Source organism: Sphingobacterium paucimobilis HER1398 (assembly GCF_000416985.1).
Classification (GTDB): Bacteria; Bacteroidota; Bacteroidia; order Sphingobacteriales; family Sphingobacteriaceae; genus Sphingobacterium; species Sphingobacterium paucimobilis.
Map to the genome: position 1 here is coordinate 346,029 of NZ_ATDL01000014.1, position 57,671 is coordinate 403,699.

Consider the following 57,671-nt stretch of genomic DNA (forward strand, 5'->3'; position numbering starts at 1 on the left):
GGCGTTAGAGGCATTGAAGAATGCGCCTTTTGCGCATCTGCATAATCATTCTCAGTTTTCGGTGCTTCAGTCAACGATCTCTATCGGGGATTTGGTAGCAGCGGCGGCAAAACATAATATGCCTGCGGTAGCAATGACGGATCACGGGAATATGATGGGGGCTTTTCATTTTGTGAGCAAAGTGCTTGGGCATAATAAAGAAGTCGAAGCAAAGCAGAAGGAGGAGATTGAAGCTGGACAGGAACCGACAGGACAGCTGATTAAACCTATTGTGGGGTGTGAATTTTTTGTTTGTGAGGACCGCAAGGATAAGTCTAGAAAGGACAATGGCTATCAAATCGTGTTTTTAGCGAAAAATAAAAAAGGATATCACAATTTAGCAAAAATGGCTTCGGCAGCCTATACTGAGGGCTTCTATTATGTGCCTCGGATCGATAAGAGCATTGTCGAGAAGTATAAAGACGACTTAATTGTGCTTTCGGGTAATCTTCAGGGCGAGGTACCCAGTAAAGTATTAAACATTGGTGAAAATCAGGCGGAGGAAGCTTTGGTGTGGTGGAAAGAGCTGTTTGGAGATGATTTTTACATCGAAGTGATGCGACATGGGCAGGAAGATGAAGATAGGGTGAATGAAACCCTGATCCGACTGGCAAAGAAACATCAGGTAAAATTAGTCGCAACTAATAATACGTACTACGTAAATAAGGCCGATGCGCATGCCCATGATATCTTGTTGTGCGTAAAAGATGGAGAAAAGCTTTCGACCCCAAAAGGAAGGGGAAGAGGTTTCCGTTTTGGTATGCCTAATCAGGAGTATTATTTTAAATCTTCTGAAGAAATGAAGAAAGCTTTTGGTAACCTGCCTGAGGCTATTTTGACTATTCAGGAGATTTTGGATAAGGTCGAGATCTTTTCGCTTAATAGGGACGTACTCCTTCCTAAGTTTGAGATTCCCGAAGAATTTCAACATGCTGAAGATGATTTGGATGGTGGGAAGCGGGGGGAAAATGCCTATTTGAGGCATCTTACGTATGTGGGAGCGAGAAAGCGTTATAAGGAGATAGATGATTTGATTACGGAACGATTGGATTTCGAACTCGAAACCATTGAGCGTACCGGATATCCTGGGTATTTTTTGATTGTACAAGACTTTATAGCTGCTGCACGTGATATGGGGGTCTCTGTTGGGCCTGGACGTGGTTCAGCAGCAGGTTCTGCTGTAGCGTACTGCCTAGGTATTACTAACCTTGATCCGATTCAGTATGACTTGCTCTTTGAGCGTTTTTTGAATCCGGATCGGGTATCCATGCCAGATATTGATATCGACTTTGATGATGAGGGGCGTGGTCGCGTAATGCAATATGTAATAGACAAGTATGGCGCATCTCAGGTAGCACAGATTATTACGTATGGTACTATGGCGGCCAAATCTTCTATAAAGGATACGGCGCGTGTGTTGGATTTGCCTTTGTCAGACGCGAACGAAATAGCGAAGTTAATCCCGAACTTGAAGCTGAGCAAGATTTTCAATCTGGAAGAAAAAGCGCTCAAGGAGGTGCTTCGCTCAGAAGAGTTGGATGCAGTGAATCGCTTAAAATCTTTGGCAGATGGGGCTGGGCTTGAGGCCGAGACAATCAAGCAAGCGCGTGTGTTGGAAGGATCTATGCGTAATACAGGAATTCATGCCTGTGGTGTGATTATTACGCCCGATGATATTACGAATTTTGTGCCGGTATCATTGGCAAAGGACTCCGACTTGTATGTTACTCAGTTTGATAACTCGGTGGTTGAGAGTGCGGGGTTGCTTAAGATGGACTTTTTGGGTCTTAAGACGCTGACTCTTATTAAGGACACGGTTGCAAACGTCAAACTGAGACACGGTATTGAGTTGGACCCGGATGAGTTTCCTATTGACGATGAGATCACTTACGAACTATTCCAACGCGGAGAGACTATTGGGGTTTTCCAATATGAATCTCCTGGAATGCAGAAGTATATGAAAGAACTGAAGCCTACGGTTTTTGCGGATTTGATCGCTATGAACGCATTGTATAGACCGGGGCCGATGGAGTATATTCCTTCTTTCATTAAACGAAAGCATGGTATTGAACCTATTGTTTATGATTTGGATGCGTGTGAAGAATATCTGCAAGAGACTTATGGTATTACGGTCTATCAGGAACAGGTCATGCTTTTGTCGCAAAAGCTTGCTGGATTCTCTAAAGGTGACGCTGACGTTTTGCGCAAAGCAATGGGTAAGAAGCAGAAGGCTGTGTTGGATAAAATGAAACCTAAGTTTGTAGAACAGGCTGTAGAGAAAGGTCATAATGCTAAGGTCCTAGAAAAAATATGGACGGACTGGGAAGCTTTTGCAAGTTATGCTTTCAACAAGTCCCATTCGACCTGTTATGCTTGGGTAGCTTATCAGACCGCTTATCTAAAAGCACATTATCCGGCAGAGTATATGGCTGCGGTACTGTCGAATAACATGAATGATATTAAGCAGGTCACTTTCTTTATGGAGGAATGTAAGCGAATGGGGCTTGCGGTATTGGGGCCTGATGTGAATGAATCTCACTACAAGTTTACGGTGAATGAGCAAGGAGCGATCCGGTTTGGTATTGGTGCGGTGAAGGGAGTTGGTGCAGGAGCGGTAGATACCATTGTGGAGACGCGTAGCGAAGGATTGTATAAATCTATATTTGATTTTGCTAAGCGTATTGATTTGCGCTCAGCTAATAAGAAGGCCTTTGAAAGTTTGGTATATGCTGGTGGTTTTGACAGCTTTACGGATACGCATCGAGCTCAGTATTTTTATAAGGATGGGGATAATACAACTGGGATTGAAAAAGCCATAAAGTTTGCGCAGCGCTTTAAGGAAAATGAGCACTCGGCTCAGGCTAGTCTTTTTGGTGGTGGAGCAGCAGCTGAATTGCCAGAGCCTGTTTTGGCACCTTGTCCTCCTTGGGGCTTAATCGAAAAGTTAAAATATGAACGGGATGTTATTGGTATATATTTGACAAGTCACCCGTTAGATAACTATAAGTTTGAGATTAAGCACTTTTGTGCGAATACAGTTCGAGATTTGCAGCTGATCAATAAGGTAAAAGCCTCGGAAGTAGAAGAGGAAGTGCTTCTTGAATTTAATCGCATCAAAAATAAAGAAGCTGTTGTCGGTGGTATTATTGCAAATGCGGCACATCGTGTTTCCAAAAATGGTAAACCTTTTGGTTCGTTTGTAATCGAAGATTATTCGGATTCTTATGAAATTGCTGTTTTTGGAGAAGATTATGTCAAATTTAAAGGATATCTCCAGGACGGTTATTTTGTACAAATCCGAGGGTTAGTGCAAGAACGTTTTAAGCAGGTCGGAAACTGGGGCTTTGAAATCAAGAACATACAATTGCTCTCTGATTTAAGAGAAAAGCTGGCTAAGAGCTTTACTATACAGATTGCTTTGCAGCAGTTGAATGAAGAGGTGGTGAAGCTGATCAATGAGCTGGTACATGCTTCAGTCGAAGAGGGAGAGGTTGCCAATTGTAGCTTGAAGTTTAAGGTAATGGATGTACAGGAAAATATTGCTGTAGAGATGCCAGCCAAAACTATAAAGATTAAAGTGACTAACGAATTGATCGATGAGTTGGAGAATAAAGGAATCCGATATCAATTAAATTGATAGGGTATAGATATTTATTACAATACGATTAGACTACAATTGTGGGCAATTGATTATATTTGTGTTAAATTATAAAAAGAGGATATTATTATGGCATTAGAAATTACAGATAGCAACTTTGAGGAGCTTGTTTTGAAATCCGATAAACCTGTATTGATCGATTTTTGGGCAGAATGGTGTGGTCCTTGTCGCATGGTAGGTCCGGTAGTGGATGAGATTGCAAAAGAATATGATGGTAAAGCTGTTGTTGGCAAGGTGAACGTTGATAACAACCCTGAGATATCAGTACGTTTTGGTATTAGAAATATTCCTGCATTGTTATATTTCAAAAATGGTGAGATCGTTGATAAACAAGTAGGTGCAGTTCCTAAATCGGTATTGACTGAAAAATTGGAAAAGCAATTGTAAAATTTTCTTTTTGGAAACTACATAGAAAAGCATTCAGTAATGAATGCTTTTTTTTGTACACTGTTTTTGTTTCTTAACCTATATTAAGTTCTAGTAAGTCCGTTGCATGTATCTTTGTTATATAAATTAAAGGAGACTGTAAAGATGAAAACTGTTGAACATATTTTTAATCCCAAACCAGCACATTTTGTTGGAGATGGATTTAGAGTGCACAATTTTATACCGAGTTACGTGCCGATGACAAGGATGAGTCCTTTTATTATGTTGGATTATAACTCTATATATAATTTTCCAGCTAGCGACATTCCGAAGGGGGTGGGTGTACATCCTCACCGTGGGTTTGAGACCGTAACAATTGCCTATAAAGGTAGAGTAGAGCATGGTGACAGTTCTGGTGGTGGTGGGATTATTGGAGAAGGGGATGTACAATGGATGACTGCAGCATCTGGTGTGTTGCATAAGGAATTTCATGAGACGGAATGGAGTAAACAGGGAGGTGATTTTCAGATGGTGCAGTTGTGGGTAAATCTTCCTGCAAGACATAAGATGGATCCGCCTAAATACCAAGCCTTGATACATGGAGATATCCCTACTTATGCATTAGAAGATAACGAAGGGATTATCGAGGTGATTGCTGGAGAGTATAATGGGATACAGGGAGGAGCTTCGACTTTCACACCATTACATTTAATGAATGCTAAGTTGAATAAGGGGGCGGTCGCAACATTTGATTTCCCCGCGCATTACAATACAGCCTTATTGGTTATTCAGGGAAATGTTATAGTAAACGATACTTTTAAAGCTGGAACAGACAAAATGGTACTATTCTATAACGATGGAGATCAATTTACTGTGGAAGCTGAAGACGATGTGATAGTATTGATTATGAGTGGAGAGCCGATTAATGAGCCGATTGCGACGTATGGCCCCTTTGTGATGAATACTAAAGAAGAGATACAACAAGCGTTTGAAGACTTTAATACAGGTAAGTTTGGAGAATTGGTATAAATAAAAAAGAGCGGTATTACCGCTCTTTTTTATTTTACTTTATACATTTCTTCGCGTTGGGCTTTTACAACATCGGAGTTTATGTATTCGTCATAAGTCATTAACTTGTCTATGATTCCATTCGGAGTGAGTTCTATGATGCGATTTGCAACAGTCTCTGTTAACTCGTGATCTCGTGATGTGAATAACATAGAACCTTTGAAGTCTTTCATGCCGTTGTTGAGTGCTGTAATGGACTCTAGATCTAAGTGGTTGGTTGGTTCATCAAAGATCAAGAAGTTTGCTCCTTGTAGCATCATCTTTGAAAACATACAGCGCATCTTTTCTCCTCCAGACAATACCGATACTTTTTTCATTACCTCTTCGCCAGAAAAGAGCATTTTCCCCAAGAAACCACGGATGAACTGCTCGTCGGCATCGGGGTTAGTGGTGTAGTTTCTTAACCAGTCTACTAAATTTTCTGAGCTTCCGTCAAAGTAAGAAGAGTTGTCCATAGGCATATCTGCAGGCGTAATGGTAATGCCCCATTTGATGTCTCCTTGGTAATCTTTGTCGCGTCCGGCAATGATGTCATAAAAAGCTGAAGTAATCAAGGAGTTGGCTCCCAGTACAGCGATTTTGTCGCCTTTGTTGATCATGAAGGTGATGTCTTTGAAGAAGACTTCTCCATTCACTGTTTTGCTCAGCCCTTCTACATGTAATGTTTGGTCTCCTGGTTCTCTGTTCATGGTGTTGAACATGATAGCAGGATATTTACGGTTAGAAGGCTGGATTTCATCGATGTTGATTTTATCCAAGGCTTTCTTACGGGAAGTCGCTTGTTTGGACTTTGAAGCATTGGCCGAGAACCGACGGATGAACTCCTGAAGTTCTTTGACCTTTTCTTCAGTTTTCTTATTCTGATCGGTGCGTTGTTTTAATGCTAGCTGTGAAGATTCATACCAGAAGGAATAATTTCCAGTATAAATGGTCATCTTACCAAAATCTATATCTACTGTATGTGTACATACAGCGTCCAAGAAGTGACGGTCATGGGATACCACTAACACGATAGCTTCATAGGAAGCCAAAAAGTCCTCTAGCCAAGCAATGGTATTGATGTCCAGGTCGTTTGTAGGCTCATCAAGAATCAGGATATCTGGTTTTCCAAATAAGGCTTGCGCCAATAAGACACGTACCTTTTGATTACCATCTATTTCCGAAACCAGTTTATAGTGGAACTCTTCTTTGATGCCTAAACTGCTCAATAAGTTAGCCGCATTGGATTCTGCGTTCCATCCATCCATTTCAGCAAATAAGCTTTCTAGTTCGCCAGCACGCTCGCCATCTGCGTCAGAGAAGTCTTCTTTCATGTAGATAGCGTCTTTCTCCTTCATGATTTTGTAGAGTTCCTGGTTTCCCATCATTACAGTCTCTAGTACCGTAAACTCGTCAAAAGCGTAGTGATCTTGACTTAGGACTGACATTCTATCTCCAGGAGTAAAAGAAACAGAACCGCTTGTCTGATCGACTTCTCCAGAGATGATCTTCAAAAAAGTTGATTTACCTGCTCCATTAGCACCAATAATGCCGTAACAGTTTCCAGGAGTGAATTTTAAATTGACATCCTCGAATAGCACACGTTTGCCAAAGCGAAGAGATAGATTGGATACATTAATCATGGCGCAAAGATAAGGTTTATTTATTTACACCATGTTATTTTATCCCAAATTCCGTTGTGATATTTCGTTTGAACTCTATTACTTCAGGTGCTATTTTAAAGCCCTGTCCTCCGAATGCTTTATTGTAGGTGTCGATCCGTTCGCCACTTGTGTAACCATTTGTATTGCTAGCGGATCCGTCGTTCGATAAAAAGAGCAGTTCTCCTAGTTTGACGTTTGCTCTATTGGCCAGTTTGTTTGCCGATTTTAAAGCATCATCGTAGGCGATTAGATCTGCTTCGCGCAATAGGCTGTCTGCCTTGGAATGGTTAAATTGAATTTGTGAAATGCTGCTTATTTTTGTTTCTAATAGTTTGGCCGTAAGCTCGCTGAATTTGTTGAGGTCGTGAAGAACGAAGTCGACTGTTTGCTCCGCCTGAAACCCTACAAACTTATACGTGCTGCCTACATATTGATAATCTTTATTTGCAGAGATGCTGCTTGTTTTAATATCTTCATTTTTCTTTCCGAACTTTTCTAAAATATGCATGACGGTGTCAACTGTCGCTTGTGTTTCTCGAACAGCTTCCGCCATTTTAGGTTTAGAAAAACTGGCATTGATTGTTAGGGTCACTTGATCTGGCATGACCCGGATCTTGCCTTCCCCGCCAACACGAATGCGGTTTTTGCTTTCTGAGTTTCCGTTCCCACAAGAAAATAGTGTGGCGGTACTAAGAGCCAATGCTCCTAAAAATAAGGATGAGGTGAACTTGCTAGTCATAAAGTTTTATAATAGGAGATGAAATTACATGTTCTTTTCCATAAGTGTTACTTAAAAAAAACGTCTTTTTTTTGTCTCACCTTACCGGGAAATCTTTCTGCATACTGCAATACCAAAGCATTCATATAGTAGTTACTTATACATTTGTCCTGTTCAGAGATCATATCAGCAGGATTGTTTATTTGAGTATCTGCATGAAAGAATCCGAATGCGTGAAGTCGGTCGTCTGAAAAATATATGTATGACTTTTCTTCTAGATTTCTTCCTTGGTCAAGAATGATGAAGGAATTTCGATTGTTATTCACATATTCCAACGCTGTATCTACCATCTCGTTATATGCTGTAACTGATAAAAGACTCGTGTAATCTATGCTGGATTTAAGCTCAGGTCTAATGGTATAGAAGGAGCACAGCTTGTTGTTCAGACCAAAGTCGGTTATCAGTTTTAATAACATATGGTTTGCTTCGGTGGCTCGTTCAAAATACTGTATTGCTTTGGCTTCCTTATTGAAAGTCGATACTAAAAGCCTTTTATAGCCTTTTTGATCTTCATATTCAAAGAGACCGTATTTAGGTTCGAATTTTTTCAACGCTTTATTATGTATAGGCCAATGCTCTTTGATCATTTTGCACTCCATTAAAAGTGCCATCAACTCTGTTCCACTTTCTTCAAAGTCGATGCTGAAGATATCATTGATAAAGGTTTGCCTTTTTTGAGAAGTATTATTGCCGCTAAAATGGCTCAATACTCTCTTTTTTAGGTTAATTGCTTTTCCTATATAAATTATTTTGTTGCTTTTGTTTCTAAAGAGGTATATTCCAGGTGATTCGGGAAGATTGAGAAAGTCTTCTTGGTTGATATGTGTGGGCAATTGTTGCTCTTTTGTTTTCTTCAGTGTGGTCGTAATCACTGCGTCATGGTCATTTTGTAATAACCTTTCAAATAGGATAACGGTCGCTTCCGCATCTCCCATGGCACGATGGCGTTGGTAAATAGGAATTCCTAGATTTTGACAGAGCTTACCCAGGCTGTAAGAAGCGAGATTTGGAAATATCTTCCGAGCTAGGCGTACCGTGCAAAGTTTTTGTGATTTCCAATCATAACCTGCTTTTTTAAGTTCTTTGCTGAGAAATGAATAATCAAAATTAACATTGTGGGCTACAAAAATCCGTTTGTGGAGTAACGCATGTACTTTCTTGGCTATCTGTTTGAACGTTGGTGCATCTTCTACCATTTCATTACTAATCCCGGTTAGGGATTGTATGTGAAATGGGATGGGGGTGTCTGGATTGATTAGTGATTGAAATTTATCCACAACGTGTTGTCCATTATGTATAATAATAGCGATTTCTGTCATGCCATTATCTCCTGCATAAGATCCTGTGGTCTCAATATCCACGATTGCATATTCCATGTTTCAAAAATACTAATAATGTTAGCTGTTTGTTTAGGTATTATTTATTAATTTTAGCGCTATGAAAAGATTTACTACTTTATTGATTGCTATTTGTCTGTCTATTATGGCTGTACAAGCTCAAGGAAAAAAAAGTGTTTTCCATACGTTGCCTGTTCATGGCAAATATTTTGATACTCCAGAGCAATTTCATCGTGTAGATACCGCAAGATACCGCAATATGCCAAAGAATGTCAAAAATCTGTACACGAATAGTGCGGGGATGTTTGTGACTTTTAGATCTAATACTACGGAGCTGTATGCCAAATGGTGTGTTACCGATAGAAAGGTAGGACTTAATCTGACTGCTATTGCGAATAAGGGTCTTGATGTATATATTAAAAATGAAAAAGGGAAGTGGCAGTATGGGGGGGCTAAAGGAACCGTTAAAACTTGTGAAGAAACACTTGTCTTGGAAAATCTCGACTCAGAGGAAAAAGAGTTTTTAGTCTATCTGCCTCTATATGATGAGACCAAGTCTTTGGAAATCGGGATACATGAAGGCGCGAGTTTTCAGCCTTTGGCTAACCCTTTCAAGAAAAATATAGTCATATACGGATCGAGTATTGTGCATGGAGCCTCTGCGAGTAGGCCAGGTATGGCTTACCCCGCGATATTGTCGAGACGTACAGGTTTTAATTTTATAAATTTTGGAATTAGTGGTAATGCACGAATGGAGAAAGAAGTGGTACATATGTTAGCGGATGCAGACCCGGATATGTTTATTCTCGATTGCGTTCCTAATTCTTCACCTGAACAGGTGACAGATAGGACCTCTTATATCGTTACTTATTTACGGGAAAAGCATCCTAATACGCCAATTGTTATGATTCCATCTGTTGTAAGAGAGCTCAGTTACTTTAATCAAAGTTGGAAGACAAGAAATCAATTGCAAAATGAGAACTGGAAAGCAGAGTACAATAAGTTGATCACCAATGGAATTACAGGACTGTATTATTTGGACATTGATAATCTATTGGGTGATGACCATGAAGCGACTACAGATGGTACACACCCCAGCGATTTGGGGTTTATGCGTATGGTTGAAGTTATAGAACCATTTGTTCTCGATGTTTTGAAAAAACATGGAATACAATAGATTACAAAAAAAGGCTTAACATCTGTTAAGCCTTTTTTGTAATCTATTGTCCTTCTTTTCGACCAGGGTATGCTTCAAGAGCTTTCTCTAGGCATACAAGAGCTTTTTTGAGATCTTCTTGATTCAGAACATAAGCCAAGCGAACCTCATTCAATCCAAAACCGATAGTACTGTAGAATCCGGTGGCTGGTGCCATCATAACGGTTTCATTTTCATAGGAGAAGCTTTCTAATATCCATTGGCAGAACTTGTCCGCATTGTCTATCGGTAGTCTAGCTACTACGTAGAAAGCTCCTCCGGGATTAGGGCAGAATACGCCTTTGATTTGGTTTAATCCTTTTACCAGGGTGTCTCTGCGGGCTGTATATTCTTTCGAGACAGCTTCAAAGTAAGCGTCTGGTGTATCTACTGCTGCCTCGCCTGCAATCTGACCTTCTAAAGATGGGCTAAGGCGGGCTTGGGCAAACTTTAGTGCTGTTTGGTATAATTCTTTGTTTTTTGTTATCAAACATCCTATACGGGCACCACAAGCAGAGTATCGTTTAGAAACGGTGTCAAAAACGACGACATTGTTTTCTAGACCTTCTAGATGCATAGGGGAAATGAATTCTCGTCCATCGTAGCAGAACTCTCTATATGCCTCATCGGAAAATAGATACAAATCATATTTTAGGCAAAGCTCGCGCAGTGCTTCCAGTTCCTCGCGCGAGTAAAGATAGCCTGTAGGATTGTTGGGATTACATATAGCAATCGCTTTTGTTTTTTCTGTGATTAATTTTTCAAAGTCAGCGATGGATGGCAGAGCAAATCCGTTTTCTATATGAGACATGATCGGTTTAATGACAATGTCAGACGAACAAGCAAACCCGTTATAGTTTGCGTAAAATGGTTCGGGTATAATAACTTCTTCACCAGGATTTAGACAGGCCTGCATAGCGATAGTAATAGCCTCTGATCCACCATTGGTCACCAAGATATCTGTTGGTTCTATATTGTAGTTGAGTTTATTATAATAGCTGGCTAGCTTTGTTCTGTAGGAAGCTGTTCCTTCTGATGGAGTGTATGCCCATACTTTAAAATCAATATTTTTTAAGGCATTAAGCATGACCTCTGGTGTTTGGATATCCGGTTGACCGATATTCAAATGATATATTTTTTTTCCTTCTTTCTTTGCTTGATCTGCAAATGGGGTAAGTTTTCTTATTGGAGAGGCTGGCATATCCATGCCTTTTTGTGATATCTTTGGCATAATAACTAAAAGTTTTATTTAAAATGGTGAACAAAGATACGAAAAGCGTACTTATAAAAAAGCCGTATTAGTTATAACTAATACGGCTTTCTTTTTATGCTTTATTTTTATTCTACGTTTCCTTTTACGGTCAACGTTTTTACTGGAGTTTTCGTGTTAGATTTTACCGTAAATGATTTTGTAAAAGGACCTTTCGTTGCTGCATTATAAGTTACTTTGATCTTGCCAGAGTCGCCTGGTTTTATTGGTGCTTTAGAAAAATCAGCAACAGAACAACCACAAGATGGAGCTACTTCCGAAACGATGATTGGAGCATCACCTACATTGGTGAACGCAAATTCGAAGCTAGCCGGCTTGTTAAAAGGTATTGTTCCAAAATCGTGAGTTTCTTTCTCGAATTTGAATTCGCCCACCGCGACTGCCATCGCCGATAACGAAATGAAAGCGATTAATACGGTTGCTATACTTAATAACTTTTTCATGTTTTATCTAATTATATCGTTTTGTTCTAATCAATGTGCTCAATAGATATGCCAAATGTAGTTTTTTATCTTAACATATTTTAACTGTCCTATTAAACAACAATATTTTTACAATTAATGCTAATTGTGATATTGGACTTTAATTGTTGGGTATGGTTTAAATGATTCCTTCTTTCAGTAAATCTTGGATATGTATGATACCCGCATAACTTCCCTGTTTCGTAACTAATAATTGCGAGATGTTATTCTCTCTCATTTTGTGTAAGGCATTTGCCGCAAGTTCTTCGGCTTCGATTTCTTTTGGTTTTTTAGACATGATGTCGATAGCTTTCAATCGAGATATATCGTCATGTTTCTCGAGCATTCTTCTGATGTCACCATCCGTTATAATGCCTACAATTTGTCCATCGTTAATGACTGCTGTCGCCCCTAGGCGATGTTTCGTTATGGTTATGATGAGCTGCTTTATTGAATCGTCCGTATGGACACTTGGTTGGGACTTAAGGTTGGCTACATCACCAACTTTAAGATATAGTTGTTTGCCTAAGGCGCCTCCTGGATGATATTTTGCAAAATCTCTGTCTGTAAACTCCCTTGCTGTCTGTAGACAGACGGCTAATGCATCTCCCATCGCCAGTTGGGCTGTTGTGCTAGTCGTTGGTGCAAGGTTGTTGGGACATGCTTCTCTATCAACTGTTGTATCTAATATATAATCTGCTTGTTCGGCAAGGTAGGAGTTCATATTTCCTACAATGGCTACGAGTTTATTGTTGGTCTGTTTCAGAAAAGGAATTAAGACCTTGATCTCTGGTGTATTCCCGCTTTTTGAGATAGCGATGATAAGGTCATCTTGCTGGATAATGCCAAGGTCGCCATGTATCGCATCAGCAGCGTGCATAAAGATGGAGGGTGTGCCTGTGGAATTGAGCGTTGCAACTATTTTTTGAGCAATAATGGCGCTTTTTCCAATTCCAGTCAGAATTACTCTGCCTTTGAGGTTTAAGATGAGCTGTATGAGTTCAACAAAATCATCGTTAATTCTAGAAGCTAAATTTAGCAAGGCTTTAGCTTCTAGTTCGAGGACTTGGACAGCCTCTTTTTTTATTTCTGAATTGCTTTTCACGGAAAATATGCCTATTTTTATAATACAATTCACAAAAATAGGTTATTTAAATTTTAGATAGGTAGGCCTACCTATTTAATTTTGTAGCTGCGCAGATGGAAATAGAAAAATCTTTGTACGACAATCTCCAGGAGTTCTTCGGGTTTGATGCTTTTAAAGGGGACCAAGAGGCAATTATTACTAACATTTTAAATAAAAAAGACACCTTTGTCATCATGCCTACGGGAGGTGGCAAGTCGATATGTTATCAGTTGCCGGCATTAATGAGTGCTGGTACAGCAATTGTTATTTCTCCACTAATAGCTTTGATGAAGAATCAAGTGGATCAGCTTAGAGCATTTGGAGGTACAGATAGTATCGCTCATTTTCTGAATTCTTCCCTGACCAAAGGAGAGATCACGAAAGTTAAGGCGGATGTTACTGAAGGGAAAACGAAATTGCTTTATGTCGCTCCGGAATCCCTGTCGAAAGAGGATAATGTGCAGTTTCTGAAAAATATCAAAGTATCTTTTGTCGCTGTAGATGAAGCACATTGTATTTCAGAATGGGGACACGACTTCAGACCCGAATATCGTAAGATAAGATTAATCATAAATGGTATTGGAGAGAATATTCCTATTATCGCCTTGACGGCTACAGCAACTCCAAAAGTACAATCGGATATTCGAAAAAACCTCCAAATGAACGATGCCACATTGTTCAAATCTTCTTTTAATCGATCGAATTTATTTTATGAGGTGCGTTCAAAAAAGAACGTGGTCAAGGAGATTGTTAAGTTTATCAAAGGAAATGGAGGGAAAACGGGTATCATATATTGTCTTAGCCGTAAGAAGGTTGAAGAGATTGCTGAAGTTTTGAATATCAATGGGATCAAAGCATTACCGTATCACGCAGGTTTAGATGCTAAAACCCGGGCGGACACACAGGATAAGTTTTTGATGGAAGATGTCGAGGTCATTGTAGCAACGATAGCTTTTGGTATGGGAATTGACAAACCTGATGTCCGTTATGTAATCCACCATGATATACCCAAATCGATGGAGGGCTACTATCAGGAAACGGGACGGGCAGGACGTGATGGAGGAGAAGGCGTTTGTATTTCGTTCTATTCCAAGAAGGATGTCGAAAAGCTGACTAAGTTTATGAAGGATAAGCCCGTTTCTGAACGAGAAATTGGAACACAAATTCTTAAAGAGGTTATAGATTATTCGGAATCATCTGTCTGTAGACGTAAGCAGATTTTACACTATTTTGGTGAAAAATTTGACGAAACGGGGTGTAATAATATGTGTGACAATTGTCGGGCTCAGAAGACGTATTTCGATGCGGAAACAGATTTGGTGAAAATATTGAATTTTATTAAAGAAGAGGGAGACAAATTTGATGACCATCATTTGATAAATGTATTTTTAGGACAGAATAATCAACCTGTTTCTTCGTATAAACATGATGAGCACGAACTTTTCGGTACGGGGAAAGATCAAGGAGTAAATTATTGGAATTCTCTGATAAGACAGGCCGAATTAGCCAGTTTTGTTAAAAAGGATATCGATCATTATGGTTTGCTTACGCTAACCGAAGATGGGAGGCGCTACTTGAGTAATCCGTATGCGCTGAAGTTTATTTTGAATAGACCTATGGAGGCGGCAGATGATGATGGATCGGAGGAGCCTAAGCAAGCATCAGGAGTATTGGATACAGACTTGCTCGTGATGTTAAAAGACTTGCGTAAGAAAATTGCAAAGCAGAAATCACTACCTCCTTTTGTTGTCTTCCAAGATCCATCTTTGGAGGAAATGTGTGCACATTATCCAGTAACGATGGATGAAATGAAGCAAATTCATGGGGTGGGCGCAGGAAAGGCTTTGAAATTTGGCTCTCCTTTCGTGGAGCTGATTAAGAATTATGTGGAAGAAAAAGGTATTGATAGACCTCAAGACCTTATCGTAAAAAGTACAGCTAATAGATCTGCATTAAAAGTCAGTATTATTCAAAATATAGATCGTAAAATCGGTTTAGAAGATATCGCTTCATCGAAGGGAATTAGTTATGAGGATTTACTGAAGGAAGTGGAGTCTATTGTATATTCAGGGACAAAATTGAATATCGGTTATTTTGTCGATGAAATGATTGATCAGGACAGGCAGGATGAGGTATATGATTATTTCAAAACCGCTGAAGTTGATTCTATAAAGAATGCACTTTCTGAATTGGGAGAGGAAGATTATTCCTACGAAGATATCCAATTGATGCGTATTAAGTTTATATCGGAATTAGGTAATTAACATAATAAGATGATTAATAAATATTTGCCTCAAATTAAGAATGGTAATTCCAAACAATTCTTTTTGATGGCGGGGCCATGTGCTATTGAAGGAGAAGATATAGCTCTTCGTATTGCAGAAAAAATAGTAAATATAACTGACTCGCTAAATATTCCTTTTGTTTTTAAAGGTTCTTATAGAAAGGCTAATCGATCTAGAATAGATTCTTTTACTGGAATAGGGGATGAGAAGGCGCTTAAAATATTGGAGAAAGTGGGGCGTGAATTTGGGGTGCCTACGGTGACGGATATTCATGAAAGCCATGAAGCGGCTATGGCAGCAGCATATGTCGATATTTTACAGATTCCTGCATTTTTATGTCGTCAAACCGAGTTGCTGGCGGCAGCAGCCGAGACGGGTAGGGTTGTTAATATAAAGAAAGGACAGTTTCTTTCTGCGGAATCGATGGCGTTTGCTGTAGACAAGGTAAAAGATGCAGGAAACGAAAAGGTCATTCTGACGGACCGTGGAAACTCCTTCGGTTATCAAGACTTAATTGTGGACTTTAGGGGAATTCCTATGATGCGCTCATTCCAAGTTCCTACGGTGATGGATTGTACACACTCCTTGCAACAGCCTAATCAGACTAGTGGGGTAACGGGAGGGAAGCCTGCCTTGATAGAGACTATTGCTAAGGCTGCAATTGCGGTTGGAGCAGATGGTCTCTTTATTGAAACCCATCCTGATCCTGCCAACGCAAAATCGGATGGAGCGAATATGTTGCATTTGGATTTGTTAGAGGGCTTGATGCAAAAATTGACAAGAATACGTGAAGCTATTATTTAAAAGCAAATAAAAACTTTTTTTTTCAAACGACAAAGGCGCTTAAGAAAGCGCCTTTGTCGTTTGAAAAGACTAGTAGTGGTATTATTTCAAATAATCTTATAGGTTTGTGCTAAAAAATACCTTTATTTACAGAAATAAATGACAATTATAACACGACTAGACCTTATTGATGGAACAGCTTATTTCTACAGTCTCTAGCTATGTATGGAGCGATTTTTTTATTTATTTCTGTTTACTTATAGGACTGTATTTTTCAATACGAACAGGTTTCTTACAGGTTCGCTATCTCAAGGATATGGTGAATTTGTTGTTTAAGAAAAAGAAATCTAATGAGGGCATATCTTCTTTTCAGGCATTTGCTCTTGCTATTTCGGGACGGGTGGGCACTGGTAATATTGTGGGAGTGGCTACAGCTATATTTATGGGAGGTCCGGGTGCGATTTTTTGGATGTGGGCAATTGCGTTCTTAGGTTCAGCTTCCGCTTTTGTTGAATCTACTTTAGCCCAGGTGTATAAACAAAAGGAAGGAGATGAGTTTAGAGGAGGACCAGCATATTATATAGAGAAGGGGCTGGGAGTAAAGTGGTATGCTGTTTTATTTGCTGTAATAACCATTGTGAGTACAGGTTTTTTGTTGCCTGGGGTGCAGAGTAATGCAATCAATAGTACGATTACAAATGCATTTGACTATTCGAATAGTGTGATCTCTTTAGGAGGTACTGATTGGACGATTAGCTGGGTAGGAATCGCTGTGGTTTTGCTTTTGACACTTATTATTGTAGGGGGAGTAAAGCGCTTGGGACAAGCCTCTGAGTTTCTCGTTCCTTTTATGGCAGGTGCCTATATATTGATGGCTTTGATTATCATAGGAATGAATTTTACGCAGATTCCAGCAATGTTTAAGCTGATATTTAGTTCGGCATTTAGCATGGATGCTACTTTTGGCGGCGTTGTGGGGATGGCTATAGCTTGGGGGGTAAAGCGTGGAATTTATTCGAATGAAGCTGGGCAAGGAACGGCTCCCCATGCTGCAGCTGCGGCTGATGTCAGTCATCCAGCGCAACAGGGATTGGTTCAAGCTTTTTCGGTATATGTAGATACTTTATTTGTCTGTACAGCTACTGCTTTGATGATTCTATTTACAGGTATGTATAATGTTGCTGAGTCCTTCGATCAGTCTGGACATGCTGTCGTATTGTTGAAGGAAAACTTGCCGGGAGTTGCTGCGGAAGGTTTTACTCAAGCCGCTGTTTCTCACCATTTTCCTGGTTTTGGAAATCAATTTGTAGCTATAGCATTGTTTTTCTTTGCTTTTACGACTATTATGGCTTATTATTATTACGCAGAGACTAATGTGGCATACATAATTAAGGGGAGAAATAAGAAAGGTGTTATTTGGTTATTGCGTGTTGTGTTCTTATTTTCTACTTATTTTGGTACTATAAAAACAGCAAAACTTGCTTGGGATTTAGGTGATATCGGTGTAGGATTAATGGCTTGGGTGAATTTAATAGCTATAGTACTAATGAGTAAAACGGCGATGAAGGTATGGAAGGATTACTTGGAAAAGAGGAAGAAGGGTATTGATGAGCCAGAGTTTAATCCAAAAGAGCTGGGAATAAAAAACGCAGAGTTTTGGGAAAGATAAAAAAAATGGGCTGAAGGTTTTTCAGTCCATTTTTTAGTTTTAAGACCTTTATGAACCACCAATACAGGTCGTAGCAAATATCAATACAAATGCTACGAATAGTAGCAATAAGAAAGTAGTATATGATAGCTTTCTCATAGTGTTAAGTTTAATTGTAATGTTTTATTAACATTACAAACAATGTGCCACTAAGTTGGATAGACAAGAGTTGAACATTGAAAATGTGGCTTATGAATTGTAGTTTTGTAGCCAAATAAAAAAGGATAATGGATAAAGAAGAGTGTAAAGCGACTAAAGCGTGGGCATTATTGCCGTTGATAGCATTTGTATTAGTTTATTTTTCGATCTCCATCTATCTTCAGGATTTTTATGCCTTGCCTGTTCTTGTTGTTTTTATTCTCTGTCTGTTCATAGCCTTTCTTCAATATCCTAAAAAGCGGTTTTCCGATAAGCTCAAGCATTTTTCTATTGGTTCTGGCGATGAGAATATATTAGTAATGATTTTGATCTTTCTGTTGGCAGGTGCGTTCGGAGGTCTTTCCAATGCAATTGGTGCTATCTCTTCCACGGTGAACTTTGCCATAACTTATATTTCACCTCGTTTTATCATTACTGGTGTTTTTTTGATTTCTTGTTTTATCTCTGTTTCTCTAGGTACATCTGTAGGAACTATAGTCGCATTAGCTCCAATTGCGGTGGGTTTTGAAGAACATATTCCTGGAATAATGCCTTTGGCGTTAGCTGCTGTTGTAGGGGGAGCAATGTTTGGTGATAATTTGTCCTTTATTTCGGATACCACTATTGCTGCCACACGAACCCAAAATGTCGGAATGCGCGATAAATTTAAAGTGAACTTTGGGGTCGTGTTTCCGGTGGCGGTATTAGTTGCGGTGATTTATTACTTTCTTGGAGCTCAGTTTGAACAACATATCCATACTTTGGAGGTGCAGGATTATGAATTGATTAAGATTGTTCCTTATTTCGTAGTCTTTGCTTTAGCTTTATTGGGGCTCCAGGTTATCTGGACATTAGGGATTGGAATATTGGTAGCGTTGTTTGTGGGAATATGGACTAATGAAGTTACTCTTTTAGAAAGTGTTTCTAGTATTAATACAGGGTTGGCAAGTATGTTTGAACTCAGTCTGCTGTGTTTAATTATAGGTGGCGTTGTTGGAATAATACGTTTTAACGGTGGTATTGATTATTTATTGAACACTGTTCTTCGGCGGATAAAATCGCCGAAAAGTGCAGAGTTAGGAATTGCTACATTAACAGCCATGGTGAATCTTGCACTCGCCAATAATACTATCACTATTGTTATTGTAGGACCTTTAGCTAAAGAGATTGGTGATAAATTCTCTTTGGATCCTAAGCGAGTGGCGAGTATTTTGGATACTACTTCTTGTTTTGTACAAGGAATTATTCCTTATGGAGCTCAGATTTTAGCCGCCTTAGCTGCTGCTGCTGTTTTAGAACAGGGCACAGGAAATGCAGGACTCTCTCCTTTCGAGTTGATACAATATTTATATTACCCGTTTTTGACCGGGTTAGCAACATTATTGTTCATATTTTTTTCTAGAACTAAAATGAATGTTAAGACCTAAATAATAAAAAAGGGGAACTTTGAAAAGCTCCCCTTTTTTATTATTTAGGTGTCTAGAAACATATTAATGTTTAAAATGTCTCACGCCTGTTGTTACCATAGCTATGCCTTTTTCATTGGCCATGTCTATTGATAGTTGATCTTTGATGGAGCCCCCTGGTTGTAATACTGCTGCGATTCCAGCTTCCGAAGCAATCTCTACGCAATCAGGGAAAGGGAAGAAAGCATCAGATGCCATGGAAGAACCCTTTAGGTCAAACCCAAAAGCATTAGCTTTTTCAATAGCTTGTTTTAACGCATCAACGCGTGATGTTTGACCTACTCCTGAGGAGATCAGTGTGCCATTTTTTGCAAATACAATGGTGTTGGACTTGGTGTGTTTTACAATTTTATTAGCAAAGAACAAATCTTCTAATTGTTCCGATGTAGGAGCGGTATTGGTCACCGTGGTCATTTGTGACGGACCTTCTACGGTGTTGTCTTTGTCTTGTAAAATTACTCCATTTAATAGAGTCTTGAATTGCTGGCTTGGCAACTTAATATCTTTACGACGTAGAATGATTCTGTTTTTCTTTTCAGTAAGGGTGCTGATAGCCTCTTCTGTATAATCTGGTGCAATTAATACTTCAAAGAATAAATTGTTGATTTCTTTTGCAGTATCGGCATCCACGGTGCCGTTTGTGATTAATACGCCTCCGAAAGCAGATACAGGATCGCAAGCTAGCGCATCTATCCAAGCTTGTTTTACAGTTGGACGAGAAGCTACACCACAGGCATTCGTATGTTTTAATATGGCGAAGGTAGTCTCTTGGAATTCATCTACAATAGCAACAGCTGCATCGACATCTACTAGATTGTTGTAAGAGAGTTCTTTGCCATTTAGTTTATCAAACATAGCTTCCAAGTTACCGAAAAAGATACCTTTTTGGTGCGGGTTTTCTCCATAACGTAGCACCTGTGCTTGTTGTTCAGATTGCTTGAAAACCTCTAGTGGTTCAGTTTGATTGAAATAATTGAATATTGCTGTGTCGTAGTGCGAAGATGTATTGAACGCACGTTTAGCAAACGATTTACGTTGTTCTAAGCTGGTTGTTCCTTCTTGATTAGCCAGTATTTCTTCCAGTTCTTTGTAGTCATTTTTAGAGGATATAATAACTACATCGTTGAAGTTTTTCGCTGCTGCACGGATTAAAGAGATACCGCCGATATCGATTTTTTCGATGATATCTTCGTCAGATGCTCCAGAAGCTACTGTTTCTTCAAACGGATAGAGATCCACGATGACCAAGTCAATCTCTGGAATTTCAAATTGTTCCAATTGCTTTTTGTCATCTTCTAATGGACGACGAGACAAAATACCTCCAAATATTTTAGGATGTAAAGTCTTAACACGACCGCCAAGAATGGAAGGGTAGCTTGTTAAATCTTCAACACGCTCTACGTCAACTCCTAAATCACGGATAAAAGCTTCCGTACCGCCTGTAGAGTAGAAAGTAACTCCGTATTTGTTTAAAAGTTGGATAAGAGGTGCAAGGTTGTCTTTGTAATAAACAGAGACTAATGCGTTTTTGATCTTAACAGGATGATTCATTGTTTTTTTTCTGAAAGTGTCAGTCTTTCCATCATCTCGAATGTGTTGTGCACGAGAGGAACGGAAAGATTTAATTTAAAGTTGCAAAGGTACAAAATTAAGTGTTTAATCCCTATGCTTGTGAAGTAATTAAAGGAGAAAAAGAAATAAGCACTATATGACTATAGGCAAGGAAGGAGAAGGTGATTAAGGAGCGCTCAATTACTGAAAATAAGCGCTCCTTAAGCTGTAGTTTAATTGTATTTTTTGATTAGTCCTTCTAGGACTTTAGGGTAGTGCAAATGCTCTAACTGTTGGCCGTTGAACTTTAATATTTCTAAGGTGTCTCCCTTTTCGACACGGAATCTTCCTTGATATATAATTTCCCCGTCGTCAAAGTTTTCATTGACGAAATGTATGGTTATGCCATGTTCCTCATCTCCAGCTGCTAATACCGCTTTATGTACGCGGTCTCCATACATTCCTTTTCCTCCATGCTTGGGCAAAAGGCTTGGATGGATATTAATGATTTTGTTTGGAAAGGCGTTTAATAAATTTTGAGGCACAAGCCAAAGGAATCCAGCTAGAACGACTAAGTCTATTTCTAGTCTTTTTAGTAAAGAAACAATTTCATCTGTTTGATAAAAGTCATGCCTATCAAAAACGTGTGATGGAATTTCAAAATTATCGGCCCGTTGTAAAACATAGGCTTCTGGATTGTTACTTAATACTAAAGCGACTTCCGCATCATCAGAGTACTTAAAATGTTCCATTATCTTTTGTGCATTGGAACCTGAACCCGAAGCAAAAATTGCTATTCTTTTTTTCATGGAATAAATTGTTCTTTAACGTATTGATGCAGTTATCTGTGTAAATATCCCAAACTTAACTAAAAATCTTGGTATTTGCGGTATTGTGTCGAAAAAATGAGTTTGTCATCGTCAGCACTTGATCGTATTACTTAGATTCTATAACGGTATTCAATATTTTTCGGCTTATTTCATCAACAGACAGTGCTGAATTAGCTAAGACTATAATCGCTGATTTGGTATCCGGAACTATCGCAATAAATGTTGAGCTTCCGCCGGTTCCACCATTGTGCCAGTATTGTACCACATCGTTTACCATATTCATATGCCAAGCCAAGCCTATATCGGTAGAAGGAGGAAGATAGTAGGTGAATTGTCTGGTAAGGGCAAGTGCTTGTTCCAATGGGGCCTCTGGCATCTTGAACTGAATTTGAATAAATCGAAGCATATCTGCTATTGTCGATTTTAGCCCACCTGCACCGACAAATGCCTGCCATTGCCATACAGGGACTTCTGTCCCTGTAGCGCTGTAGACTTTAGTAATCTGTTGTGTTTTAGGATTTACTTTTTCTAAAGTATTGGATAGGCTTAGTGGAGTCGTTATAATATCAGCGACACATTGGGTGTAAGACTTTTTCGAAATAATAGAAATAAGCTCGCCCAATAAGGCGAACCCCGTATTGCTGTATTCGAATCTATCACCAGAGATGACGTCTAGATGTATGTTTTTTAAATAAGAAAATAGCTCTTTACGGCTATACTGTGCGTAGGGATCTGATGCCGAAAATTTAGTGGATTTCTCCAGATTGTCGGGCAACCTGGGTAATCCTGAAGTATGGTTGGCTAATTGTTTAAAAGTTATTTGTTGTAGATATTGATTTTGAGCAACGGAATCGGGCAAGTACTTCGAGATTGTATCCTCTAGTGTTATTATGTTTTTGTCTACTAAGTCCGCTAGAAGTGTCGCTGTAAATATTTTGGTGATTGAGCCTAATTCAAATAAGGTGTTTTCTTTTGGTAAAGAAAGTGAATCACCTTTGACAGTCTCTCCATAATAGAACGTGTTTGTTTTTCCGTTGTGGATTACGCCGACTGCTAGCGCTTGTGCATTTTTCTGTTGTATATAGGTCCGTGCTACAGAGTCGATATACTCGTCAAGAGCATTGTTTTTCTGCACAACGGACTTTATGTTTTCCTTTTTTTCTGTACTGATCTCTTGGTCTTTGATTTCAAATAAATCGAAATGAAAAGTACTGTCTGTTTTTAAGTATAAGGAGGCTTTCTTTTTGTCTAACGTTATGTTGTACCCTGCTACGCCTTGATGGTATGTTGCAGGAATCGCCTCTTTTATTTGTCCGAAATTATAAAAGTACTGTAATGCCATTGCTAAGCTTTGGGGCGAAATGTTTTTTTGAAAGTTAGGCGTGGCCATCGCATATATAGAATCGGTCTGTTGGGTGTTGAAAAAATACTCTATCCTATTGTAGACTTGTCTGTTGCTTATTTCAGCTGTTGATTGGCTCCAAGCATTGGTACTATAGCATAGTATAATTAATAGATATAAGACATATTTGATCATGCTACAAAGCTACGAAATCAACGAGTTATAATCCAATTGTTTGTTTTAGACGTGCGTATCCTGATTTGCTTATATTCACTTTATCGCCATTTAAGAGTATTCCCCTATAGCTTTCTTTTTCCATAGGTTCAATTTTAGCAAGTTGATCCACTTTAATAATAAAAGATCGGTGCACACGAACGAATTGTTTGGAATCCAGTTGTTTTTCAAAAGAAGACATGGTTTTGTTCTTGAGAAACATTCCTTCTTTGGTGTGAATTTTCACATAGTCATCGTATGCTTCCAGATATATTACTTGCTGTACAGGGATCAATTTGATTTGTGTTCCATTTTTAACAACAATGCGCTCGAGAATTTCTTCTTCGACTTCTTCTTGGAGGTTCTTGATGGTTTTTTGCGTCTGTGCTGTTCCATGTGCATTTCTGAATTTTTGTAGCGCTAATTTAAATCTATCCTCTGATATAGGTTTTAGAAGATAGTCAACGGCCGACTTTTCAAATGCCTTGATGGCAAATTCTTCAAAGGCAGTAGTAAATATAATATGTGGTAACTCATCCAATATCTCTAACATTTCGAAGCCTGTGAGTTTAGGCATCTGAATATCTAGAAAAACCAGGTCTGGTCGATGTTGTTGGATTGCTTTTGCACCCTCAAATCCATCCCCGCATTCGGCGATAACTTGTATGTCACCTTCATTCTGTAGATATCCCTGGATGATCATGCGAGCGAGTGGCTCGTCATCGATAATAATTGCTTTAATCATGTTGAGGTATTTTTATAATTGCTGTGAATTTATTTTCTGTCTTTCTAACACTTAATAAATCGGTTCGTCCGTAGATTAGAAAGAGCCGACGTTGTATACTGGTCAGACCGAAGCCTGTGCCTTTTGCGTTGTAAAATTGGTCCGAATCGTAGGGGTTGGTGATTTCAATAGTCAACATATGCAACTCCAGACTGATGTTTGTCTCGATGAGTACGTCTCCCGTGACGTTGTAGAGGCCATGTTTGATTGCATTTTCCATTAGAGGTTGGACAATCATGCTCGGCACTTTGGCCGATAGAACTTCTTCAGGATAGTTGAAAGTGGTGTTGAGACGATGGCCAAATCTGACTTTTTCGATTTCAAGGTAAAGTTCCAGATGTTTGATTTCATCGGCTAATTGTATTAATTGTTTATCGTCTTTTCGTAAGGTCCCTCTTAAGAAATCGGATAATTGAAACGTCATTTTTTTTGCCAAGTCTGGTTTTACTGTAATCAGTGCGATTATAGAATTTAAACTGTTGAATAAGAAATGGGGTTGGAGTTGCTGCCTTAGGTTATAGAGTTCGGCGTCTCGTACGAGTTTCTCAGATTCTTCCTTTCGCTTTTTGTTCTCCTTATATTCTTCCTGTATGTTCCAAAAAATATTGATGATCATGACGCACACAAGCAGTAGAAAGTTGATGATAAATCGATAAGGTAAGCGTTCGTAAAAATGATTGATAGAGGTGCTGTCAAAAAAACGAGTGAGTGAAAAAATCGAAATACCTAAACTCAATATTGTTAAAAGAATACATATTATAGTAATTTTTAGGTATTGATTTTTTTTGGGCATATAAAACTGCATAGAGCTAAATATAAGGTAACAGCAGGCTGTTATTGCTAAGGCTCCAATTGCTGGTTCCATTGGATTTACTTTAAGTGGATGAAACTCCCACCATAGTAGAAAGTAAGAGACTAGAAAATATAGAACAAATATGGTCCATGAGCTGATGTGGATCAGCATGTTTTTTGACTTTAATTTAAATAGTGCCGATGCCATTGCTGTGTACTAGCTGTTTTTTATAGTCAGACTTCCAAAAATTGAGGTGCCTGTAATGAAAAGTTTTTTGTTTTCATCAAAAGCATGATTGATGATCACGCGTCTGTCATCATTCTCACTCAGGATGGATGAAACAGAAGGTGATACCATCCAGTGTGGGGGCACAATTATCTTTGTGCTTCCAAATAGTTGAAAGACATCAATTACAATCGGTTGATTGAGATCCGCTTGCAGTAGATTGACTTCAGTGCTTCCAAAAATATTGGTCATTGTGCCTCCTAAGAAATTTTTGGATAAAACTATTTTCTTAGCACTCCCAAATATGGAATCAATTTTTAAATAATTTTCAGCATAATAATAGCTATTTCGATGGGCATCCTGATAATTGCTGTTTTGTTCTTGAGAACCGAAGTTTTTAGCATCTTGAGCAGAAGATTCTTGTGATGCGCCAGGGACAGACAAATCAATGACTCTTTTGTCCCAGTCAAATTCGTCTGTGGGGTGAGGTGGATCTGCTGGTGGAGGCGTTGGTATTTCTGGCGCTTTACGATTTCTATTGACAATAAATATACCCAAAACAATAGCTATAGCCGGGATGAGTATTTTCCCTGGATTGAATCCAATCATATCTTTCAAAAGAAATATTCCTCCAATGGTAATTAAGATAATCGATGACTTTTTTTGAAACTTGGAATTAACGCCAATAACAACACCAATAATAATGAGTATCATCTGCCATCCAAATATCCACCGCGGAAATAGATAGCCAAAATCTAAGTTTTTTAATAATAGAAAAAAACCAAACAATATAATTATGGCCCCCACCATGGTGGAACTCTTATTGTTATTTGGTGGAAGTACGGGCTTCTGTTGCATCTTCTCTCTTGTTTCCATTTTGTTTTTTTTATCTATTTCAAAGATAATCATAGCGCTTATAGGAATTTACTTCTATTAGGTATATGATTTCCTCTGTTCGGTAAATGGCTTTATTTAGTCGGTGAAAATACCATACTTCTTAATGGAATTAAAATAAAGTGATAAAAAAAATAATTTTTTCAATAAAATTTGGATGTTTAAAATTAATTATTATATATTTATGGAATTAAAAAATAGGATTTAAACTTAAATACTTAACTAGACTAATGGGAGATTTTGAAAACAAAGAGCGTGAAGAAGTATTTTCAAAAAAGGTGAGAGCTGGAAAACGTACTTATTTTTTTGATGTAAAAGCGACGCGATCAAATGATTACTATGTGACTATCACTGAGAGCAAGAAGCGTTTTGAAGATGGTCAATTTATCAAACACAAAATATTCTTGTATAAAGAAGATTTTGAGAAATTTGCAGAAGGACTGACAGAGGTGGTGGATTACATCAAATCAAATCAAGAGGTTGTTGAGAAGAGATATGAGCCTAGTCAAGATGATTCTGCTTACGAAAGTAATGAAGAGTTGGTAGAGAAAGATAACTATTCTTTCTAAACCTTTACTTTTTATGTTATAATGAGCCACTTTTGTAAAGTGGCTTTTTCTGTGTTTAACTAGCAGGATTTATGTTGGTGAAACAGGATGTTGATACTACTTCTGTTGAATTTAGTGAAAAGCTGTGAATATGTTACACCGCTGCTTGCAAAAGAAATGCACTATTTCCTATTTTCGTAAAAACTATTTTTGACTTTATTTAGTAATCCAGCTAATTCGCAAATTGCGGAACCAGAAATAATCAGGTGATGACCGTAAGCTAGCGGTACTGATAGGAATGCATCTAATATCCATATGTTATGGGGTTATAGATGTTATTATGGTAAAGCTGGACAAGATAATAAAAGATGAAAACCAAATAATATATATATGAACAAATTGTTTAGCGGTCTTTTGAGTGTATCACTTTTCTTTGTGCAATACTCTGCTGATGCCCAGATGAAAAAATTGAACTTCGATGAGTCCTGGGGAAGGGGGTACACGGTCACAAAAGCGATAAATGGTTATCCAGGATGGGCTGATAAAGATCATTATCTAGAGACGGATGCCAATGATCATAAGATGTACAAAGTAGATGTAAAATCTGGTAAGCGAGAGTTATATATATCGGCACCGACGAATGATGTACGTGTATTTGTAAAAGATAAAGATGTTTATATTAAATATGGTCAAGATGCTGCAAAGAGACTCACCAACTCTCCGGACGAAGAAGAACAAAACCCAACATTATCACCTGATGGTAAACATGTAGCTTTTACAAAGAAAAGTAACTTATTCAGTGTAGATGTTGCTACGGGTACGGAGGTTCAATATACTAATGACGGAACAGATGTTATTTACAATGGGTGGTCATCTTGGGTATATTATGAGGAAATATTAGGCAGGCCCACAAATTACAGAGCATTCTGGTGGTCTCCTGATAGCAAACAGATTGCTTTTATGCGATTTGACGACACCAAGGTTCCTATGTTCCCAATATATGTGTCCAAGGGACAGAATGGCTATTTGGAAGAAACTATATATCCAAAAGCAGGACAGAGCAATCCGGAAGTAAAGATCGGGTTTGTAAAAGTAGAAGGGTCGCCTGTAATCTGGGCTGAATTTAATGAAAAAGATGATCAGTATTTCGGACAACCTTATTGGAGTTTCGATAGTCAATCAATCATGATTCAATGGATGAATAGAGATCAGAATAATCTGAAATTCTATGCTGTAAACCCTGTTACAGGTGTAAAAAAGGAAATTTATAATGAGGTGCAGCCGTCTTGGATAAATTTGGATCACGATGAGCGCATCACTTATTTAGCTGACAACAAACATTATATCCTGAAGTCGGATAAAACAGGATGGGCACATTATTATTTGTATACACTAGAAGGAAAGCTGTTGAATCCTATTACGCAAGGAGATTGGCAGGTGACTGCACTGGCTCATATTGATGAGAAGAGTAAGGTGGTTTATTTTACGGCGCGTAAAGAGAATTCTGCAACTGCGGATTTATATCGTGTGGATTATTCAGGAAAGAATATGAAGAGACTGACCTTTGGTGATTTTACCCATAATGTAAATGTCTCTCCTGATGGAAAGTATTTTATAACCAATTATTCGAATGTAACCACTCCTAATAGAGTTGCTTTGGTGGATAATCAGGGAAAGATTGTAAAAGAATTGGCAGACTCTAGATCGGAAAATTTTAATGACTATAAGATCGGGAAAACCGAGTATTTTACCATCAAATCAGATGATGGTAAATTTGATTTACCGATTGTGATTACCTATCCAACAGACTTTGACGAGAACAGGGCATATCCTGTCATTATGAGTATTTATGGGGGGCCAGATGCAGGTACTGTTAGAAATACTTGGAAAGGAACATTAAATCAACACTGGGCTAATGAAGGTATTGTGCAGATCGCATGTGACCATAGAGCTTCTGGGCACTTTGGTAAGCAAGGTGTAGCATGGATGCATAGAAATCTGGGGCACTGGGAGATGATTGATTATATTACTGTTGCCAAGTGGTTAAAAGCCAAGTCTTGGGTGGCGAAGAATAAGCTTTTAATTACAGGACATAGCTATGGTGGATATATGACTTGCTTAGCGTTGACCAAAGGGGCTGACTATTTTGATTATGGAATTTCAGGTGCTCCAGTGACAAGTTGGGAACTTTATGATACGCATTATACAGAGCGTTGGATGGATACACCACAAGATAATCCTGAAGGATATAAAAATGGTTCTATCTTAAATTATGTGGATAAATATAAAGGTGGATTAAGAATTATGCATGGTGATTTGGATGACAACGTCCATATGCAAAATACGATACAATTGATCGATGCACTTACAGATCGTAATGTGCCTTTTGAGTTAATGATTTATCCAGGTAGTAGACACGGCTGGAATAGATCTAAAGTTGCTTACGATTTTCGAGAAAGAGCACGTTTTTATTATCAATATCTTTTAGAAAAACCTTTACCCGGAGAATTCAACTAGTTTCTCTCTGCTGACTGGTGATGGTTGTTAAAAACTATCACCAGTTTTTGATGTAATCCAAAAAAAACATCATCTTTGCACTATTATCCATTTGTATGTTAGAATTTCTAAAGGAAAGCACATTTAAAGCAAACGATGTGTTTTTCAGAGCCTTGAATATTTTAAAGAAACATTACATTTCTGTTGCAGGATTATGTTTTCTTCTTTTTGTGACGAATAATTTGTCTGCTTTTCTAGCCATGTACCTCAGTGATATTACGGGGAGTGCCATAAAGGTATTGCTGTTGCTTGTTTTTGTAATATTATTTTTTGGGTTACAGCTTGTTCTGGTCAAGAGAGCAATATTATTAGCAAGTAATGTGGAACATGCAGCGCTAATGACTTACATTCCGTCACCCAAACAATTTTTGAATTTTCTATCGGGATTGATAATCTATTCTCTTTTGACAAGTGTCGTTTATTTAGGGTGTGCAATTTTATGTATGCCACTTTTGTATATGGGAGTGCAAATGGAAACTATTTTATCAGAAATAAATCCATTATTGACGGGGATTTTCATGATGTTTATTTTGATTAGAATTTCTTTTTTTCCATTTTTTATTTTAGAAAAGAACCATAATATTTTCAGAGCGGCTCGTTTAAGTATTGCGTTTACTAAGGGAAATGTCATGAACTTATTTATGTTGATGTTAGTTCTGGCCTCTGCTTATATTTTACAAATGACTTTCGAATATTTTGAGTACCCTCTTTTTGCAAAAATATCAAGTATATTGAATACTTTTATCATCATTCCTTCTGTGAGTTTGGTTATGGCTATCGCTTACGTGGATATGATGAAAGAATATAAGGGGAGCGATGATCCTGAACTGTTTAAGAATATAATTTAAGAAAGGATAAGTTGGAGAAAAAGAGTATTGCTATATTAGGATCTACAGGTAGTATTGGTACGCAAGCCCTGGATGTAATTAGATCCTTTCCTGATAAATTTGAAGCTTCCGTACTAACAGCCAGTAACAGTGTAGATCTATTGATTCAACAAGCTATTGAGTTTGAGCCAAAGCTTGTCGTTATTATCAATGAAGAGCATTCTGCGAAAGTTCAGTCGGCTTTGTCACATACAGACTGTAAAGTTTTGACGGGAGAGGAAGCCTTAATTGAAGCAGCTGCATTTATAGGGGTAGATATTGTTCTCAATGCCATAGTAGGATCGGCAGGATTGAGACCCACAATAGAAGCTATAAAGTCAGGTAAAGATATTGCGCTGGCAAATAAGGAAACACTGGTGATGGCAGGAGAGTTGGTTATGGGGTTGGCTCGGGAATATGATGTGAAAATATTACCGGTAGATTCCGAACACTCAGCGATATTCCAATGTCTGGTAGGTGAGGAAAATAAAATAGAGAAAATATATCTTACAGCATCTGGAGGTCCTTTTCGAGGTAAAACAACGACAGATCTAGCTAAGGTAACGCGCGAACAGGCCTTAAAACATCCCAATTGGGCGATGGGGGCCAAAATTACTATAGATTCTGCATCTTTAATGAATAAAGGATTAGAGGTTATAGAGGCTAAATGGTTATTTGATTTAGAAGTCTCTGAAGTTGATGTTATCGTGCATCCTCAGTCTATAATTCACTCTATCGTGCAGTTTGAAGATGGATCAATGAAGGCACAGATGGGAGCCCCTGATATGAGGGTGCCTATTCAGTATGCATTGACCTATCCCAACCGCTTAAAGAATGATTTTACTCGTTTTAATTTTCTAGAACATCCAGCACTTACATTCGAACGACCTGACATCGATACGTTCAGAAATCTTGGACTAGCGTACGATGCATTGAAACAGGGAGGGAACAGGTGCTGTGTACTTAATGCCGCTAATGAGATTGTTGTTGACGCCTTTCTGAAAGATGAACTGTCATTTTTAGGAATGTCAACGGTGTTGGAGGAGACATTATGTCAGATAAGCAATAGAGAGAGCCTGAGTTTGGAGGATTACATTGCTTTTGATGAAGAAAGCAGACTTGTGGCACGAGATTTAATACGTAAGTTGAGAAACTAATATTTAATAGATGGGAACATTGGTAATGATTGGGCAGGTTATTTTAGCACTGTCAATTTTAATTATATTACATGAGTTAGGACATTTTTTAGCAGCAAGAATGTTCGGTATTAAAGTCGAGAAGTTTTATTTGTTTTTCGATGCTTGGGGCGTAAAGCTTTTTAAGTTTAATTATAAAGGTTGTGAGTATGGTATTGGTTGGTTGCCATTAGGAGGTTATGTTAAGATCGCCGGGATGATTGATGAATCCATGGATACAGCACAGCTGAAGGAAGAACCAAAACCTTGGGAGTTTCGTTCTAAACCTGCTTGGCAGCGTCTTATCGTTATGTTGGGGGGGATTATAGTGAACGTTATCGTCGGTATCGTTGCCTTTTGGATGATTACTTTCAAGTACGGTGAAGCCGATTTAGATAATACAAGATTGTATGGTGTAAAACCTGGTATCATAGGAGAGAAGGTAGGTCTAAAAGAAGGTGATAAGATCGTAGGTGTTAATGGTAATAAGGCCCATTTGTTTTACAAGGATTTGATGACTTCTGATGTATTGATGGGGGATGCGACATTACAGGTTGAACGAGCGGGTAATACCTTAGATATCGTGCTGCCAGCAACAATGTTAAATGAAATCGCTGAACATAAAAGAAATGAATTTGTAACGCCTATATTTAAAATAGTTCCAATAGATTCTGTAGCGAAGGGATCACGTGCTGAGAAGATGGGACTTTTAAAAGGGGATAGTATCATTGGTATTAATGGGGTGTCTGTGGCTCGAATTGATGTTTTTCAAGAAGAGGTTGCTAAGAATAAAGGCAAGGAAATAAAACTGGATATCATCCGTGGAGTGGACTCTCTACAATTGATCGCAGCGGCTGATACCTCCTCTATATTAGGATTTATTAATGCTATGCCTGAGGTCAGACGCACCTATACTTTTGTGGAGTCTTTGCCTATTGGTGTGAACAAGGCTTTCTCTGTAATAACGGACAATATCAAGGGATTTGGCAAAATTTTTAAAGGTGAGGTACGAGCAGATAAGGCTTTGTCGGGACCTGTAGGTATTGCTAAGATGTTCGGTAGTGAAGTGGATTGGTTTCGCTTTTGGACGCTTGTAGGTACGTTGTCGATGGCTCTTGCCTTTATGAACTTGTTACCGATTCCGGCATTGGACGGCGGTCATGTTATTTTCTTGTTGGTAGAGATGGTTCAAGGAAAACCGTTAAGTGATAAGTTTTTGGAGACGGCACAGATGGTCGGTTTTTTTATTCTGATAGCTTTGATGCTCTTCACATTTGGGAATGATATTCTCAAGTGGTAAGAACATAAAAGGTAATTAGGAGAGGTCCGCATTGTTCAATGCGGACTTTTCTATTTAAAGGTATCGTATGCTAGATCTGAAATTGGAAGTAGTACATTGCTAGGATTGTTTATAAGAAAAGTCATTACGATCCGTGTTGTGATGTCCGAAGCGATTCCGATTTCTAAAAAATGTATATTTGACGTGGTGCAGTCTTGTATGGCCATCTTTGGAACGATTGCGATTCCCACACCATAAGCAACGAGTTCTAATATGGATGGTATGGTGTTGCATTCATGGATGATAGTTGGTGTAAAATGGAGTCTGGCACATATCTCTAAAAACTTCTGATGGTATACCGGTGCATATTCACTATTGTATGAAATAAACGAGGCTGAAGATAAATCTATATCTTTGATATTGTCTACAAGAACTGTATCCTTGCATACTGCTAATACAAATCCATCTTCGTATAAATTAACTTGCGTTAACAAGGGACGCATGATCGGAGCACGGACAATACCAATGTCCAGTTTTCCCTGCTCTAGGGCGTCCAACTGTTTATGCGAAGAAGTCTCAAATAGGTGAATTTGTAATAGGGGATAGTTTTTTTTTATTTGCTTTAGTAATTCGGATAGTTTCTTTTTAGAGATAGAACTTATGTATCCAATGTTAAAAACACCGCTTTCGGAAAGGTGAATCTGTCTAGAGTGTTGTTTTGCTTTCTCCAAATTATTTAATAACTGTTCACATTCTGCTAGGTAATATTTACCAGCATCTGTCAATATTACGCGTTTGTTATTTCTTATAAACAGTTGTACCTCTAGTTCTTCTTCTAATTCCCTGATTTGTCGACTGAGTGGTGGTTGAGAAATAAATAGTCTCTTAGCAGCCCTGCCAAAGTGCAATTCTTGGGCCAGCATTCTGAAATAACGGAGATGTCTAATTTCCATGATGCTAAATAGGTATTAATTGGTGATAAAAATAGTATTTTTAAGGTATTAATAGGTTATGTAGTTTTGGTTTGTATGAAAAATAAATCCACTTTGAAAGAAATTGAAAAGCGTTTCGACCAGGATGTTGAACGGTTTTCAAAATTAGAAACAGGACAACAGACGACACTCGATGCACTATTTAACATGAATTTGTTTGCGGAGGGAATATCGACTACCTATCCCGACCTGAGAAATGTACTCGATATAGGTTGCGGTGCAGGAAATTATGACATACAGTTGTTAATGCATGTGTCTCCACTGGATATTACATTGGTGGATTTGAGCAAGCCTATGTTGGAAAAGGCTAAAGAGCGTATAACTGCTGTCAATAAAGGGGGAACAATACACTGTTTACAGGGAGATTTCAGAACAGTTGATTTAGAGCCTGGAAAATTTGACGTTATTATCGCTACCGCGGTATTACATCATCTTCGTGAGGAGGATGACTGGAAAGAAGCCTTTGCTCGGCTCTATGGTCTACTAAGAAAAGGAGGGAGTATTTGGATTTTTGATCTAGTAGAGCAAGCTGACGCTGCTTTGCAACGATTGATTTATCAGGATAAATATGGCGACTACTTAAAGTCTCTAAAAGATGAGGGTTATAGAGATCATGTATTTGACTATATCGAGAAAGAGGATAGCCCGAGACCGCTTATGTATCAACTAGATTTGCTTAAAGAAGTCGGCTTTACAAAAGTCGATATTTTACATAAGAACCTGTGTTTTGCGAGCTTTGTGGCATTCAAATAGGGCTACAATAATAATGTTATTTTTTGTTAAGTTACTATGCATCATTATGTTTATAAGAGGAAATGATTTAAATTGTGTTTATATCTTCACTGAATAGCTAATTAAAATATTATGAGAAATTTACTAACACTTCTTTTTATTATTCCTTTCTTAGGTATAGGCCAGCAAAAAGGAATTCATTTCGAACACAACAGTAATTGGGAACAGATAAAAGCTAAGGCTAAAGCGGAGAATAAGCATATCTTCGTCGACTGTTTTACAACCTGGTGCGGACCTTGTATTTGGATGGCAGAAAATGTTTTTCCTCAAGAAAAAGTAGGTGCGTTTTTCAATTCTAACTTTATTAATCTGAAACTTCAGATGGATCAGACTAAAAAGGATTCTGAAGAGGTCAAGTCTTGGTATGAGGAGGCAGCTCGTTTTGGCAAAGATTATAATGTCAGAGCTTATCCGACATTTTTGGTGTTTTCTCCAGAGGGAGAGCTTGTACATCGTATGGTTGGGGGAGGAGAGGCTGACGCTTTTATTTCAAGAGCAAATGAGGGACTTCATCCGGAAACTCAGTATGTTACATTGATCAAGAAGTTTGAGGCAAATCCGAAAGATCCTGAAGTAGCGAAGCGCTTAGCAACAGCTGCTCAATCAGCATATGATCAGGGGATGGTTAGCAAAGCAATTGAGGCTTTTGTTTCATCAATAGGAGTAGATGATTTTTTAACGGCTGACAATATCGACCTGCTATTACAGGGAGCGACTTCAAGTGAAGGTACTTGTTATGATATAATAAAAAATAATATGCAACGAGTCGATGAGTTATTAATCGAAAATAACAAAACTCAAAGTAGTAATGATATCTTAGCAGGAGTGTTAGCTAATGAATTGATACGACCTAAAATGGCAAATGGAGCATCTAGCCCTGTAGATTTCGTAGCGATACAGAAGGAAATTGAAAAAGATCATCCCTATGTAAATATGAAGAGCTCTATAGCGATGTCTAAGGTTCAGTATTATGCCCGAGAGAAGAATTGGCCAGCTTTTAAAGATGCTGTTAATGATTTTTTAAGTATGAATGCAAGAGGAGTAGCGCCTGACATGTTGAATTCATTTGCTTGGACGATTTTCGAAAATTGTGATGATGCCGCTTGTATTAAGTCTGCTTTAGATTGGAGCAAAAAGTCGTTGGAAAGTGGTGAACAGGCTATGTTTATCGATACTTATGCTAATCTTTTGTATAAATCCGGCAATAAATCAAACGCTATAAAATGGCAAGAAAAAGCATTAATGTTAGCTTCGGAAGGTGAGAAAGAAAACTATCAGATTACTTTAGATAAAATGAAATCTGGTCAGCCTACGTGGGAATAATAAATGTGTTATAAGAAAAAAGAGTCTCCATTGGAGACTCTTTTTTCTTATTCATGGACAACGCCCATTTTACTGAACTTGTCGATGCGTTCGCTGACAAGTGTATCTGAATCTTTAGCTTGTAAAATAACTAAATCGCTTAAAATCTGTTTTTTTAGATTGTTTGCAGCTTCTTCTGGATTTTGATGTGCTCCTCCAAGTGGTTCTGGGATAATACCATCAATCAAGCCATTGGCCAACATATCGTTGCCGGTTAATTTTAGCGCTTCAGCAGCACGCTCTTTATGATCCCAGCTTCTCCATAAAATGGAAGAACAGGATTCTGGTGAAATAACCGAATACCAAGTATTTTCCATCATATAGACACGGTCTCCAATGCCAATTCCTAAGGCACCGCCAGAGGCGCCCTCACCAATAACGATACAGATTACAGGAACTTTAAGAACAGACATCTCTAAAAGGTTACGAGCGATCGCCTCTCCCTGTCCACGTTCTTCTGCTTCTAGGCCAGGATATGCTCCCATTGTATCGATTAGTGTGACGACTGGTTTATTGAACTTTTCCGCCATTTTCATCAATCGAAGTGCTTTCCTGTAGCCTTCAGGATTGGCCATTCCGAAATTACGGTACTGTCTTTCTTTCGTGTTTTTACCTTTTTGGTGTCCGATTACCATGACGGACTGTCCTCCTATAGAAGCGAATCCACCAATGATTGCCTTGTCATCTTTGACCGTACGGTCACCATGTAACTCTACAAATTCGTCACAGATCAGGTCGACATAGTCAAATGTTTGAGGTCTGTCTGGGTGTCTTGACATCTGCACTTTCTGCCAGCCGGTCATATTTTTATATACTTCGACGGTAGTTTCTGCGAGCTTTTCTTCAAGCTCACGGATGGTAGCACTCATATCCACCTTCGTTTTCTCCGCTACTTGATGAACTTTCTCTATTTGAGTTTGCAAATCTGCAATCGGCTTTTCAAAATCAAATGTTGTTTCCATATAAAAAAACTTTCGTTTTAGGAGGGCTAAGTTACTGTATTTTTCGGGGATTTTAAAACAGTTTTGTGTTTAAAAAAGTGTACTCAATTGTTCAAAAATTAGTAGATTAGACCTTATTAGACAATTAATATAAATGGTGAAAAATAGTAATAACAATAAGGTTCCGTTTACATTCATTATTAAAATCATTCTTTTGGGAATGACTATCGCCTTTTTCTTAAATACGACAGCCAAAGATGAGATTACTTGGTGGTATCAAGGTGTACGCGGATTTTATTTCTTTCTGGTCCCTAGTATAATCGTCTCTATAATACGTTTTACTATTATCTCTTTCTACAATGTCCGTCACGCGAAAAAAGCCGTTAGAGGTAATTTTGTCCTTGGTATAAATCGAGTTACAGCCATGTTGAATGCGGTGTTCGTGATTATTGGACTGATGATTGCCTTCGGGATTAAGCCTATTGAATTCTTAACTAGTCTTACGATCGTCGCTATGGCGATAGCGGTTCTTTTCCGAGATTATATTACCAATATGCTCAGTGGTCTATTCATTATGTTTTCTGAACAACTTTCTGTAGGCGATAGGATTAAAGTAGGGGATCAAAAAGGAAGGATTGTTGATATTACTTTTGCTAATATTGAATTGCAGAACGACGAAGATGATATTGTTATGATACCCAATAACTTGGTGTTTACCAATCCGATGGTTAATCTTTCTGCACACCGTTCGAATCTATTTGCTGTTAAGTTTGAATTGCCGCTGTCCATTGACGTTTCAGTCGATAATCTAGAAGCTTATATACGCGAAACTTTACTTAACCATCCCAATTTAGCACCTAATAATGAACTTGATTTAGAAGTTATAGAGATAGGAAAAGACTTTGTCCGCTACAAAATTGAATTATATGCTGTTAGTAGCAGTAATAAGCTACACAAAAACATAGAGAATGAAATTCTGAAGTATATTTTAGCTTTCAAACATCGGCAAGCTAAATCTTCCTAACTTTTATGCTTTCTACAAAATGATCAGAACCTTTTTGTAAGATGAGATCTGCTCTATATTTTGTAGGTAGGATATTATCGTGTAGATTCGGTTTGTTTATTTCATTCCATATCTGCGTCGCCATTTCTCTACTTTCCAATAGGCTCATGTCTGCATATTTATGAAAGTAAGATGTGGGATTTTGAAAGGCAGTCGCTCTCAAAGACTCAAAACGGTTGACATACCAGGATATAATGTCTTTTTCTAAGGCGTCCACATAGATGGAGAAGTCAAAAAAATCAGAAACGAATACTTTATTATTTTGTCCTTTTTGAGAAGTGACTTGTAATACATTAATGCCTTCCAGGATTAGGATGTCAGGTTCAATGATTTTTTGCTCTTCATCTTCCAATATATCATATTCTAAATGTGAATACATGGGAACAGATATTTGAGGAATCCCTGATTTGATGGCGGATAGAAAATGAAGCAGTTTTTTGGTATCATAACTCTCTGGGAATCCTTTTCTATTCATTATGTTTTTTTCCAAGAGAACCTTGTTGGAAAACAAAAAACCATCCGTCGTTACGAGTTCAACTTTAGGTTTATGCGGTAATAAAGACAATACTTTCGTCAATACACGTGCTGTTGTACTTTTGCCAACAGCTACTGATCCCGCGATACCGACAATAAAGGGCAGTTTTTGCTGGTTTCTTTGAAAAAAAGAATTGCTGTCATCTCGAATTGTATCGTGGTTTTTAATATGAAGTTCGATAAGGTGAGCTAAAGGAAAGTATATTTCCTCAATTTCCTTCATATTGAGAGGTTCATTGAGTGCGTGTAGCGAATGGATGTCAGTGGACTCTAGATTTAGATTAAACTGTCCATTTAAATCTTTCCACTCTTCCCTTTCAAATTCTTGGTAGGGGCTGCTTAATATAAGTTCCTCTTGTAATGCCGACATTGCTGGATTGTTTATTGGCGCAAATATAATATCCCTAACTCAGATTAACTGTAAATTTATTGTAGCATATTGCTTTCGATAATCACAGGGTTACTTAATATTTTTTGAACTGGACACTTGTCCCCCACTTTAAAAATTCTTTCCTTCTGTACTTCATCCAGATCACCAAACAGTTTCACGGTACATCGAATATAAGTCGTCTGTTGTTGTGTGCTCTTTACTACTTCGGAAGACAGTATTATCTCCACAGCATCTAATGGCCATTGCTTTTGATCAGCGTACATGCGCATGGTCATTGCTTTGCAGGTTCCCAAAGCGGATAAGAGAATCGAAGTGGGCTTTGGTCCTAGATCTGTGCCACCAACTTCTACAGGTTCATCCGCAATAAGGTTATGTTGATTGATATGTACTTCAGTTCTATATTTCTCTTTGCCTATAGTTATTTTTATTTCATCCATTATTTTGTATCGTCATCTAGTAATCCTTCAATAATAAGAGCTCCCGTACCTGGATTTGTTGCTAATGGCACATTGTATAGATCACAGATACGCATGAGCATCTGAATGTCCGGTTCGTGTGGGTGTTTTCCTAAAGGGTCACGGAAAAAGATAATTCCATCTATTTTGCCTTCGGCAGCGAGAGCAGCTATTTGAGCATCTCCGCCTTTAGGACCGCTGAGTTTTAACTCTACCTCCAGCCCGGTTTGTTTGACATAGGTACCTGTAGTCCCCGTAGCGATCAAATCTGCTTTTCTGAGATTTTCAATATGATCTTTAACGAAAGCGACCATTTCCGCTTTCTTCCCGTCATGGGCGATTAATGCTATTGTTTTCATATGCAAAAAAACTTGAGTTTGTTACCTTTACTGTTTTTTATGATCCGAAGAAAACGTAGGCAACTACGATAGCGGCTACTACCCCCACGAGCTCTGCTATTAAAGCACAAGGCAGCGCATGTCTCGTATTCTTAATAGCAACAGATCCAAAATAAACAGCTAAAACGTAAAATGTAGTTTCTGTAGATCCTTGGATGACGCAAGCTACGCGAGAAGCAAAGTCATCTGCTCCTTTTGCTGCCATTAAGTCCACCATCAGACCTCTGGCGCCAGACCCACTCAGTGGCTTCATAAAGGCAACAGGCAAGGCTTCAACGAATGAAGTGTCAAATCCTAATTTGGCGATTATATAGGAAATGCCATCGACAAGATAGTCCATGGTGCCTGATGCTCTAAATACAGCAATAGCTACCAAAATGGCTACGAGGTATGGAATAATATTAACGGCCACTCCAAAACCTTCTTTGGCGCCTTCGATAAAGGCATCGTAAACGTTGATCTTCTTATAAAAGGCGAGTGCGATAAAAGAAACGAATAGGGAGAACAGCGTAAGATTGCCTACAACCGAGGAAATAACTTCGATTTGCTCTTGCTGTAGAGTGGAAAAATAGTACAAAAGTCCTCCAATAGCAATAGATAAACTTCCAAGATAGAATAATATGGTTTTATTGAACAGGTTTATCTTTTGATAGATAGATACTAAAATCAAAGCTGCAAGTGTGGAAAAGAAGGTAGCGATAAGTATAGGTAGAAATACGTCAGAAGGTTGTGCTGCTCCTGCTTCCTGCCTGTATGCCATAATAGAGATAGGAAGTAAAGTCAGACTCGATGCGTTCAGAACGATAAACATGATTTGTGCATTTGAAGCTGTATCCTTGCTCGGATTTAGCTCCTGCAACTCCTTCATTGCTTTCAGGCCTAGTGGAGTAGCAGCATTATCTAGTCCTAGTGCATTAGCAGAAAAATTCATTAGAATAGAACCTAGTGCGGGATGGTTCTTGGGTATTTCCGGGAATAGCTTATTAAAGAAAGGGCCGACAATTCGAGCAAATACCGCTATCATTCCACCTTTCTCTCCGATTTTCATAATTCCTAGCGCGAAGGTCATCATCCCTATCAAACCCAATGAGATGGTGGCACCTCCAGCAGCACTATCGAATAAAGATTTTACAATGTTCTGGAATACTTCGGTATCTCCACCGATGAGTTTTATGAGGGCTACAATAAAAGTGATTAGAAAAAAAGAAACCCATACGTAATTTAGCGCCATATAATTATTGATTTTAACGTAAATGTAAGGTTTATGAAAGATTCTTCCAAGAAGGAATTCAAGCCTATGGGAAATGCTTCAATGGAGCTAAGATAATTTCTTAAGCGCAGTGTTAATAGCGCTTGCCTTCAAGAGACATTCGTTGTATTCGTCTTCGACAATGGCATTATAGGTCAGCGCGCCTCCCGTATGAAAAGAGAGGTATTGTTCGGTTTGATTGTACAGAATCGTTCGGATCACCACATTAAAATCAAAGTCACCATCGGGACAAAAATAACCTATTGCACCGGAGTACACCCCCCTTTTAGAGGTTTCATACTTATCACACAGTTGCATAGCACTGATTTTTGGTGCGCCTGTCATTGACCCTGGAGGAAATAGATTTTTGATGACGCTAATATCCGAGAGATTAGTTTTTTTTATTCCAGTAATAGTAGAAATCAGTTGGTGGACCTGTTTAAAGGTATGTACTTCTAATTTTTTTGATGCTGTAACAGTACCAGGTTCTGAAGCTTGTGTCATATCATTGCGGACCAAATCCACAATCATTACGTTTTCTGCTATTTCCTTTGGATCATTTCGTAATTGATGTTTGATACGGTCGTCATCCACTTTATCTTTTCCACGTGGAGCTGTTCCTTTGATAGGCTGAGAGATCAGCTTTTTTCCTCTTTTTGCCAAAAAACGCTCGGGTGAGGCAGATAAGATAAACTTGTCGCCTAGTTTGAAGAATGTGGAAAATGGGGTAGGAGATATTCTATTAAGCTGTCTATAAGTGGATGCTGGATCTATTTTGGCATGTTCAGCATAAAACTCCTGACAAAGATTTACTTCGTATATATCTCCTCGTTTTATGTGGTACATCATTTTAGAGAAGGTGCCAAAGTAAGCTTCTTTTGACATCCTTTGACGGATGTTAATAGGTGTTTTTTCTAATTCTTGATTTTTTTCTGTTAAACTTTGTGCTTGTATACACTCAAAAATATGATGGGGGTTGTCTCCGTCAATTTCTATACTGCTTTTGAAAAACTTGATAATGGTTTTTGGTACAAAGAAGTATGCGTCAGGAAATTTTAAGGGGTTAGGGAAGGAGGTGTGCAACCCTTCAAGTTCGTTTTTTAGGTCGTAACCAAAAAAGCCAAATACCCACTGTTGCGAATATTTGGCTCTAAAATTTTCAATATGTTCAAAGGTTTTATGACTTGTTGCATAAAACTCTTCTTGGGCATCTACGGCTAAAATACAGTCAATTGAACTGTATTCATCGACGTAACCATTAGATTGAAGATAACACAATTGTCCGAATTGCTGGGCCCATTGGAAAGCTCTAGCATCAAAAGATAGCCTGTCAACTTCGAAAATGGCTTTTGCCATGTTTTATTTCAAGACAATAGTTTGCGTACGATCTGGACCAACAGAAAGATATTTTATAGGCACTTCGAGTGCTTTTTCTAAATAAGCAATGTAGTTAGCCAAAGCTGCTGGAATTTCTTCTTTAGAACGAATACCTGTCAAGTCTTGGTTCCAGCCTTCTATTTCTTCGAGAATTGGCTCCGGTTTGATTGAGTTGATATCATAAGGCATGTAGTCGATCACCTCTCCATTGTATCTGTAATGCGTACAAGCGTAGATTTTCTCAAAAGTGTCAAGTACATCTGCTTTCATCATGACAAGCTCAGTAACACCGTTCAGCATAATTGCATATTTCAATGCAGGAATATCAATCCATCCTGTACGTCTTGCACGACCAGTAGTAGCTCCAAATTCATGTCCAAGTTGACGTAATTGTTCACCTACTTCATCGTCTAGTTCGGTAGGGAAAGGACCTCCACCTACACGGGTACAATACGCTTTGAAAATACCTAATACTTCTCCAATTCGGTTTGGTGCTATCCCTAGACCTGTACAAGCCCCAGCTGTCGTGGTATTAGAAGATGTAACGAATGGATAAGAACCAAAGTCAATATCTAATAATGTGCCTTGCGCGCCTTCTGCCAACACCTTTTTTCCCTCTTTTAGATATTGGTTAACCAGGTGCTCTGAATCTACGTGAGGGATTGTTTTCAAGAATTCTATTGCTGCTAGAAAAGCATCTTCCCGCTCTTTAAAATCAGGAACTTCGCCGTAATGAGCCAAGATGTTTAAATGTTTTTCTTTCAATCTTTCATACCGCTCCATAAAGTCAGGAAGCGTAGTGTCGCCAACACGTAGACCATTTCTGCCGGTCTTATCCATATAGGTAGGGCCGATTCCTTTTAATGTAGAACCGATTTTTCCTGCACCCATTTTGGACTCAGAAGCTGCATCCAATAACTGATGTGTAGGAAGAATTAAATGTGCTTTGCGAGCCAAAACTAATTTCCCTGTTCCTACAGGATCAAAACCAGCTGACTTTAAGTTGTCGAGCTCTCTTTTTAAAATAATTGGATCGATGACCACACCATTTCCAATTAAATTTAAAGTCTTAGGGTTAAAAATACCTGAAGGGATAGTGTTTAAAACAAATTTTTTGTTGTCAAACTCTAACGTGTGTCCGGCATTAGGGCCACCTTGGAAACGAGCGATTAAATCATATTGTGGACATAGTACATCCACGATCTTACCTTTACCCTCATCGCCCCACTGTAAGCCCAATAGCACATCAACTTGCATAACGTATTATTTTGAGATTAAAATTGAATTTTAAAAAAACTAAAATGAGCACTCTGTCTAGCAGACCTAAAAACCATAGTGAATAGTCTTAAAACTAATTCCCAATACCAAGGAAAGTTTATCAATTGAAATTACTAAATGATAAACAGGTGCTGTAAAAACTAAGTTCGGAAAACTGATTGTCAATTTTCCGAACAAAAATACTATTTAAAATAAAGGTTGGAGAATTAATTTGAAATTACTTTCGCCTTTCCTTTTTTCTCTTCTTTGCCTTTGGATTCTTGACAATCCTGGCATATCCCATATAGATTTAAGGAATGGTGTTTGATGTCAAATTTAAGAAGTTCTCCTATCATACTCTGTATTTGGTGGATGCGAGGGTCACAAAACTCAACAACTTTATTACACTCGATACAGATTACATGGTCGTGTTGTTTATAACCATAGGATTTTTCAAATTGTGCCATATTGCGGCCAAATTGGTGCTTGGTCACTAAGTCGCAAGATACCAAAAGTTCTAAAGTATTGTACACTGTGGCTCTGCTCACACGATATTTCTTGTTCTTCATGTGGATATAAAGTGATTCCACATCAAAATGATCAGTACGAGAATAAATCTCCTCTAAAATAGCGTAACGCTCAGGAGTCTTCCTCAGACTTTTATTCTCTAAGTAAGCTTCAAATATTTTTTTTACTGTACTGTAGTTCTCAGCTTGATTCATGTTCTAATATAAGGATTAAGACTTAAGCAAATTTACCAATTTATACGCTATTTCTAGCATGTTTGAAAATTCTGATAATCAAATGATTAATTTTCAGATTCATACCTTGTTACACTTGTTATACCGCTTACCAGTTTCAGACGATTTATGAGGTCGTCCAAATGATCAAGATTGTTGATGTGGACCATAATATCTCCCTCAAAAATGCCTTGGTTACTGGAAATCGACAAAGAGCGAATGTTTACCTTGAATTCCTGTGATATAACTGTAGTCAATTTATTTACAAGGCCGACATCATCAATTCCAATAATCCGTATACCTGTAAGGAAAGAGGTTTCAATCTGTGAAGATGACCATTGTGCCTTCAGTATCCGGTAGCCATAGTTAGCCATAAGCTTTGACGCATTAGGACAGGAGGTACGGTGTATTTTGATTCCATCGTTGACTGTGAGAAAGCCAAAAATATCATCACCAGGTATGGGGTTACAGCAGGGAGCTAAGGTATAATCTACCTTTTGTAAATCATCACCGATTAGGATTGTCTCATTTTCCTTTTTGTTGATTTTCTCAACAAGTCCGGAGATATGAGAAGAGAATTGGTTGTTGTTGTGCTCATGTATTTTTTCGCTTGCGGCATATTCCCGAAGACTCTTTATATCAATGGATCCCTTGGCAACGTTGAAAAATAATTCCTGTGAACTTGGGAATTTAAAATAGTTCGCTATTTTATTGATGTTATCCGTATTGTATGTGATTTTCAGGGATTTGAGTTTTCGTTCCAATATCTCTTTACCCTCTTCGGCAATTTTCCTTTTTTCTTCTTTCAGTGAAGATCGGATTTTAGACTTGGCCTTGGCCGTAACGACAAAATTTAACCAATCCTCTTTGGGGGTTTGCTTGTTTGATGTTATAATCTCGACCTGATCACCATTTTGTAGATGATGGCTCAAGGGAACCAATTTGTGGTTTACTTTGGCTCCGATACAAGTAGCACCAATATCAGAGTGTATTTCGAAAGCAAAATCTAATGCTGTTGCTCCATTAGGCAACTGTATTAAGGTGCCTTTAGGCGTAAAAATGAATATCTCGTCAGAGAATAAATTCATTTTGAAATCATCGAGAAAATCGAGGGCATTTTGTTCAGGACTACCCAATATGTCTCTCACCTTTTGAATCCATTGATCAAGCCCATTGTCCGAATTAGATTCTTTGTATTTCCAATGGGCAGCAAATCCCTTTTCTGCAATTTCATTCATCCGTTTGGTACGTATTTGTACTTCTACCCACTGTCCTTTCGGTCCCATGACAGTAGTGTGCAAAGACTCATAGCCATTTCCCTTCGGTGTGGATACCCAATCTCTTAGACGGTCTGGGTTAGGTCGGTATAAATCGGTAATGATAGAGTATACTTTCCAACACTCGGTTTTCTCTTTTTCATATTCAGAGTCGATAATGACACGGATAGCAAATAAATCATAGACCTCTTCAAAGGGAATTGATTTCTTACGCATTTTATTCCATATAGAATGGATGGATTTTGGACGGCCGTAAATTTCAGCTTTAATCCCTTGTTCTATTAGTATTTCATTTATAGGAGCGATGAAGTTTGAAATAAACCTTTCTCGTTCTGCTTTTTTCTCATTGAGTTTTTTTGCAATGAACTTATAGGTGTCGGGATCGGTATATTTCATTGACAGGTCTTCAAGTTCAGATTTGATAGCGTAAAGACCTAACCGATGTGCCAAGGGGGCGTAAAGGTAGCTTGTTTCCGAAGCAATTTTGAGCTGTTTATGTCTAGCCATAAATTCCATCGTTCGCATGTTATGAAGTCGATCTGCCAATTTGATGAGAATTACACGAACGTCATCAGCAAGTGTCAACAGCATCTTGCGGAAATTCTCTGCCTGCATAGAGCTGTTGGGGTCAAATACACCTGATATTTTAGTCAGACCATCAATTATCTTAGCAACTTTTTTACCAAATTGTGCCTCAATATCTTCTAATGTTAAGCTGGTATCCTCTACTACATCATGTAATAAAGAGCAGACGATAGAGGTTGTACCTAGGCCGATTTCTTCTGCAGCGATTTGCGCCACAGCGATAGGGTGATAGATATAAGGCTCTCCAGACTTTCTACGCATATCCTTGTGGCTTTCCAAAGCAAGATCAAAGGCTTTTCGGATTTCTTGCTTATCACCTTTCTGCAAAGTAGGTTTGCACGCACGTAATAAAGCCCTATATCGTTTTCTTATTTCTTTGTTTTCCGCCTCAATATCAATCACATAATCTGCCATAAGAACCTTTTAATTAATTTCGTAATTTCAATCAAAAATTGTAATTTTATAGTTAGGGGCAAAAAACTTAATTGTTTTGATGCCTGCCTGATATAAATATACGAAAAAATAAAGATTTTTTAACGAATCAATAGTCAAAAAAGCAATGTGTAGCTGGAGATTTACAAGGGTTTTAATTATTCTGTTGGCCTTGGGCAAATTAGCTACGGGCCAAGAACAGATGCCGCTTTTGACTATGCCACATTATGGGGAAGGCAGACCTGAAGTGGTAGGATATTACCTGACAACAAAATTGGAGTCTGGTGAAGTTGTTCCCTGGTTTCCAATTGAGGAAGTCGTCGTTCGGGCGATACGAGAATGGAAAAGTGAAGCCGAGAAGAACCAATATTTTAAGTTAAAAAGAAACGTGTTGCGGGTGCTGCCTTATGCTATTTATGCTCAACGGAGATATGAACAGTTGGATCGAGATTTAGCACTGGTCAGCAGTAAAAAAGAAGAAAATGCCTTGATAAGAGCTTGTGAACAAGAGATAAAAGAAAAGATTAACAATGAAGTAAAGAACCTATCGGTTTCACAAGGCAAGATACTTATCAAGTTGATAGAGAGACAAACAGGTAATACGAGTTACGATTTAGTCAAAGATATGAAAGGTGGTATTACAGCTTTTGTTTATCAGGGGGTCGCTCGTGTTTTTGGACATAATTTGAAAAGCACCTATGATCCAGCTGAAGATTTTGAAATTGAAAATATTATCCGTGAGTATGAACGGGTAAGACCTATTAATAAACCTTATCAATAATAATAGTACTTATGGAGAACAATATTTACAGCTTTAAAGCCCTTGAATTTTCTGGAAAGGAACGATCTTTGGAGGACTTCGAAGGTAAGGTTGTTCTTATAGTCAATACGGCGAGTGGTTGTTTTTTTCGGAAACAATTTAAGACATTAGAAAGGTTATACCAGCAATTCAAAGACCAAGGATTGGAGATTTTGGCCTTCCCTTCCAATGATTTTAGAAACCAGGAGCCTCGTACAGGTCTCAATCTTGAGACCTATTGTAAAATAAGAGAACAAATCACATTCCCCGTTTTTAAAAGAATTCATGTCAAAGGAGACTATGTTCATCCATTGTATAACTTTTTGTCGAACAAAGAGTTGAATGGGGTCTTGGACAGTACGCCACAGTGGAATTTTCATAAATACTTAGTCGACCGAAAGGGAAAGGTGGTTGATTTTTATTATACATTTACGAGTCCTATGTCTAATCGTATTCAGACAAGAATTAGACAGCTCTTAGCTGAGGAATGATTTTTTTCATCAGTTTGTCATAAAAAATGTCCAGCTTGGTTTCTGTTTGATTCCTATATTAGATAAAAAATATAATTTGCCTAAGTTTGAGACTTAGGAGTAGATCTGGATGTGATAGAGTGATTTCAGTATGTTGATTTTGGCGGAAGTTCTCTAGAAAATATAAAACGAAAACGGATGAAATTAGATTTGTTGGTTATGACAGTGCATCCTGATGATGCAGAATTGGGAGCGGGAGGTACTATTGCTAAGTACGTTGCCGAAGGAAAGAAGGTTGGTGTTATAGATTTGACAAGAGGAGAGTTGGGGACTCGAGGTACAGCGGATACTAGAGCACAAGAAGCTGAGGAAGCAGCTCGAATTCTTGGTGTGACGCTGCGAGAAAACTTGGGGCTTAGAGACGGTTTCTTTACAAACGAAGAGGTAAGCCAAAAGGTTATAATACGGGCTATTCGTAAGTATAGACCAGAAATCGTCATTACGAATGCATTAGATGATAGGCATCCCGATCATGGGAGAGCAAGCAAACTTGTTAATGATGCTCTATTCTTGTCAGGGCTTAGGCGTATTGAAACGGAGGATAATAATATAGCCCAAGAGGCTTTCAGACCAAGATTACAGCTTCAATTGATTCAGGATAAGTATATTCAACCCGATGTTATTTTGGATATCAGTTCGTATTGGGATTTAAAAGAAAAGTCAATATTAGCTTATAAAACGCAATTCAATGCATCGAATACCGATGATGGACCACAGACCTATATATCTAATCCTGACTTTATGGCTTATACGAAAGGGAGAGCTAAGGAATTTGGGCGTAATATACAGGTGGCTTATGCTGAAGGGTTCACGTCAAGGAAATTATTAGGGGTAAGTGATTTATTTGAGCTTATATAGGGTATTAGGGCTTATTTTTTGAAATAAGCCCTAATACCTTCTTCATCCACTTTTATTTGCTGTTGCATTTCCTCTAAGGAATCAAAACGCTCGTCGTGACGCATAAATTGCATGAATTTTACCCGTATCGTCTTTGTATATAGATCTTCTTTGAAATCTAATAGGTTGACCTCTATTTTTCGATTCATTCCATCTACGGTCGGTCGGGTGCCAATATAGCACATCCCCTGCGCTGTGTTTTCCGGCTTAAGAGCATGATAGATTCCTGATTCAATAGAAGGTACACTAGGGTATACTTCCACCTCGACAGCATATATTCCATAAGCCGGAATCAGCTTATGGGTTTCGTGGACATGAATATTGGCTGTAGGGAAGCCGATCTGTCTACCAATTTGATCTCCTCGGATAACAGTTCCTGTCAATTCAAACGGATAGCCTAAGTATTTGTTTGCTGTAAGAATATCACCTTTTATGAGCGATTCTCTTACGCGAGTTGACGAAACAGCGACATCGTCAATGTCTTGTTTGGGGATTTCTTGGACTTGAAAATCAAATATAGTAGAGAAATGAATGAGATCCTTAATAGAACCTTTTCGATCTTTACCAAAATGATGGTCATATCCCAATATAATTGATTTTGTCCCCAACTTGTTGACCAAAACATTTCTGATATATTCCTCTGCACTTTGGTTTGAAAAATCTCTCGTAAAGGGGGTGATGATAAGATGATCGATTCCCGCAAGAGCTAACTGATGCGTTTTTTCTTCAATATCGTTGATCAGCCGAAGTCCCTCATCATCAGGGTTGATAATGAGACGAGGGTGGGGAAAAAATGTTAAGAGGACAGATTCTCCACCAAGTTCCTTGGCACAGTTAACCAATTTTTTTAATATTTTTTGGTGACCTATGTGTACCCCATCAAATGTACCTATAGTGACTATGGCATTTTCTAGCGGAGCAAACTCGTCTAGGTTTCTATATATTTTCATTAGAAATTACAATCAACTTTTGTTTTCCATTCTGTCTTTTTGAGTACGAATGGCTTGTATTAATTCTTCTAGGTTCCAAGCTTTATCAACATGGAATTCTCCGCTCATCGTACGTCGCAATGACGAGAGATGAGCACCGTTATTTAATAATTTTCCGAAATCATGAGCTATGGAACGAATGTAAGTCCCTTTTGAACACTTTATTCGAAAATGTACAATGGGAAAATCTATTTTTTCAATATCAAAGGCATGTATAAAAACTTTTCTTGCCTTTAATTCCACCTCTTCCCCTCGCCGCGCTTTTTCGTAAACCCGCTCTCCATTTATCTTTAATGCGGAATGCGCAGGGGGAAACTGGTTGATTTCTCCTAAGAAAGATTTTGCGGTACTTTTTATGGCCTCTTCTGTAATTCCAGAGAGGTCAAATGTATTGTCGATTTCTGTTTCTAGGTCGTAAGATGGTGTCGTTGCTCCAAGTGTAATGGTGCCCGTGTATTCTTTGTCTTCTGCTTGAAACAAGTCTATTTTCTTAGTCAACTTGCCTGTGCAGACGATCAGTAGCCCCGTGGCTAGAGGATCAAGAGTTCCTGCATGACCAACTTTCAACTTCAGTGGTTTCATCGTATTCCTTAATTTCCCTACAACATCAAAGCTGGTCCAGGAAACCGGTTTGTCTACCAATAATAGTTCACCTTCGGCAAACGAAAAGTGCCTGTTTGAATCTTGCGTAACTTCCATTAAATAATTTGTAAACTATGTCCGCTGAGTAGCATAGCTATAATGATTCCTCCTACGATAATCCTGTACCAACCAAAAGCCTTGAAACCATATTTCGTCAGGATATCTATGAAGGTTTTTATCGCAATGATGGCTACAATGAAACCAACCACATTACCAACAATCAATAGATTTATCTCTTGGCTTGAAAATGAGTGGCCTTCTTTGAAAAACTTTAAAAGTTTGACCATGGAAGCCCCTAGCATCATAGGAATCGCTAAAAAAAAAGAGAACTCAGCTGCAGCTTTTCTCGTTAGTCGTTGTGTCATGGCACCAACAATTGTACTTGCGGAGCGAGACGTCCCTGGTATAAGTGCTAAACATTGATAACAGCCGATTATAAACGCTTGTTTAAAAGTGATCTTATCCGAGTCTTCTACGGTAGGCTTATTGAACCATACATCCACAAATAACAATATGACTCCTCCTACGACCAACATGATCGCTACCGTAAGAGGGCTTTCTAGTAATGAATCAATAAAATCATTGAGTAATAATCCCAGTATAGAAGCGGGTATTGCAGCTACGACCAGTTTATAGTAGAAATCCATCGATTTGAAGAAACGTTTCCAATAGAGTACCAGTACCGATAGAATAGTTCCTAATTGTATGACGATGGTGAAGAGTTTGACAAAAGGAGAGGGTTCTATACCCATTAGGGCTGATCCGATAATCATATGCCCTGTAGAGGATACCGGCAGGAATTCGGTAAGACCTTCAAGAATGGCTAATATTATAGCCTCAAAATAACTCATAACCTTTAGTTGTTTTTGTTTTTGGGCTTATATAGTATTGCAATAAAGCCTACAGCAAAACCTAAAACGACTACTAAAGGAGCTAAGGTGATTTTCGTAAAGCTATATATATCTTCAGTACCCATCATAAAGAAAAAACCAATAGCTACGATAACGATACTAGCAATGAAAAGCTGATAATTTATTTTTTGAAAAACAAATAAGTTTGATTTCCTTTCATTGTTTATCAATGGATTTTTTTGTGACATTATCTTTTAATTTTTTGTTAAATGATGACTTATAGATTCTTCGTATCAAGCCCTAACGATATAGACTGTGTGATTTGGCTTTTAGATATTTAGTAACGGCGAAGTACGTACTTAATCCAGATATCAATATCCCTAAAATCACTACAATTAAAAATATAGCTCCAAATTCATACCAATCACGGAGAAAAACTAATTCCGGGACTTGTTTCTGAGCAAACTGTAGGGTGAAAATCAATAATAAGATAGCAATGAGAGAACCTACCAAACCATGTACGATACCGTATAGGATATACGGTTTGCGTATAAAGTTCTTTGTGGCACCGATTAACTGCATACTTTTTATTAAGAATCGTTGTGAATATATAGCAAGTCGGATCGTGTTATTGATTAACGCGACAGCTATCACCAACAAGATGACGGCGAAAGCCAGCACTACGATAGAGATGATACGGATATTTTTATTTACCATATCGATGAGAGACTCTTGATAAACAACTTCTTTTACACGGCTATTCTTGGCTAATTTTTGTATAAAGGGTTGGATACTATCTGAGTTAGCATATTGTTCTTTTAAATAAATATCGATTGAGGGTAAAAGGGGGTTGTGTCCAAGATATTCTACAAAATCTTCACCTAAATCCTCCTTTAAGTTTTTTGCTGCCAGTTCTTTACTGACATATTCTGTACGTAATACATAATTGTCTTTTTCGATATCCTTTTGTAGGGATAGTACATCACCTTCGTTGACGTTGTCATTGACAATGATGTTGAGGACAATGTTTTCTTTTACGTATTTAGATAGGTTTTTAGCATGAACCAATATTAAACCTAAAAGCCCAGTCATCAATAGCACGAGAGCGATACTAATAACCGTTGAAATATATACAGATTTAGTTTTTTTACGAGGTGATCCTTGTTCTAATGCAGACATAAACCTTAATTTAATTTGATGCGAAAGTAAAGAATTAAGATGATTTTAGGAATTATATAATGCAATAACCTTGTCAAGCTCTACATATTTAACATTTTTTATCGTCCTTTCCCTACTGATTGAAATCAATGAATAATGCAACTAATATCTGAAATTATTACTGACAATAAAAAAGTTTTGTATTAAAAATGACTTAAAATCGCTATTTTCGCAACTCTTGTAAAATCTTTTTTTGTACAAAATGGAGTATAATCATAAATCAATAGAAAAGAAGTGGCAAGCATTTTGGGCAAAGAATGCTACTTTCAAAACATCTGAGTCAACGGAAAAGCCAAAGTACTATGTCTTAGACATGTTTCCTTATCCTTCAGGGGCTGGTCTGCATGTTGGACACCCACTAGGTTATATAGCCTCGGATATTTTTTCTCGATATAAACGTACTAAAGGTTTTAACGTGTTGCATCCTATGGGGTACGACTCATTTGGTCTACCTGCAGAGCAATACGCTATACAGACAGGACAACATCCATCGATTACGACCGAAGCAAATATTAATCGTTACCGTGAGCAGATGGACAATATCGGATTCTCTTATGACTGGTCCCGAGAGATCCGTACATCAGAGCCCGATTACTATAAGTGGACGCAATGGATTTTTATGCAAGCCTTTAATGCGTGGTATGATAAGAAAGAAGATCGTGCTGTCCCGATAGAGCAATTAATAACTCGCTTCGAAAATACAGGTTCGCAAGGGATAGATGCGGAGTCGGATGAAGATATCAGTGTGTTTACTGCCGAAGACTGGCGAGCGTTCAGTGAAGAACAACAACAGCAAGAACTTTTAAAATACAGATTGGCTTATCTTCGGGAAAGCACAGTTAATTGGTGTCCTGCTTTAGGAACTGTATTGGCTAATGATGAGGTGATCAACGGATTGTCCGAAAGAGGGGGATTTCCTGTTGAACAGAAGAAGATGATGCAGTGGTCAATGCGTATTACTGCCTATGCAGATCGTTTGCTCCGTGGATTGGATATGATTGATTGGCCCGAGCCATTGATCGAAATGCAACGCAATTGGATAGGTAAATCTGTTGGAGCACTTGTCAAGTTTCCAGTTCCACAGTTTGATACGGATATAGAAGTGTTTACGACTCGTGTAGATACTATTTTTGGCGTCAGTTTTATCGTTTTGGCACCAGAACATGACTTGGTAGCCTCGCTGACGACCGAATCGCAACGGGAAGAAGTCGAGAACTATATTCATAAAACTTCTAAGAAGTCTGAATTGGATCGTATGGCCGATACCAAGACGGTGTCAGGAGCTTTTACAGGGTCCTATGCCAAACATCCTATTACAGGAGAAGATGTACAGATTTGGATAGCAGATTACGTTTTGGCCGGTTACGGAACCGGAGCTGTTATGGCAGTTCCATCCGGAGATCAACGAGATTATCTGTTTGCTAAACACTTTAATCTCCCTATAGTTGCGATATCAGATAGTCAAAATATTGACGAAGCTGCTGATGCCAATAAGGATGGACGTTATATTAATTCCGGATTTATTAATGGTATGAGCTATGCTGAGGCCGTTGACGCATTAATAGCCAAACTAGGCGAGCTGGGATTAGGAAAGGCAAAAGTCAATTTCCGTATGCGCGATGCTATTTTTGGCCGTCAACGTTATTGGGGAGAGCCTGTTCCGGTATTTTTTAAAAATGGATTGCCTTATCTTATCAAAGAAGAAGAGTTGCCGTTATTGCTTCCTGAGGTGGATAAGTATCTGCCAACGGAGTCTGGTGAACCTCCTTTGGGAAGGGCTGAAGGTTGGAAATATCAAGATGAATACGAATACGAATTAAGTACCATGCCTGGCTGGGCGGGATCTTCTTGGTATTGGTTTCGTTATATGGACCCTCAGAATAGAGAAAATTTTGCATCTAAAAAGGCGATAGATTATTGGAAGTCCGTTGATCTTTATATTGGAGGTTCTGAGCATGCTACAGGGCATTTGCTATACTCCCGTTTTTGGAATAAAATATTGAAGGATTTAGGCTATCATAATGAAGAGGAGCCTTTCAAGAAGCTTATCAACCAGGGAATGATTCAAGGACGTTCGAGCTTTGTGTATCGTGTGTTGGACGAAGAGGGGAGAGGCACGAATACGTATGTATCCTTAGGCTTGAAGGACGAGTACAATACGATCCCGTTGCATGTGGATGTGAATATTGTGCATAACGATGTGCTGAACACCGAAAAGTTTAAAGCTTCACGTCCAGATTTTGAACATGCGGAGTTCGTCTTGGAAGATGGGAAATACATCTGTGGGACAGAAGTAGAAAAGATGTCCAAATCTAAATTTAACGTTGTCAATCCCGATGATATCATTGGTCAGTTCGGTGCTGATACCCTGAGGCTCTACGAGATGTTTTTGGGGCCATTAGAGCAAGCCAAACCTTGGAATACAAATGGTATAGAAGGGGTTTATAAGTTCTTAAGGAAAGTATGGCGTCTTTTTCATGACGCAGAAGGCAACTTGAATATTTCTGATGAAAAACCTACAAAGGCAGAGTATAAAGCATTACATAAAATAATCAAGAAGGTAGAAGATGATATAGAGCGTTTTTCCTTCAATACATCAGTATCCGCTTTTATGATCTGTGTTAACGAATTGACCGATCTTAACTGCAATAAACGAGAGATTCTTCAAGACCTGATTGTTGTGTTGTCGTCTTATGCACCACATATCACAGAAGAGCTGTGGACATTGTTAGGGAATGATGCCGGTTCTATTTCTTATGCAGGTTATCCGGTGTTCGAACCTGCCTATCTAGTCGAGTCTGAGTTTGCATATCCCGTCTCTATCAATGGTAAGATGAAGATGAACCTGTCTTTAGCGTTGGATCTAGATCAGAAAACTGTCGAAGATATGGTGTTGGCTAATGCAGACGTATTGCGTTATATGGATGGAAAACCTCTGAAAAAGTTGATTTTTGTCAAAGGTAAGATTATCAATATTGTTGTTTGATAAAGTCATATTCAAAATACAAGCGGGGATACATCATCTAGTATTCCCGCTTTTTATATCCTTATATGGACTCCTTGTCATTTTGTCTTTCTTTAAATAAGAATTGTAGTGTTTGGCCTGCTTGTTGATTGTACTATCACAATAGAAAACAAAATGAAAGGAAAAATATGATTAAAAAAAGAAAAGAGAAAAGTACCAGTTTACAGCGCAACCCATTTATGTTTTATATAACTAATTGGGGATTTGTAGAAAAACCTATCGAAACAGAGTCTAAAAAAGCAAGAAAACGCTAAATACTTCGGTTAATCTTCTTACAGACTATAAGATCACATGTAATGCTTTCATACGAAGCATTTTTTTGTGCCGCATAATTACAAAAAAAGGCCTGATTCTCATCAGACCTTCTTGTATTATTGAATAGGAGCAGGAGCTTCCTCTTCAAATAAAGGAAATTCCTTTATAATATTATACCAAGATATAATCTTTTTGATATCCGAAGTGTATACGCGTGATTCATCGTGTCCAGGAGCCACGCTTCTGAAAAATTCTCTCAGCGTATCACCGTTAGATTTTGTGTCAGGGACATTTATTTCTTCAGCTTTGATTTTTTCAAGAACATCCAGTAGTCGGATTTCTTCCTCTTCTCCGTAGATAGTGATGTCTTCAAGAGTTGCCATTTTTGTTGTATTTAGATTGACAACCGACTTGATTTTTGCACTATCTAAGGATTCTAAAATAAATCCCCCCTTGTTTTGTCCAATAAGTTTAAACAGGCCAGGTTTACCTGTGACTGATACTAAAGCTCTTAAATTCATGTTATTGCTTTGTTGTTAACTAATCTTCTATTACTTCGATTGATAAAATACGGTCACCCTGACGTATATCATCTACCATGTCTACATTCTCTATTACTTTACCAAAGCAAGTGTGGTTGCGATCTAGATGAGCGGTGTTATTGCGGCTGTGACAAATGAAAAATTGTGAACCACCTGTGTTACGTCCAGCATGTGCCATAGATAGTACACCGCGATCGTGAAATTGATTCTCACCCGTTAATTCGCAATCAATTTTATATCCAGGACCTCCAGTGCCCGGTGCTCCTGCAGCACCTTCTTTCGAGTTTGGACATCCTCCTTGGATAACAAAATCAGGGATTACGCGATGAAATGCTAACCCATCATAAAAGCCTGATTTTGCAAGTTTAACGAAATTTGCAACGGTATTAGGAGCGTCTTCTGTATAAAACTGTACAGTCATATCGCCTTTTTCTGTCTTGATAATTGCTTTACTCATTACTAAATAAATTTGTTTTCGAGGTACAAAGATAGGGTTTTTTAGCTAAAAATAAATCGTGATATATGGGCAAAGCAAGTTAAAATTTGAGGACTAATTGTTTTTTATTAACTTTAAGAAAATCAATTATTTATCACATGTAGTTTATGAGCAAGCTTGTTATTCGTGAATGGGCGGAATCAGATTGTCCGAGAGAAAAATTATTGGAACAAGGGCGCCGTGCCCTGACCGATGCAGAATTATTAGCTATCTTAATTGGCTCAGGATCCCAGGGAGAGACTGCAGTAGAGCTTTGCAAGCGAATTTTGAGCGATTCGAAGCATAGTCTAAGCCAACTGTCTAAGCAGGACGTCTATCAGCTATGCGAATATAAGGGGATCGGAGAAGCAAAAGCAATTTCTATCGTTGCAGCGCTCGAGTTAGGAAGAAGAAGAAAGGAAGAAGGAGCTCTAGAGAAGCCATTGCTCAATAGCAGTAAGCGGGTATATGATTATTTTAAGTCGTATTTGCAGGATTTACCCCATGAAGAGTTTTGGGTGATTTATTTAAATACGGCTTGTAAAGTCATACACGAGCAGTTGATTGGCAGTGGTGGAAATGATTTTACACCAGTAGATGTAAAGATGATATTGCGGTATGCATTACAGAATAATTCCAGTTCCATTATTTTGGCTCATAACCATCCCTCTGGTACATTACATCCAAGTAAAGCTGATCGAGATCTGACAAATAGGGTTTGTGATGCTGCTAAGATTATGGACATACGGGTGAATGACCATTTGATTTTTACGGATAGTGGTTATTATAGCTTTCGAGATGAAGGATTATTATAAGAAAGAGAGACGTCTGCCTCTCTTTCTTATGCTTAAAAGCTTAGATAAATTTAGCTACTTCTTGTGCTAAATCAATAATTTTATTAGAGTATCCCCATTCGTTATCATACCAAGATACAACTTTTGCAAAGTTATCACTTAATGATATGCCTGCTTTAGCATCAAAGATAGAAGTCCGTGCGTCGCCTAGGAAGTCGGTAGATACTACATCATCTTCTGTGTATCCTAATATACCTTTTAATTCACCTTCGGAAGCCTCTTTCATTGCTGCTTTAATCTCTTCATAAGAAGCGCCTTTATCCAGACGGACAGTAAGGTCTACCACCGATACGTCGGCTGTAGGCACGCGGAAAGACATCCCTGTTAATTTTCCTTTGAGAGCTGGTAATACCAAGCCCACTGCTTTTGCAG

General features: G+C 38.3%; 51 protein-coding genes (2 of these 51 cut by a window edge). 21 read left to right on the forward strand and 30 right to left on the reverse strand.

The genetic code is table 11. The annotated features are described in order from the left end of the window. The 3 genes from dnaE to M472_RS32710 form a co-directional block, all read left to right on the forward strand. Positions 1-3,676: the 3' portion of a DNA polymerase III subunit alpha gene (gene dnaE / locus M472_RS32700; protein ID WP_021070118.1), read on the forward strand. Its footprint begins 740 nt before the window's first position; the window shows 3,676 of its 4,416 coding nt (coding positions 741-4,416); its start codon lies beyond the left edge, outside the window; the stop codon is at positions 3,674-3,676. 90 nt (positions 3,677-3,766) lie between these two features. Next, the gene (gene trxA / locus M472_RS32705) at positions 3,767-4,084 is read left to right on the forward strand and encodes a thioredoxin (RefSeq protein WP_021070119.1); all 318 of its coding nucleotides are present in this window, start codon (positions 3,767-3,769) and stop codon (positions 4,082-4,084) included. Between the two features lie 144 nt (positions 4,085-4,228). Next, the gene (locus tag M472_RS32710; protein WP_021070120.1) at positions 4,229-5,092 is read left to right on the forward strand and encodes a pirin family protein; all 864 of its coding nucleotides are present in this window, start codon (positions 4,229-4,231) and stop codon (positions 5,090-5,092) included. A 29-nt stretch (positions 5,093-5,121) separates the two neighbouring features. On the opposite strand, the gene M472_RS32715 is transcribed toward M472_RS32710, so the two are convergent. Genes M472_RS32715 through M472_RS32725 form a run of 3 tightly spaced genes read right to left on the reverse strand, consistent with a single transcriptional unit; the run spans position 5,122 to position 8,928 of the window. After that, entirely contained in the window at positions 5,122-6,753 is a 1,632-nt protein-coding gene (locus tag M472_RS32715) for an ABC-F family ATP-binding cassette domain-containing protein (RefSeq protein ID WP_021070121.1), read from the reverse strand. A 34-nt stretch (positions 6,754-6,787) separates the two neighbouring features. Continuing rightward, complete coding sequence (locus tag M472_RS32720) at positions 6,788-7,513, reverse strand: SIMPL domain-containing protein (protein ID WP_021070122.1); 726 nt, start codon at positions 7,511-7,513, stop codon at positions 6,788-6,790. Positions 7,514-7,560: 47 nt separating this feature from the next. After that, a complete protein-coding gene (locus tag M472_RS32725) occupies positions 7,561-8,928 on the reverse strand; it encodes an exonuclease domain-containing protein (protein WP_021070123.1) in 1,368 nt (455 codons plus the stop codon). 61 nt (positions 8,929-8,989) lie between these two features. Here M472_RS32725 and M472_RS32730 point away from each other — a divergent pair, with 61 nt between their 5' ends. Continuing rightward, a complete protein-coding gene (locus M472_RS32730) occupies positions 8,990-10,066 on the forward strand; it encodes an SGNH/GDSL hydrolase family protein (RefSeq protein ID WP_021070124.1) in 1,077 nt (358 codons plus the stop codon). 43 nt (positions 10,067-10,109) lie between these two features. Here M472_RS32730 and M472_RS32735 read toward each other — a convergent pair whose 3' ends face one another. From M472_RS32735 to M472_RS32745, 3 genes are all read right to left on the reverse strand, one after another. Further along, entirely contained in the window at positions 10,110-11,315 is a 1,206-nt protein-coding gene (locus tag M472_RS32735) for a pyridoxal phosphate-dependent aminotransferase (RefSeq protein ID WP_021070125.1), read from the reverse strand. Positions 11,316-11,422: 107 nt separating this feature from the next. Beyond that, a complete protein-coding gene (locus M472_RS32740; RefSeq protein ID WP_021070126.1) occupies positions 11,423-11,797 on the reverse strand; it encodes a DUF1573 domain-containing protein in 375 nt (124 codons plus the stop codon). 157 nt (positions 11,798-11,954) lie between these two features. Then, the gene (locus M472_RS32745) at positions 11,955-12,920 is read right to left on the reverse strand and encodes a KpsF/GutQ family sugar-phosphate isomerase (RefSeq protein WP_021070127.1); all 966 of its coding nucleotides are present in this window, start codon (positions 12,918-12,920) and stop codon (positions 11,955-11,957) included. A 95-nt stretch (positions 12,921-13,015) separates the two neighbouring features. Between M472_RS32745 and recQ the strand changes: the two genes are divergently transcribed. From recQ to M472_RS32765, 4 genes are all read left to right on the forward strand, one after another. Beyond that, positions 13,016-15,205, forward strand: coding sequence for a DNA helicase RecQ (recQ, locus tag M472_RS32750; RefSeq protein WP_021070128.1), 2,190 nt, complete (start codon positions 13,016-13,018; stop codon positions 15,203-15,205). Between the two features lie 9 nt (positions 15,206-15,214). Next, complete coding sequence (gene kdsA, locus M472_RS32755; protein WP_021070129.1) at positions 15,215-16,030, forward strand: 3-deoxy-8-phosphooctulonate synthase; 816 nt, start codon at positions 15,215-15,217, stop codon at positions 16,028-16,030. A 169-nt stretch (positions 16,031-16,199) separates the two neighbouring features. Then, positions 16,200-17,678 carry an alanine/glycine:cation symporter family protein gene (locus M472_RS32760; protein WP_021070130.1) on the forward strand — a complete coding sequence of 493 codons (1,479 nt, stop codon included), beginning with the start codon at positions 16,200-16,202 and terminating at the stop codon, positions 17,676-17,678. 266 nt (positions 17,679-17,944) lie between these two features. Continuing rightward, positions 17,945-19,282 (forward strand): Na+/H+ antiporter NhaC family protein, encoded by a 1,338-nt coding sequence (locus M472_RS32765; protein ID WP_021070131.1) that lies wholly within the window; start codon positions 17,945-17,947, stop codon positions 19,280-19,282. A gap of 63 nt (positions 19,283-19,345) precedes the next feature. Here M472_RS32765 and purH read toward each other — a convergent pair whose 3' ends face one another. The 6 genes from purH to M472_RS32795 form a co-directional block, all read right to left on the reverse strand. Next, positions 19,346-20,872 carry a bifunctional phosphoribosylaminoimidazolecarboxamide formyltransferase/IMP cyclohydrolase gene (gene purH / locus M472_RS32770; RefSeq protein ID WP_021070132.1) on the reverse strand — a complete coding sequence of 509 codons (1,527 nt, stop codon included), beginning with the start codon at positions 20,870-20,872 and terminating at the stop codon, positions 19,346-19,348. Positions 20,873-21,105: 233 nt separating this feature from the next. Beyond that, positions 21,106-21,681, reverse strand: a complete 576-nt coding sequence (gene purN, locus M472_RS32775; RefSeq protein WP_021070133.1) for a phosphoribosylglycinamide formyltransferase — start codon at positions 21,679-21,681, stop codon at positions 21,106-21,108. A 127-nt stretch (positions 21,682-21,808) separates the two neighbouring features. Then, complete coding sequence (locus M472_RS32780; protein WP_021070134.1) at positions 21,809-23,239, reverse strand: serine hydrolase domain-containing protein; 1,431 nt, start codon at positions 23,237-23,239, stop codon at positions 21,809-21,811. Between the two features lie 25 nt (positions 23,240-23,264). After that, the gene (locus tag M472_RS32785; protein ID WP_021070135.1) at positions 23,265-24,002 is read right to left on the reverse strand and encodes a LytR/AlgR family response regulator transcription factor; all 738 of its coding nucleotides are present in this window, start codon (positions 24,000-24,002) and stop codon (positions 23,265-23,267) included. Continuing rightward, a complete protein-coding gene (locus tag M472_RS45740) occupies positions 23,995-24,657 on the reverse strand; it encodes a sensor histidine kinase (protein ID WP_235049496.1) in 663 nt (220 codons plus the stop codon). Before M472_RS45740 ends, M472_RS32785 begins: the two co-directional genes overlap by 8 nt. Positions 24,658-25,050: 393 nt before the next feature. Continuing rightward, the gene (locus M472_RS32795; RefSeq protein ID WP_021070137.1) at positions 25,051-25,968 is read right to left on the reverse strand and encodes a LiaF transmembrane domain-containing protein; all 918 of its coding nucleotides are present in this window, start codon (positions 25,966-25,968) and stop codon (positions 25,051-25,053) included. A 215-nt stretch (positions 25,969-26,183) separates the two neighbouring features. Here M472_RS32795 and M472_RS32800 point away from each other — a divergent pair, with 215 nt between their 5' ends. The 5 genes from M472_RS32800 to rseP all read left to right on the forward strand — a co-directional run bounded on the left by M472_RS32800 (position 26,184) and on the right by rseP (position 32,398). Continuing rightward, complete coding sequence (locus M472_RS32800; protein WP_021070138.1) at positions 26,184-26,522, forward strand: DUF3276 family protein; 339 nt, start codon at positions 26,184-26,186, stop codon at positions 26,520-26,522. Between the two features lie 369 nt (positions 26,523-26,891). Beyond that, on the forward strand, positions 26,892-29,018 hold the full coding sequence (locus M472_RS32805; RefSeq protein WP_031301622.1) for a S9 family peptidase: 2,127 nt from the start codon (positions 26,892-26,894) through the stop codon (positions 29,016-29,018). Between the two features lie 95 nt (positions 29,019-29,113). Continuing rightward, the gene (locus M472_RS32810; RefSeq protein WP_021070140.1) at positions 29,114-29,905 is read left to right on the forward strand and encodes a hypothetical protein; all 792 of its coding nucleotides are present in this window, start codon (positions 29,114-29,116) and stop codon (positions 29,903-29,905) included. 11 nt (positions 29,906-29,916) lie between these two features. Then, positions 29,917-31,080, forward strand: coding sequence for a 1-deoxy-D-xylulose-5-phosphate reductoisomerase (locus M472_RS32815; RefSeq protein WP_021070141.1), 1,164 nt, complete (start codon positions 29,917-29,919; stop codon positions 31,078-31,080). A gap of 10 nt (positions 31,081-31,090) precedes the next feature. Beyond that, complete coding sequence (gene rseP / locus M472_RS32820; RefSeq protein WP_021070142.1) at positions 31,091-32,398, forward strand: RIP metalloprotease RseP; 1,308 nt, start codon at positions 31,091-31,093, stop codon at positions 32,396-32,398. 50 nt (positions 32,399-32,448) lie between these two features. On the opposite strand, the gene M472_RS32825 is transcribed toward rseP, so the two are convergent. Beyond that, complete coding sequence (locus tag M472_RS32825; protein WP_021070143.1) at positions 32,449-33,330, reverse strand: LysR family transcriptional regulator; 882 nt, start codon at positions 33,328-33,330, stop codon at positions 32,449-32,451. 75 nt (positions 33,331-33,405) lie between these two features. On the opposite strand from M472_RS32825, the gene M472_RS32830 reads away from it, so the two are divergent. Both M472_RS32830 and M472_RS32835 read left to right on the forward strand, forming a co-directional pair. Then, complete coding sequence (locus M472_RS32830) at positions 33,406-34,122, forward strand: class I SAM-dependent methyltransferase (protein WP_021070144.1); 717 nt, start codon at positions 33,406-33,408, stop codon at positions 34,120-34,122. Positions 34,123-34,233: 111 nt separating this feature from the next. After that, positions 34,234-35,484: a thioredoxin family protein gene (locus tag M472_RS32835; RefSeq protein ID WP_021070145.1), complete on the forward strand. Its 1,251-nt coding sequence runs from the start codon at positions 34,234-34,236 to the stop codon at positions 35,482-35,484. Between the two features lie 47 nt (positions 35,485-35,531). Here M472_RS32835 and M472_RS32840 read toward each other — a convergent pair whose 3' ends face one another. Then, the gene (locus M472_RS32840) at positions 35,532-36,485 is read right to left on the reverse strand and encodes an acetyl-CoA carboxylase carboxyltransferase subunit alpha (RefSeq protein WP_021070146.1); all 954 of its coding nucleotides are present in this window, start codon (positions 36,483-36,485) and stop codon (positions 35,532-35,534) included. A gap of 133 nt (positions 36,486-36,618) precedes the next feature. Between M472_RS32840 and M472_RS32845 the strand changes: the two genes are divergently transcribed. Next, complete coding sequence (locus M472_RS32845; protein WP_021070147.1) at positions 36,619-37,488, forward strand: mechanosensitive ion channel family protein; 870 nt, start codon at positions 36,619-36,621, stop codon at positions 37,486-37,488. Here the strand turns inward: M472_RS32845 and coaA are convergent. The 8 genes from coaA to M472_RS32885 form a co-directional block, all read right to left on the reverse strand. After that, positions 37,475-38,431, reverse strand: coding sequence for a type I pantothenate kinase (gene coaA, locus M472_RS32850; protein ID WP_021070148.1), 957 nt, complete (start codon positions 38,429-38,431; stop codon positions 37,475-37,477). The genes M472_RS32845 and coaA overlap by 14 nt on opposite strands. 56 nt (positions 38,432-38,487) lie before the next feature. Then, positions 38,488-38,889 (reverse strand): OsmC family protein, encoded by a 402-nt coding sequence (locus tag M472_RS32855; protein ID WP_021070149.1) that lies wholly within the window; start codon positions 38,887-38,889, stop codon positions 38,488-38,490. Then, on the reverse strand, positions 38,889-39,266 hold the full coding sequence (locus tag M472_RS32860) for a methylglyoxal synthase (protein ID WP_021070150.1): 378 nt from the start codon (positions 39,264-39,266) through the stop codon (positions 38,889-38,891). Before M472_RS32860 ends, M472_RS32855 begins: the two co-directional genes overlap by 1 nt. 37 nt (positions 39,267-39,303) lie before the next feature. Further along, positions 39,304-40,536 carry a nucleoside recognition domain-containing protein gene (locus M472_RS32865; RefSeq protein WP_021070151.1) on the reverse strand — a complete coding sequence of 411 codons (1,233 nt, stop codon included), beginning with the start codon at positions 40,534-40,536 and terminating at the stop codon, positions 39,304-39,306. Between the two features lie 87 nt (positions 40,537-40,623). After that, entirely contained in the window at positions 40,624-41,910 is a 1,287-nt protein-coding gene (locus M472_RS32870) for an anthranilate synthase component I family protein (protein ID WP_021070152.1), read from the reverse strand. Positions 41,911-41,913: 3 nt separating this feature from the next. Then, on the reverse strand, positions 41,914-43,188 hold the full coding sequence (locus M472_RS32875; protein ID WP_021070153.1) for an adenylosuccinate synthase: 1,275 nt from the start codon (positions 43,186-43,188) through the stop codon (positions 41,914-41,916). Between the two features lie 227 nt (positions 43,189-43,415). After that, the gene (locus M472_RS32880; RefSeq protein ID WP_021070154.1) at positions 43,416-43,910 is read right to left on the reverse strand and encodes a Fur family transcriptional regulator; all 495 of its coding nucleotides are present in this window, start codon (positions 43,908-43,910) and stop codon (positions 43,416-43,418) included. An 86-nt stretch (positions 43,911-43,996) separates the two neighbouring features. Next, positions 43,997-46,204, reverse strand: a complete 2,208-nt coding sequence (locus M472_RS32885; RefSeq protein ID WP_021070155.1) for a RelA/SpoT family protein — start codon at positions 46,202-46,204, stop codon at positions 43,997-43,999. Positions 46,205-46,349: 145 nt separating this feature from the next. On the opposite strand from M472_RS32885, the gene M472_RS32890 reads away from it, so the two are divergent. The 3 genes from M472_RS32890 to bshB1 all read left to right on the forward strand — a co-directional run bounded on the left by M472_RS32890 (position 46,350) and on the right by bshB1 (position 48,409). Then, on the forward strand, positions 46,350-47,003 hold the full coding sequence (locus M472_RS32890; RefSeq protein WP_021070156.1) for a DUF4294 domain-containing protein: 654 nt from the start codon (positions 46,350-46,352) through the stop codon (positions 47,001-47,003). Positions 47,004-47,014: 11 nt separating this feature from the next. Then, positions 47,015-47,512, forward strand: coding sequence for a glutathione peroxidase (locus M472_RS32895; RefSeq protein ID WP_021070157.1), 498 nt, complete (start codon positions 47,015-47,017; stop codon positions 47,510-47,512). 177 nt (positions 47,513-47,689) lie between these two features. Beyond that, the gene (gene bshB1, locus M472_RS32900; RefSeq protein WP_021070158.1) at positions 47,690-48,409 is read left to right on the forward strand and encodes a bacillithiol biosynthesis deacetylase BshB1; all 720 of its coding nucleotides are present in this window, start codon (positions 47,690-47,692) and stop codon (positions 48,407-48,409) included. 11 nt (positions 48,410-48,420) lie between these two features. On the opposite strand, the gene M472_RS32905 is transcribed toward bshB1, so the two are convergent. The 5 genes from M472_RS32905 to M472_RS32925 are packed head-to-tail and all read right to left on the reverse strand — an operon-like array spanning position 48,421 to position 52,109. Then, on the reverse strand, positions 48,421-49,398 hold the full coding sequence (locus M472_RS32905) for a bifunctional riboflavin kinase/FAD synthetase (protein WP_021070159.1): 978 nt from the start codon (positions 49,396-49,398) through the stop codon (positions 48,421-48,423). A 12-nt stretch (positions 49,399-49,410) separates the two neighbouring features. Next, entirely contained in the window at positions 49,411-50,136 is a 726-nt protein-coding gene (gene truB, locus M472_RS32910; protein WP_021070160.1) for a tRNA pseudouridine(55) synthase TruB, read from the reverse strand. Then, on the reverse strand, positions 50,136-50,930 hold the full coding sequence (locus M472_RS32915) for an undecaprenyl-diphosphate phosphatase (RefSeq protein WP_021070161.1): 795 nt from the start codon (positions 50,928-50,930) through the stop codon (positions 50,136-50,138). Before M472_RS32915 ends, truB begins: the two co-directional genes overlap by 1 nt. A 5-nt stretch (positions 50,931-50,935) precedes the next feature. Beyond that, positions 50,936-51,178 (reverse strand): DUF3098 domain-containing protein, encoded by a 243-nt coding sequence (locus tag M472_RS32920; RefSeq protein ID WP_021070162.1) that lies wholly within the window; start codon positions 51,176-51,178, stop codon positions 50,936-50,938. A gap of 52 nt (positions 51,179-51,230) precedes the next feature. Next, positions 51,231-52,109 carry a cell division protein FtsX gene (locus M472_RS32925; RefSeq protein ID WP_021070163.1) on the reverse strand — a complete coding sequence of 293 codons (879 nt, stop codon included), beginning with the start codon at positions 52,107-52,109 and terminating at the stop codon, positions 51,231-51,233. 241 nt (positions 52,110-52,350) lie between these two features. Between M472_RS32925 and leuS the strand changes: the two genes are divergently transcribed. Next, the gene (gene leuS / locus M472_RS32930; RefSeq protein ID WP_021070164.1) at positions 52,351-55,134 is read left to right on the forward strand and encodes a leucine--tRNA ligase; all 2,784 of its coding nucleotides are present in this window, start codon (positions 52,351-52,353) and stop codon (positions 55,132-55,134) included. A gap of 410 nt (positions 55,135-55,544) precedes the next feature. Here leuS and M472_RS32935 read toward each other — a convergent pair whose 3' ends face one another. Together M472_RS32935 and M472_RS32940 are read right to left on the reverse strand one after the other, a co-directional pair. Continuing rightward, on the reverse strand, positions 55,545-55,949 hold the full coding sequence (locus M472_RS32935) for a DUF5606 family protein (protein WP_021070166.1): 405 nt from the start codon (positions 55,947-55,949) through the stop codon (positions 55,545-55,547). A 19-nt stretch (positions 55,950-55,968) separates the two neighbouring features. Continuing rightward, positions 55,969-56,427: a peptidylprolyl isomerase gene (locus M472_RS32940; RefSeq protein ID WP_021070167.1), complete on the reverse strand. Its 459-nt coding sequence runs from the start codon at positions 56,425-56,427 to the stop codon at positions 55,969-55,971. A 146-nt stretch (positions 56,428-56,573) separates the two neighbouring features. Here M472_RS32940 and radC point away from each other — a divergent pair, with 146 nt between their 5' ends. Beyond that, the gene (gene radC, locus M472_RS32945; protein ID WP_021070168.1) at positions 56,574-57,260 is read left to right on the forward strand and encodes a RadC family protein; all 687 of its coding nucleotides are present in this window, start codon (positions 56,574-56,576) and stop codon (positions 57,258-57,260) included. A gap of 40 nt (positions 57,261-57,300) precedes the next feature. On the opposite strand, the gene gap is transcribed toward radC, so the two are convergent. Next, a protein-coding gene (gene gap / locus M472_RS32950; RefSeq protein WP_021070169.1) for a type I glyceraldehyde-3-phosphate dehydrogenase crosses the window boundary here: on the reverse strand, positions 57,301-57,671 show its final stretch. It continues 628 nt past the right edge of the window; the window shows 371 of its 999 coding nt (coding positions 629-999); the start codon falls outside the window, past its right edge; it ends in the stop codon at positions 57,301-57,303.

Excerpts from the sequence above, each read along its gene's own strand:
- M472_RS32740 (WP_021070126.1), bottom strand. The coding sequence starts at position 11,797 with ATGAAAAAGTTATTAAGTATAGCAACCGTATTAATCGCTTTCATTTCG.
- M472_RS32825 (WP_021070143.1), bottom strand. The coding sequence starts at position 33,330 with ATGGAAATTAGACATCTCCGTTATTTCAGAATGCTGGCCCAAGAATTG.
- coaA (WP_021070148.1), bottom strand. The coding sequence starts at position 38,431 with ATGTCGGCATTACAAGAGGAACTTATATTAAGCAGCCCCTACCAAGAA.
- M472_RS32920 (WP_021070162.1), bottom strand. The coding sequence starts at position 51,178 with ATGTCACAAAAAAATCCATTGATAAACAATGAAAGGAAATCAAACTTA.
- M472_RS32880 (WP_021070154.1), bottom strand. The coding sequence starts at position 43,910 with ATGAATCAAGCTGAGAACTACAGTACAGTAAAAAAAATATTTGAAGCT.
- M472_RS32785 (WP_021070135.1), bottom strand. The coding sequence starts at position 24,002 with ATGATTAAAGCAATTATTATCGATGACGAGCCACTCGCTCGCATGATC.
- trxA (WP_021070119.1), top strand. The coding sequence starts at position 3,767 with ATGGCATTAGAAATTACAGATAGCAACTTTGAGGAGCTTGTTTTGAAA.
- M472_RS32720 (WP_021070122.1), bottom strand. The coding sequence starts at position 7,513 with ATGACTAGCAAGTTCACCTCATCCTTATTTTTAGGAGCATTGGCTCTT.
- leuS (WP_021070164.1), top strand. The coding sequence starts at position 52,351 with ATGGAGTATAATCATAAATCAATAGAAAAGAAGTGGCAAGCATTTTGG.
- M472_RS32915 (WP_021070161.1), bottom strand. The coding sequence starts at position 50,930 with ATGAGTTATTTTGAGGCTATAATATTAGCCATTCTTGAAGGTCTTACC.
- M472_RS45740 (WP_235049496.1), bottom strand. The coding sequence starts at position 24,657 with ATGATCATCAATATTTTTTGGAACATACAGGAAGAATATAAGGAGAAC.
- M472_RS32800 (WP_021070138.1), top strand. The coding sequence starts at position 26,184 with ATGGGAGATTTTGAAAACAAAGAGCGTGAAGAAGTATTTTCAAAAAAG.
- M472_RS32715 (WP_021070121.1), bottom strand. The coding sequence starts at position 6,753 with ATGATTAATGTATCCAATCTATCTCTTCGCTTTGGCAAACGTGTGCTA.
- M472_RS32845 (WP_021070147.1), top strand. The coding sequence starts at position 36,619 with ATGGTGAAAAATAGTAATAACAATAAGGTTCCGTTTACATTCATTATT.
- M472_RS32855 (WP_021070149.1), bottom strand. The coding sequence starts at position 38,889 with ATGGATGAAATAAAAATAACTATAGGCAAAGAGAAATATAGAACTGAA.
- rseP (WP_021070142.1), top strand. The coding sequence starts at position 31,091 with ATGGGAACATTGGTAATGATTGGGCAGGTTATTTTAGCACTGTCAATT.
- M472_RS32875 (WP_021070153.1), bottom strand. The coding sequence starts at position 43,188 with ATGCAAGTTGATGTGCTATTGGGCTTACAGTGGGGCGATGAGGGTAAA.
- M472_RS32940 (WP_021070167.1), bottom strand. The coding sequence starts at position 56,427 with ATGAGTAAAGCAATTATCAAGACAGAAAAAGGCGATATGACTGTACAG.
- M472_RS32860 (WP_021070150.1), bottom strand. The coding sequence starts at position 39,266 with ATGAAAACAATAGCATTAATCGCCCATGACGGGAAGAAAGCGGAAATG.
- radC (WP_021070168.1), top strand. The coding sequence starts at position 56,574 with ATGAGCAAGCTTGTTATTCGTGAATGGGCGGAATCAGATTGTCCGAGA.
- M472_RS32810 (WP_021070140.1), top strand. The coding sequence starts at position 29,114 with ATGTTAGAATTTCTAAAGGAAAGCACATTTAAAGCAAACGATGTGTTT.
- M472_RS32870 (WP_021070152.1), bottom strand. The coding sequence starts at position 41,910 with ATGGCAAAAGCCATTTTCGAAGTTGACAGGCTATCTTTTGATGCTAGA.
- bshB1 (WP_021070158.1), top strand. The coding sequence starts at position 47,690 with ATGAAATTAGATTTGTTGGTTATGACAGTGCATCCTGATGATGCAGAA.
- M472_RS32840 (WP_021070146.1), bottom strand. The coding sequence starts at position 36,485 with ATGGAAACAACATTTGATTTTGAAAAGCCGATTGCAGATTTGCAAACT.
- M472_RS32735 (WP_021070125.1), bottom strand. The coding sequence starts at position 11,315 with ATGCCAAAGATATCACAAAAAGGCATGGATATGCCAGCCTCTCCAATA.
- M472_RS32730 (WP_021070124.1), top strand. The coding sequence starts at position 8,990 with ATGAAAAGATTTACTACTTTATTGATTGCTATTTGTCTGTCTATTATG.
- M472_RS32885 (WP_021070155.1), bottom strand. The coding sequence starts at position 46,204 with ATGGCAGATTATGTGATTGATATTGAGGCGGAAAACAAAGAAATAAGA.
- M472_RS32835 (WP_021070145.1), top strand. The coding sequence starts at position 34,234 with ATGAGAAATTTACTAACACTTCTTTTTATTATTCCTTTCTTAGGTATA.
- M472_RS32780 (WP_021070134.1), bottom strand. The coding sequence starts at position 23,239 with ATGATCAAATATGTCTTATATCTATTAATTATACTATGCTATAGTACC.
- recQ (WP_021070128.1), top strand. The coding sequence starts at position 13,016 with ATGGAAATAGAAAAATCTTTGTACGACAATCTCCAGGAGTTCTTCGGG.
- M472_RS32895 (WP_021070157.1), top strand. The coding sequence starts at position 47,015 with ATGGAGAACAATATTTACAGCTTTAAAGCCCTTGAATTTTCTGGAAAG.
- M472_RS32765 (WP_021070131.1), top strand. The coding sequence starts at position 17,945 with ATGGATAAAGAAGAGTGTAAAGCGACTAAAGCGTGGGCATTATTGCCG.
- M472_RS32725 (WP_021070123.1), bottom strand. The coding sequence starts at position 8,928 with ATGGAATATGCAATCGTGGATATTGAGACCACAGGATCTTATGCAGGA.
- truB (WP_021070160.1), bottom strand. The coding sequence starts at position 50,136 with ATGGAAGTTACGCAAGATTCAAACAGGCACTTTTCGTTTGCCGAAGGT.
- kdsA (WP_021070129.1), top strand. The coding sequence starts at position 15,215 with ATGATTAATAAATATTTGCCTCAAATTAAGAATGGTAATTCCAAACAA.
- M472_RS32905 (WP_021070159.1), bottom strand. The coding sequence starts at position 49,398 with ATGAAAATATATAGAAACCTAGACGAGTTTGCTCCGCTAGAAAATGCC.
- M472_RS32890 (WP_021070156.1), top strand. The coding sequence starts at position 46,350 with ATGTGTAGCTGGAGATTTACAAGGGTTTTAATTATTCTGTTGGCCTTG.
- M472_RS32710 (WP_021070120.1), top strand. The coding sequence starts at position 4,229 with ATGAAAACTGTTGAACATATTTTTAATCCCAAACCAGCACATTTTGTT.
- M472_RS32830 (WP_021070144.1), top strand. The coding sequence starts at position 33,406 with ATGAAAAATAAATCCACTTTGAAAGAAATTGAAAAGCGTTTCGACCAG.
- M472_RS32935 (WP_021070166.1), bottom strand. The coding sequence starts at position 55,949 with ATGAATTTAAGAGCTTTAGTATCAGTCACAGGTAAACCTGGCCTGTTT.
- purH (WP_021070132.1), bottom strand. The coding sequence starts at position 20,872 with ATGAATCATCCTGTTAAGATCAAAAACGCATTAGTCTCTGTTTATTAC.
- M472_RS32795 (WP_021070137.1), bottom strand. The coding sequence starts at position 25,968 with ATGATTATCTTTGAAATAGATAAAAAAAACAAAATGGAAACAAGAGAG.
- M472_RS32760 (WP_021070130.1), top strand. The coding sequence starts at position 16,200 with ATGGAACAGCTTATTTCTACAGTCTCTAGCTATGTATGGAGCGATTTT.
- M472_RS32925 (WP_021070163.1), bottom strand. The coding sequence starts at position 52,109 with ATGTCTGCATTAGAACAAGGATCACCTCGTAAAAAAACTAAATCTGTA.
- purN (WP_021070133.1), bottom strand. The coding sequence starts at position 21,681 with ATGAAAAAAAGAATAGCAATTTTTGCTTCGGGTTCAGGTTCCAATGCA.
- M472_RS32865 (WP_021070151.1), bottom strand. The coding sequence starts at position 40,536 with ATGGCGCTAAATTACGTATGGGTTTCTTTTTTTCTAATCACTTTTATT.
- M472_RS32805 (WP_031301622.1), top strand. The coding sequence starts at position 26,892 with ATGAACAAATTGTTTAGCGGTCTTTTGAGTGTATCACTTTTCTTTGTG.